This window comes from Serratia sp. FGI94 (assembly GCF_000330865.1).
Lineage (GTDB): Bacteria > Pseudomonadota > Gammaproteobacteria > Enterobacterales > Enterobacteriaceae > Serratia_B > Serratia_B rubidaea.
Genome location: NC_020064.1, coordinates 115,344 through 173,014, shown reverse-complemented (window position 1 = coordinate 173,014; position 57,671 = coordinate 115,344). Strand labels below are relative to the sequence as shown.

The 57,671-nt window shown below is 61.0% G+C and carries 45 protein-coding genes and 4 tRNA genes (2 of these 49 cut by a window edge); 11 read left to right on the top strand and 38 right to left on the bottom strand.

The window, feature by feature from the left end:
- From uvrD to D781_RS00720, 6 genes are all read right to left on the bottom strand, one after another.
- Positions 1-187: the 5' end (the start) of a DNA helicase II gene (gene uvrD, locus D781_RS00745; RefSeq protein WP_015344144.1), read on the bottom strand. 1,976 nt of this gene lie to the left of the window's left edge; only the first 187 of its 2,163 coding nucleotides appear in the window; the start codon lies at positions 185-187; the stop codon falls past the left edge of the window.
- 75 nt (positions 188-262) lie between these two features.
- Entirely contained in the window at positions 263-979 is a 717-nt protein-coding gene (yigB, locus tag D781_RS00740; RefSeq protein WP_015344143.1) for a 5-amino-6-(5-phospho-D-ribitylamino)uracil phosphatase YigB, read from the bottom strand.
- Entirely contained in the window at positions 979-1,890 is a 912-nt protein-coding gene (gene xerC / locus D781_RS00735) for a tyrosine recombinase XerC (protein ID WP_015344142.1), read from the bottom strand. Before xerC ends, yigB begins: the two co-directional genes overlap by 1 nt.
- Positions 1,887-2,591: a DUF484 domain-containing protein gene (locus D781_RS00730; RefSeq protein WP_015344141.1), complete on the bottom strand. Its 705-nt coding sequence runs from the start codon at positions 2,589-2,591 to the stop codon at positions 1,887-1,889. The genes xerC and D781_RS00730 overlap by 4 nt, the downstream gene beginning before the upstream one ends.
- Positions 2,588-3,412: a diaminopimelate epimerase gene (gene dapF / locus D781_RS00725; RefSeq protein ID WP_015344140.1), complete on the bottom strand. Its 825-nt coding sequence runs from the start codon at positions 3,410-3,412 to the stop codon at positions 2,588-2,590. Before dapF ends, D781_RS00730 begins: the two co-directional genes overlap by 4 nt.
- Positions 3,413-3,484: 72 nt before the next feature.
- Positions 3,485-3,688 carry a lipoprotein gene (locus tag D781_RS00720; protein ID WP_283093060.1) on the bottom strand — a complete coding sequence of 68 codons (204 nt, stop codon included), beginning with the start codon at positions 3,686-3,688 and terminating at the stop codon, positions 3,485-3,487.
- A 127-nt stretch (positions 3,689-3,815) separates the two neighbouring features.
- On the opposite strand from D781_RS00720, the gene cyaY reads away from it, so the two are divergent.
- On the top strand, positions 3,816-4,136 hold the full coding sequence (cyaY, locus tag D781_RS00715; protein ID WP_015344138.1) for an iron donor protein CyaY: 321 nt from the start codon (positions 3,816-3,818) through the stop codon (positions 4,134-4,136).
- A 25-nt stretch (positions 4,137-4,161) separates the two neighbouring features.
- Here the strand turns inward: cyaY and D781_RS00710 are convergent, their stop codons facing one another.
- Positions 4,162-6,717 (bottom strand): class I adenylate cyclase, encoded by a 2,556-nt coding sequence (locus tag D781_RS00710; protein WP_015344137.1) that lies wholly within the window; start codon positions 6,715-6,717, stop codon positions 4,162-4,164.
- A 314-nt stretch (positions 6,718-7,031) separates the two neighbouring features.
- Here D781_RS00710 and hemC point away from each other — a divergent pair, with 314 nt between their 5' ends.
- The 4 genes from hemC to hemY are packed head-to-tail and all read left to right on the top strand — an operon-like array spanning position 7,032 to position 11,058.
- Positions 7,032-7,973, top strand: coding sequence for a hydroxymethylbilane synthase (gene hemC / locus D781_RS00705; RefSeq protein WP_015344136.1), 942 nt, complete (start codon positions 7,032-7,034; stop codon positions 7,971-7,973).
- Positions 7,970-8,710: a uroporphyrinogen-III synthase gene (hemD, locus tag D781_RS00700; protein WP_015344135.1), complete on the top strand. Its 741-nt coding sequence runs from the start codon at positions 7,970-7,972 to the stop codon at positions 8,708-8,710. The genes hemC and hemD overlap by 4 nt, the downstream gene beginning before the upstream one ends.
- A gap of 23 nt (positions 8,711-8,733) precedes the next feature.
- On the top strand, positions 8,734-9,861 hold the full coding sequence (gene hemX, locus D781_RS00695) for a uroporphyrinogen-III C-methyltransferase (RefSeq protein WP_015344134.1): 1,128 nt from the start codon (positions 8,734-8,736) through the stop codon (positions 9,859-9,861).
- Positions 9,862-9,864: 3 nt separating this feature from the next.
- A complete protein-coding gene (gene hemY / locus D781_RS00690) occupies positions 9,865-11,058 on the top strand; it encodes a protoheme IX biogenesis protein HemY (protein ID WP_015344133.1) in 1,194 nt (397 codons plus the stop codon).
- A gap of 1,193 nt (positions 11,059-12,251) precedes the next feature.
- Here the strand turns inward: hemY and D781_RS00685 are convergent.
- The 17 genes from D781_RS00685 to trxA all read right to left on the bottom strand — a co-directional run bounded on the left by D781_RS00685 (position 12,252) and on the right by trxA (position 28,110).
- Positions 12,252-12,328, bottom strand: a tRNA-Pro gene (locus D781_RS00685).
- A gap of 75 nt (positions 12,329-12,403) precedes the next feature.
- Positions 12,404-12,490: transfer RNA gene (locus D781_RS00680), tRNA-Leu, on the bottom strand.
- 48 nt (positions 12,491-12,538) lie between these two features.
- Positions 12,539-12,614 (bottom strand) — tRNA-His (locus D781_RS00675).
- Positions 12,615-12,674: 60 nt separating this feature from the next.
- Positions 12,675-12,751, bottom strand: a tRNA-Arg gene (locus D781_RS00670).
- A gap of 129 nt (positions 12,752-12,880) precedes the next feature.
- Positions 12,881-14,290, bottom strand: coding sequence for an amino acid permease (locus tag D781_RS00665; protein WP_015344132.1), 1,410 nt, complete (start codon positions 14,288-14,290; stop codon positions 12,881-12,883).
- A 358-nt stretch (positions 14,291-14,648) separates the two neighbouring features.
- Positions 14,649-15,389 (bottom strand): lipopolysaccharide N-acetylmannosaminouronosyltransferase, encoded by a 741-nt coding sequence (wecG, locus tag D781_RS00660; RefSeq protein WP_015344131.1) that lies wholly within the window; start codon positions 15,387-15,389, stop codon positions 14,649-14,651.
- 8 nt (positions 15,390-15,397) lie between these two features.
- Positions 15,398-16,780, bottom strand: coding sequence for an ECA oligosaccharide polymerase (gene wzyE, locus D781_RS00655; protein ID WP_015344130.1), 1,383 nt, complete (start codon positions 16,778-16,780; stop codon positions 15,398-15,400).
- On the bottom strand, positions 16,777-17,862 hold the full coding sequence (locus D781_RS00650; RefSeq protein WP_015344129.1) for a TDP-N-acetylfucosamine:lipid II N-acetylfucosaminyltransferase: 1,086 nt from the start codon (positions 17,860-17,862) through the stop codon (positions 16,777-16,779). The genes wzyE and D781_RS00650 overlap by 4 nt, the downstream gene beginning before the upstream one ends.
- Positions 17,859-19,109 (bottom strand): lipid III flippase WzxE, encoded by a 1,251-nt coding sequence (gene wzxE / locus D781_RS00645; RefSeq protein ID WP_015344128.1) that lies wholly within the window; start codon positions 19,107-19,109, stop codon positions 17,859-17,861. Before wzxE ends, D781_RS00650 begins: the two co-directional genes overlap by 4 nt.
- Before the next feature lies 1 nt (position 19,110).
- Complete coding sequence (gene rffA / locus D781_RS00640) at positions 19,111-20,241, bottom strand: dTDP-4-amino-4,6-dideoxygalactose transaminase (RefSeq protein WP_015344127.1); 1,131 nt, start codon at positions 20,239-20,241, stop codon at positions 19,111-19,113.
- On the bottom strand, positions 20,228-20,950 hold the full coding sequence (gene rffC / locus D781_RS00635) for a dTDP-4-amino-4,6-dideoxy-D-galactose acyltransferase (protein WP_015344126.1): 723 nt from the start codon (positions 20,948-20,950) through the stop codon (positions 20,228-20,230). The genes rffA and rffC overlap by 14 nt, the downstream gene beginning before the upstream one ends.
- A 100-nt stretch (positions 20,951-21,050) precedes the next feature.
- A complete protein-coding gene (wecC, locus tag D781_RS00630; protein ID WP_015344125.1) occupies positions 21,051-22,313 on the bottom strand; it encodes a UDP-N-acetyl-D-mannosamine dehydrogenase in 1,263 nt (420 codons plus the stop codon).
- On the bottom strand, positions 22,310-23,440 hold the full coding sequence (wecB, locus tag D781_RS00625) for a UDP-N-acetylglucosamine 2-epimerase (non-hydrolyzing) (RefSeq protein WP_015344124.1): 1,131 nt from the start codon (positions 23,438-23,440) through the stop codon (positions 22,310-22,312). Before wecB ends, wecC begins: the two co-directional genes overlap by 4 nt.
- A gap of 84 nt (positions 23,441-23,524) precedes the next feature.
- Positions 23,525-24,577: an ECA polysaccharide chain length modulation protein gene (wzzE, locus tag D781_RS00620; RefSeq protein ID WP_041411687.1), complete on the bottom strand. Its 1,053-nt coding sequence runs from the start codon at positions 24,575-24,577 to the stop codon at positions 23,525-23,527.
- A gap of 21 nt (positions 24,578-24,598) precedes the next feature.
- Positions 24,599-25,681 carry a UDP-N-acetylglucosamine--undecaprenyl-phosphate N-acetylglucosaminephosphotransferase gene (gene wecA, locus D781_RS00615; RefSeq protein ID WP_015344122.1) on the bottom strand — a complete coding sequence of 361 codons (1,083 nt, stop codon included), beginning with the start codon at positions 25,679-25,681 and terminating at the stop codon, positions 24,599-24,601.
- 303 nt (positions 25,682-25,984) lie between these two features.
- Positions 25,985-27,244 carry a transcription termination factor Rho gene (rho, locus tag D781_RS00610; RefSeq protein ID WP_015344121.1) on the bottom strand — a complete coding sequence of 420 codons (1,260 nt, stop codon included), beginning with the start codon at positions 27,242-27,244 and terminating at the stop codon, positions 25,985-25,987.
- A 539-nt stretch (positions 27,245-27,783) separates the two neighbouring features.
- Positions 27,784-28,110, bottom strand: a complete 327-nt coding sequence (trxA, locus tag D781_RS00605; RefSeq protein WP_015344120.1) for a thioredoxin TrxA — start codon at positions 28,108-28,110, stop codon at positions 27,784-27,786.
- A 131-nt stretch (positions 28,111-28,241) separates the two neighbouring features.
- Between trxA and rhlB the strand changes: the two genes are divergently transcribed.
- The gene (gene rhlB, locus D781_RS00600; protein WP_015344119.1) at positions 28,242-29,531 is read left to right on the top strand and encodes an ATP-dependent RNA helicase RhlB; all 1,290 of its coding nucleotides are present in this window, start codon (positions 28,242-28,244) and stop codon (positions 29,529-29,531) included.
- 123 nt (positions 29,532-29,654) lie between these two features.
- On the top strand, positions 29,655-31,154 hold the full coding sequence (gene ppx, locus D781_RS00595) for an exopolyphosphatase (protein ID WP_015344118.1): 1,500 nt from the start codon (positions 29,655-29,657) through the stop codon (positions 31,152-31,154).
- Positions 31,155-31,198: 44 nt separating this feature from the next.
- Here the strand turns inward: ppx and rep are convergent, their stop codons facing one another.
- A complete protein-coding gene (gene rep, locus D781_RS00590) occupies positions 31,199-33,223 on the bottom strand; it encodes a DNA helicase Rep (protein WP_015344117.1) in 2,025 nt (674 codons plus the stop codon).
- A gap of 146 nt (positions 33,224-33,369) precedes the next feature.
- Between rep and ppiC the strand changes: the two genes are divergently transcribed.
- Complete coding sequence (ppiC, locus tag D781_RS00585; protein ID WP_015344116.1) at positions 33,370-33,651, top strand: peptidylprolyl isomerase PpiC; 282 nt, start codon at positions 33,370-33,372, stop codon at positions 33,649-33,651.
- A 36-nt stretch (positions 33,652-33,687) separates the two neighbouring features.
- Here ppiC and D781_RS00580 read toward each other — a convergent pair whose 3' ends face one another.
- The 10 genes from D781_RS00580 to bcsR form a co-directional block, all read right to left on the bottom strand.
- A complete protein-coding gene (locus tag D781_RS00580; protein ID WP_015344115.1) occupies positions 33,688-35,175 on the bottom strand; it encodes a pitrilysin family protein in 1,488 nt (495 codons plus the stop codon).
- A gap of 256 nt (positions 35,176-35,431) precedes the next feature.
- Positions 35,432-36,724 (bottom strand): dicarboxylate/amino acid:cation symporter, encoded by a 1,293-nt coding sequence (locus D781_RS00575; protein WP_015344114.1) that lies wholly within the window; start codon positions 36,722-36,724, stop codon positions 35,432-35,434.
- A 302-nt stretch (positions 36,725-37,026) separates the two neighbouring features.
- Complete coding sequence (locus D781_RS00570) at positions 37,027-38,406, bottom strand: DASS family sodium-coupled anion symporter (protein ID WP_015344113.1); 1,380 nt, start codon at positions 38,404-38,406, stop codon at positions 37,027-37,029.
- Between the two features lie 156 nt (positions 38,407-38,562).
- Positions 38,563-40,572, bottom strand: a complete 2,010-nt coding sequence (gene hmsP, locus D781_RS00565) for a biofilm formation regulator HmsP (RefSeq protein ID WP_015344112.1) — start codon at positions 40,570-40,572, stop codon at positions 38,563-38,565.
- A gap of 289 nt (positions 40,573-40,861) precedes the next feature.
- Complete coding sequence (bcsC, locus tag D781_RS00560; protein ID WP_015344111.1) at positions 40,862-44,332, bottom strand: cellulose synthase complex outer membrane protein BcsC; 3,471 nt, start codon at positions 44,330-44,332, stop codon at positions 40,862-40,864.
- Positions 44,314-45,432, bottom strand: a complete 1,119-nt coding sequence (gene bcsZ, locus D781_RS00555; RefSeq protein WP_041411686.1) for a cellulose synthase complex periplasmic endoglucanase BcsZ — start codon at positions 45,430-45,432, stop codon at positions 44,314-44,316. The genes bcsC and bcsZ overlap by 19 nt, the downstream gene beginning before the upstream one ends.
- The gene (gene bcsB, locus D781_RS00550; RefSeq protein WP_015344109.1) at positions 45,428-47,716 is read right to left on the bottom strand and encodes a cellulose biosynthesis cyclic di-GMP-binding regulatory protein BcsB; all 2,289 of its coding nucleotides are present in this window, start codon (positions 47,714-47,716) and stop codon (positions 45,428-45,430) included. The genes bcsZ and bcsB overlap by 5 nt, the downstream gene beginning before the upstream one ends.
- A gap of 57 nt (positions 47,717-47,773) precedes the next feature.
- A complete protein-coding gene (bcsA, locus tag D781_RS00545; RefSeq protein ID WP_015344108.1) occupies positions 47,774-50,377 on the bottom strand; it encodes a UDP-forming cellulose synthase catalytic subunit in 2,604 nt (867 codons plus the stop codon).
- Positions 50,374-51,093 carry a cellulose biosynthesis protein BcsQ gene (gene bcsQ / locus D781_RS00540; RefSeq protein WP_015344107.1) on the bottom strand — a complete coding sequence of 240 codons (720 nt, stop codon included), beginning with the start codon at positions 51,091-51,093 and terminating at the stop codon, positions 50,374-50,376. Before bcsQ ends, bcsA begins: the two co-directional genes overlap by 4 nt.
- Before the next feature lie 3 nt (positions 51,094-51,096).
- Positions 51,097-51,243 (bottom strand): cellulose biosynthesis protein BcsR, encoded by a 147-nt coding sequence (bcsR, locus tag D781_RS00535; RefSeq protein ID WP_232037749.1) that lies wholly within the window; start codon positions 51,241-51,243, stop codon positions 51,097-51,099.
- Positions 51,244-51,490: 247 nt separating this feature from the next.
- Between bcsR and bcsE the strand changes: the two genes are divergently transcribed.
- Genes bcsE through bcsG form a run of 3 tightly spaced genes read left to right on the top strand, consistent with a single transcriptional unit; the run spans position 51,491 to position 54,902 of the window.
- The gene (gene bcsE, locus D781_RS00530; protein ID WP_015344105.1) at positions 51,491-53,044 is read left to right on the top strand and encodes a cellulose biosynthesis protein BcsE; all 1,554 of its coding nucleotides are present in this window, start codon (positions 51,491-51,493) and stop codon (positions 53,042-53,044) included.
- Positions 53,041-53,244, top strand: coding sequence for a cellulose biosynthesis protein BcsF (gene bcsF, locus D781_RS00525; protein WP_015344104.1), 204 nt, complete (start codon positions 53,041-53,043; stop codon positions 53,242-53,244). Before bcsE ends, bcsF begins: the two co-directional genes overlap by 4 nt.
- Positions 53,241-54,902 (top strand): cellulose biosynthesis protein BcsG, encoded by a 1,662-nt coding sequence (gene bcsG, locus D781_RS00520; RefSeq protein ID WP_015344103.1) that lies wholly within the window; start codon positions 53,241-53,243, stop codon positions 54,900-54,902. Before bcsF ends, bcsG begins: the two co-directional genes overlap by 4 nt.
- A gap of 297 nt (positions 54,903-55,199) precedes the next feature.
- Here the strand turns inward: bcsG and dppF are convergent, their stop codons facing one another.
- The 3 genes in view from dppF to dppC are tightly spaced (at most 14 nt apart) and all read right to left on the bottom strand, a layout consistent with a single transcriptional unit that may run on beyond the window.
- Positions 55,200-56,186 carry a dipeptide ABC transporter ATP-binding subunit DppF gene (gene dppF / locus D781_RS00515; RefSeq protein WP_015344102.1) on the bottom strand — a complete coding sequence of 329 codons (987 nt, stop codon included), beginning with the start codon at positions 56,184-56,186 and terminating at the stop codon, positions 55,200-55,202.
- Entirely contained in the window at positions 56,183-57,163 is a 981-nt protein-coding gene (gene dppD, locus D781_RS00510) for a dipeptide ABC transporter ATP-binding protein (protein ID WP_015344101.1), read from the bottom strand. The genes dppF and dppD overlap by 4 nt, the downstream gene beginning before the upstream one ends.
- Before the next feature lie 14 nt (positions 57,164-57,177).
- A protein-coding gene (dppC, locus tag D781_RS00505; protein ID WP_015344100.1) for a dipeptide ABC transporter permease DppC crosses the window boundary here: on the bottom strand, positions 57,178-57,671 show its 3' portion. Its footprint extends 409 nt past the window's final position; only the last 494 of its 903 coding nucleotides appear in the window; the start codon falls outside the window, past its right edge; it ends in the stop codon at positions 57,178-57,180.

Genomic DNA, 57,671 nt, shown 5'->3' with positions numbered 1-57,671 from the left:
TGAAGGTGACCGCCATGATCGAGTACGGCGAGCAGTTCTCCACCGCCAACAGCCAGGCGATGCGGTGCACCAGCACCCGGGTTTTGCCGCTTCCCGCGCCTGCCAGCACCAACAGGTTGCTGCGTGGCGCCGCCACGGCTTCACGTTGTTTGTCATTCATGCTGTTGAGCAGATCGGAAACGTCCATAGGCACCATTACGTGGTAAGGGAAAACCGCGCCGGCGCGGCTTTCACTGTGAATTTATACAGAGTTATGGGGGGATTATAACAACGCTGTCAGCGATGCCAACTGCGAAACCTCAATATGCGGCAGTAAACGGCCGTCGGCGGCCTGCATCAGGCTACCCTGACGGTCATTGATCCAGCAGGCCTGAAAACCGGCGCGCAGCGCGCCCGCCACGTCGGTCGTCAGATCGTCCCCCACGTGCAGAATATGCGCGGGCGCGATCGCCAGCCGCTCGGCGGCCAGCTGATACATATCCTGATAGGGCTTGGCGCGGCCGTCCGGCCCGGAGCGCAGCACAAAGCGGAAGTATCCCTCCAGGCCGCAGCGCGCCGGTTCGACGTTGCCGTTGGTGATCGCCACCAGCGGATAGCGCGCCCCCAGCGCCTTCAGCGTGGCGTGGGTGGCCGCCGGCACCTCAATGCGGCTGCGCCAGTCGGCAAAGTGCCGCATGGCGGCGTCGGCCCCCGCCGTCGCGTCGCCGTCCGTCAGCCCCTGCCGGCTCAGCGCCAGGTGAATCGCCCGCCAGCGCCAGCGGGTGACGTCATGGTAAATCTCCGGCTCGCGCGCGCGCAGCTCCTGCCGCAGACGGTGAAAATCCGCCGACTGAAAATCCTTCAGCCCCGGATGGTAATCTTGTAAAAAGGCCACCGACTGCCGCTCGGTCTCGGCGATCACCGGGCGGTTATCGTACAGCGTATCGTCCAGATCGAACGTCAGCGCCGCCAGCGGGCGCAACGGCCGGTAAAAATGCATCAGGATTTCCCCCGTTTGGCGCGTGGATGCGCCGCATCGTACACGTTGGCCAGGTGTTGAAAGTCGAGGTGGGTATAGATTTGCGTGGTGGTCAGGTTGGCATGCCCCAGCAGCTCCTGCACCGCGCGCAGATCGCCGCTGGATTCCAGCACGTGGGTGGCGAACGAGTGGCGCAGCTTGTGCGGATGAATATGGCTGCTGACGCCCTGTTTGACGCCCCACTCGGCAAAGCGCTTTTGCACATTGCGCGTGGAGATACGCCGGCCCTGATTGGAGAGAAATACCGCGTCGTCGTCCGGCGCAAACAGATCGCGCATCGCCAGCCAGCGCTCCAGCCAGGTGACGGCGGTGCGGCCAATCGGCAACTTACGCTCTTTACTGCCTTTACCCATCACCCAAATCTCGCCGGCGGCCAGATCGAGATGCCGGCAGTCCAGCCCCACCAGCTCCGCCAGACGCAACCCGGCGCCGTACATCACTTCCAGCATCGCGCGGTCGCGCACCGCCAGCGGATCGTTAACGTCGATCTCCAGCAGTTGGCTCACTTCGTCAACGTCGATATTTTTCGGCAGATGGCGGCCGCTGCGCGGCGTGCGGATGCCCTTGGCCGGGTTGGCGGGCAGTTCTCCCCGACTCACCTGCCAGTCGAGAAAACTGCGCAGCGCGGAGAGCCGCAGCGCCAGGCTGGCGGCGTGCAGCCCCGCCCGCTTGCTGCGGGCCACCAGCTGCCGCACCAGCGCCGCATCCAGCTGCGACCAGGCGCTGACGCCCAGCGCGCCGGCCAGCGCACACAGCGCCTGCAGCTGACGGGAATAGTTAAGCTGGGTCAGCGGGCTGAGCTGGCGCTCCACCTTCAGATAACGCAGAAAAGCGTCCACCGGCGGCTGCAGGCCGGCCGCTGACGCCGTCATGCGCGTTCGACCCAGCGTTCCAGCAGTTCCGGCAGCATACGCGCCAGCTGGGCCAGCATCACGGTGCCCATGCCCGGCTGATAGTGCTGCGTATCGCGGCTGCTGAAGATCACCATGCCCAGATCGCCGTCCTCACCCAGCAGCGACAGCGCCACCGATCCGACCTGTTTGGCCTGCGGCAACAGCAGCAGCAGTTCCGGGCCGTTCAGGCTGCCGAGGAAGTGGTGATCATCCCCCAGGCGCTGAATGCGCAGCGGCTCAAACGCCGAACGCGCAATGCCAAGGTGGGTAAAGTCCGACGGCGCGCCGATCTGCCAGCGGTCGCTGAATAGGCGAATATTGGCGCCGGCCAGCCCGAAGCCGCGCGCCCAGCGCTGCAGGCGGTTCAGCATATCCTGCAGGCTGTCGGCGGTGGCCAGGTTGGCCTGCAGATGCAGCAGCCGGCCAAACAGCCCTTCATTGGCGCTGGCCTGCTCCATCAGCAGCGTGATCTCTTCTTCCAGCCGGTCGATATGGTTGCGCTGCCGCGCCAGATGCCACTCCACCAGCGATACGGTGCCGCGCACCGGATGGGGAACGCGCATCTGCTCAACCTGGCGCGCATTGCGCATAAAGAAATCCGGGTTCTGCTGCAGGTACTGCATTACGGCGTCGTCATCAAGCGCAATGGCTGCGACGGCCTGGTCCTCAACGCTTTTCATAGATGAATAAATCCGTCATAAACATGGGTTGCCGGGCCGGTCATAAACAGCGGCGTACCCGGTCCTTTCCAGCGTATATGCAGACTGCCGCCCGGCAGCTCCACATGCACCTCTTCTGACAGCAATTCCTGTTGAATCCCTACTGCCACGGCGGCGCAGGCGCCGCTGCCGCAGGCCTGCGTTTCACCGGCGCCGCGCTCGTAAACGCGCAGCTTGATATGGTCGCGGCTGACCACCTGCATAAAGCCGATGTTGGCGCGCTCCGGAAAACGTTCATGGCTTTCCAGCACCGGGCCAAGCAGTTCCACTTTGGCGGTTTTTACATCATCCACCTGCAAAACACAATGCGGGTTGCCCATCGACACCACGCCGGCCAGCACCGTGTGCTCGGCCGCGCGCATGATATAAGTCTTCTCCGCCTTGGCGGCGCGGAACGGCACCGCCTGCGGCTCAAAGTTGGGTTCGCCCATGTTGACGCACACCCGATCGTCGTCGGTGACGCTGAGCACCATGCGCCCGGTCTGGGTGCTGACGCGAATATCGCGCTTGTTGGTCAGCCCTTTCAGCCGCACAAAGCGGGCGAAACAGCGCGCGCCGTTGCCGCACTGCGCCACTTCGCTGCCGTCGGCGTTGAAGATGCGGTAATGGAAATCCAGCTCCGGATCGTAAGGCGGCTCCACCACCAGCATCTGGTCAAAACCGATGCCCAGATGCCGGTCAGACAGCCGACGAATCAGCTCCGGGGAAAAATAGACATTCTGCGTCACGGCATCGACCACCATAAAGTCGTTGCCCAGACCGTGCATTTTGGAGAACTGCATATCATACTCCGCTTTCTGGACGCGCCCGTCGTCGGTTATTCACAACGGCGAGCGCCTCCGCCGAAGAACGCGTTATTGCGCGGTCATCGACGGTTTTTGCTGAGAGCCGGCGGCTTCCTGCTGATTTTTCTGCACCTGATCGCCGGTTTGTACCGGCTGCGCCGCTTTCTCGCCCTTCGCTTCATCAGCGGGGAAGTACAGCGGGCCTTTCAGACCGCACCCAGAGAGACCGGCGACCAGCACCGCCAGCAGCGCATAGCGTAGTTGTTTTTTCATTTGCATTAATGCCTGTTATTTATGCGTCCGAACCTGCCCTGGCCAAAATAATCGGCGTTGCAGCAAGGCGGCAAGTATGAAGGGTATATAATCGCAGGTGGATCATGAAAAGCAATAGGAATCGAATATGAACGACAGTGAGTTTCACCGGTTGGCTGACCAGCTGATGCTGGATATTGAACAAACGCTGGATAATTTTGACGGCGATGCGGACATCGATTACGAAACCAACGGCGGCGTGATGACGCTGACCTTTGAGAACGGCAGCAAGATCGTGATCAACCGTCAGGAGCCGCTGCATCAGGTCTGGCTGGCCACCAAGTCCGGCGGCTACCACTTCGACTACCGCGACGGCGCCTGGGTGTGCGACCGCAGCGGCTGGTCATTCTCCCAGTTGCTGAGCGAGTCGGCAACGCAGCAGGCCGGCGAAACCATCGAGTTCGCCTGAGCGCCGTCGCGGGCGCCTGCGTGAATCAGTGCAGTTGGTATTGTTGCTTCAGCGGCTGCGCGGCAGCGCCGTCGCTGACGGTAACGCACAGATTGGACAGCGCGTTGCTGCGAAACGGGATCACCTGCGTACGGTCATCGATCTGCACGATCTGATAGAACTGCGGCAGGTTGAAGTTGATAAAGCTGGAGCCGTAGGTAAAGCGGTCGTGCGAGGAGGAGTAGAAGCGGCTGACGTCGCGCACCAGCTCTTCCTTGCTGCCTTCGCAGTGGTGATACACCTCGACGCGGTTCGACTCGTCCAGAATGTAGATATTAAAGCCCTGATCGTCCTTGGCGTCCTCAAAGAAGAACTGAATAATCCCTTCGCTGGCGAAGCCGTCCACCACCGGCGGCAGATGCACCTGATCGGTTTCCACCTTGATCGACAGGCCGTGCAGCTTGTTGTTGGAAATCGCGCCGTAAAATTCCACCGCATTTTCCAGCTTCTGCACCGAGACGCTCAGACGCTCGAAGAACAGCCCCCAGGTCTGGCCGGCCACGCGCACCGCCTTGAAGCGGCCCGGCTCCAGCCGCGTGCTGGACAGGCGCAGTTCGATGCATTCCGACACCAGCTGCTGAATGCGGGTGCGGATCAGCCCGCGCAGGTGCTGGCTGTAGCAGAATACTTCCACCGACTCCGGCGGCGACGCATCCTGATGCATTTTGCCCAGAATGGTTTTCAGCGCTTCCAGCACCGACTGTTCACCGCTGAAATGCAGCGTCCGCACCTCGTTCCACGAGTTGCGGTACAGCAGGTCGATACTGCCGACCAGGCACTGCTGCTGCTGGCCGAAGCTGAACACGTCCAGCTTGCGGAAGTCAAAGTGCACCACCTGATTGCGGAAGGCGGCGGTCGGGTCGTTTTCCAGGTTGACGATAATCGCCAGGTGGCGGATTTCACACGGGCTGTACAACGCCTTCGGGGTCGGCGCCGGCAGGCGCAGCGGGAAGCTGTGCGATACGTCGGCCACCAGCTCCTGCAGTTTTTCACTGTCGCACAGGTTGGCGCTCTTGATGTGCAGCCGCGTGCGCGACGTCAGCAGGCCGTTGAAATAGGCCCAGGCCACCAGCTTGTTCAGATAGCGGTTATATTCCAGCGGCTGGTGGCTGACGATGGAGTCCATCGCCGGCGCCTGATTGTACAGGTACCAGCCGGCGCGGTTGGCGCGGCCGATCGGCACGTGAATAAAGGTAAGGTCGCCTTCCGACAGGTCCGGTGAAATCTGCGGGTTGACCAACGTCACCTTGCCCGGCAGCGCCTCAAAGGCGGCGTACAGCTTACGCGTCAGCACGCCGATGTCCTGCGGACTGGCGCTGACGCTGAGGTTATTACGGCGCGCAAAGCGGATCAGGTTGCGGTAGCTCTGCATCATCGCATCCAGCAGTTCGTTATGCGCCTCGCGCACCCGCTCGATTTTCCAGTTGGCGCGGTTATCCAGCATCGCCAGCCGCTCTTGATCCCAGCCCCACTCGCTCACCAGCTGGCTGAGGATCTCCCGCCGCCAGCCGACGCTGGCCTGCGGGTGGGACAGTTTTTCGCACACTTTCAGGTAGAAGCAGCGGCGCACCAGATCGAGCCGGGTGGTGTCGTTAATCTGCGTCAGATAATGGGTGACGCGCTCGAGCATCATGCAGTAGGCGTCCAGACCGAAACAGACGATCTCGCCCGCATGCAGACGCTGTTTAATGCTGGTCGCCAGCAGCTGCGTGTTGGGGTATTCCCAGGAGTAAGCCTCCAGCAGCAGGGTCTTCAGCACCGCCTTGTACGGCGAGTCGATGCTCTTATACAGCTGCCACAGGCTGGCGCCGAAGTACTCTTCCGCCGACAGCGTGCCCAGCCCGCCGAGATCCAGCCACTCGTTCGGCGTCAGCACCCCCTGAGCATACAGCGACAGTACATATTCGTCGTAATGCGCTTCTTCTTCGCACGGCACCATATTCCACAGGATACGTTTGCCGGCCAGGCGCACCGCGGTGCGGTAAAACTCGTCCAGCAACAGGATATGCTGCGTGGAGCCGCAGTCTTCGCCGCCCAGGCTGCCGCTTTCGTTATGGCGGAAGCGGTTTTCGTCGATCAGGAAGAAGCTGACCTCCACGCCCATCGACGCCGCCCACTTCTCCAGCAGGCTGCATTTCTGCTGCAGGCGATTGCGCTCTTCGTTATCGAGCCAGGATTGGTGGCAAACCCAGATATCCAGATCCGAGCTGCAGCTCTGCCCGATCGACGAGGTGCTGCCCATGGAGTAAACGCCGGTGATCGGCAGTTCGCCGCTGGCCAGCGTTTCAAACGGGCTGCCCCACTTGTCTTCCAGATCGTGCAGATAAGATTGTTGGTTTTCATCAGGCGTGTAGAGGCAAATGCCATGGGGAACGTTACCATTGAGGTAACCCGGCATCAGCGGGTGGTGGTGGTGCAGTAAGGTAGGCAGCAGACTGTATACCCGTTGAAAGGCAGGTTTCATGGCCGCCAGGGCGCGATCGACACGTAGTTGATTGATCGCATCCAGTCTCTGCTTCAATGTCTCGATATAAAGGTACAAGACGTCTCGCCTGATTATCCCGGTGCTTAGAAAAAAACCCGTATTCCGTAAGCGTCGTTAAGAGGAAGAGTATTTGACGACTTATTGCTGGAAACGTGATCAATTTAACACCTTGCCGATTGACCGTAAAGGAAGTAACGCGACACACTTATTATCGCCTTACCCTAAACGACGTATCTGCAGTGTTAACTGCCCAAAACACATCACACGTCCTGTTGATTCCGTTGTCCTTTTCCTGACCACCTCCTTCTTGCACTGACAGTTTTCGTCCTCAGTGGTAGGATGGCTGGCGAAATATAAAAACGGTAACAAGCATGTTAGACAAAATTATTCGAATTGCCACCCGACAAAGCCCTCTGGCGCTCTGGCAGGCACACTATGTGCAGCAGCGTCTGATGGACAGCCACCCCGGCCTGCGGGTGGAGCTGGTGCCGATGGTGACGCGCGGCGACATCATTCTGGATACGCCGCTGGCGAAGGTCGGCGGTAAGGGCTTGTTTGTCAAAGAACTTGAGCTGGCGCTGCTGGAAGGCCGCGCCGATATCGCCGTGCACTCGATGAAAGACGTGCCGGTAGAATTTCCGCAGGGGCTGGGTTTGGTGACCATTTGCGAGCGTGACGATCCGCGCGACGCATTTGTATCAAACCGTTTCGAATCCCTCGATCAACTGCCGCAGGGCAGCGTGGTCGGCACCTCCAGCCTGCGTCGTCAGTGCCAGCTGCGCCAGCGTCGCCCCGACCTGATCGTGCGCGATCTGCGCGGCAACGTCGGCACCCGCCTGTCCAAACTGGATAACGGCGAGTATGACGCCATTATTCTGGCGGTCGCCGGCCTGAAGCGGCTGGGGCTGGAGCAGCGCATCCGCAGCGCCATGAGCCCGGAAGAGTCTCTGCCGGCCGTCGGCCAGGGCGCCGTCGGCATCGAATGCCGGCTGGACGACGAGGTGACCCGCTCGCTGCTGGCGCCGCTGAACGATGAGGCGACCGCCCTGCGCGTCAGCGCCGAACGCGCCATGAACACCCGTCTGGAAGGCGGCTGTCAGGTGCCGATCGGCAGCTATGCCGAGCTGGACGGCGATACGCTGTGGCTGCGCGCGCTGGTCGGCGCGCCGGACGGCAGCCAGATGGTGCGCGGCGAGCGCCGCGGCCCGGCCGCACAGGCGCAGCAAATGGGCGTCTCGCTGGCGGAAGAGCTGCTGGCCAACGGCGCGCGTGAAATTCTGCAGGACGTGTATCAGGGAGATCCGCCGGCATGACGATTCTGGTAACCCGCCCTTCCCCGTCCGGGGAGCAACTGGTCAGCCGGCTGCGTGCGCTCGGCCGGGTTGCCTATCATGCTCCGCTGATTGATTTCGCTCCCGGCGCCGATCTGCCGCGCCTGGCGTCGGCGCTGCAGGGCCTGCACACCGACGATCTGGTGTTCGTCCTGTCGCAGAATGCGGTGAACTACGCCGACTCGGTGATGGGGCGCGCGGGCTTCGCCTGGCCGGCCCAGGCCGCCTATTACGCCATCGGGCGCAGCACCGCGCTGGCGCTGCACCGCATCACCAGCCTGCCGGTAGACTATCCGCACGAGCGCGAAATCAGCGAAACGCTACTATTATTACCCGCGCTGCAAAAACTGGCCGGCAAGCAGGCGCTGATCCTGCGCGGCAACGGTGGACGCGAGCTGCTGGGCGAAACGCTGCGCGAGCGCGGCGCCAACGTCAGCTATTATGAATGTTACCAGCGCAGTCCCGTCCATTACGACGGCGCGGAGCAAAGCGCCCACTGGCAGCGCGTGGGCATTGATACGCTGGTGGTCACCAGCGGTGAAATGTTACAACAGTTGTATACTTTAGTTCCTGATTACTACCGTTCTTTATGGCTGCTGCGTTGCCGCCTGGTGGTGGTCAGCGAACGTCTGGCTACCCTGGCCCGGGAACTGGGCTGGAGCAGCATTCGGGTAGCTGAAAATGCCGATAATGACGCGCTGCTACGCGCGCTACAATAAACCTGACAATGGGATGCGCCACTATGACGGAACAAAATACCCCATCCGCACCGGTTGAAGAGAGCAACCAGGCGGTTGAGAGTCCCCAACAGCCAGAGACCGGCAGCCGTAAAAGCAAAAACAGCGGCCCGATGCTCGGCGCGATCGCCATCGTGCTGGTTATTGCACTGGGTGCCGGCGGTTACTACCACACACACCAACAGGCTCAGCAACTGATTGCGGCGAACCAGTCCCTGCAACAGCAGTTGGCGGAGCTCAAGCAGAGCCAGCAGCAGGAAAAAAGCGCGCTGGAAGGCCTGCTGCAGCAGCAGGGGAAAACCCTCGACGCCGCTGACCGCGAACAAACCTCGCTGGCGCGTCAGCTCAGCGAGCTGCAGGAAAAAGTCGCCACCATTTCCGGCAGCGACGCCAAAACCTGGCTACTGGCTCAGGCCGACTTCCTGGTTAAAATGGCCGGCCGCAAGCTGTGGAGCGATCAGGACGTCACCACCGCCGCCACCCTGCTGAAAAGCGCCGACGCCAGTCTGGCGGATATGAACGATCCAAGCCTGATGACCGTACGCCGCGCCATTACCGAAGATATCAGCGGGCTGTCCACCCTGTCTCAGGTCGACTTTGACGGCATCATTCTGAAAGTGAACCAGCTGTCTAACCAGGTTGATAACCTGCGCCTGGCGGATAACGACAGTGATGAAGCGCCGATGGACGAAGACAGCGGCGAGCTGTCCGCCTCGCTCGGCGAATGGCGGCAAAACCTGACCAAGTCCTGGCATAACTTTATGGCCAACTTTATCACCATCCGCCGCCGCGACACCGGCGCCGAACCGCTGCTGGCGCCGAATCAGGACATCTATCTGCGCGAAAACATCCGCTCCCGTCTGCTGGTCGCCGCCCAGGCGGTGCCGCGCCACCAGAACGAGGTGTATAAGCAGTCGCTGGAAACCATCTCCACCTGGGTGCGCGCCTATTTCGATACCAGCGACCCGGCCACCAAAGCCTTCCTGGAAGAGCTGGACGGCCTGAGCCAGCAGTCCGTGACAATGGACGTACCGGACCAGCTGAAGAGCCAGCCGCTGCTGGAAAAACTGATGCAGACCCGGGTACGCAATCTGCTGGCGCAAGGCGCTGCCGCCACTCACCAGGAGGGATAAGCCATGTTACGCGTGTTATTCCTGTTTCTGGTGCTGATCGCCAGCGTGGTGCTCGGGCCGATGCTGGCCGGCCATCAGGGCTACGTCCTGATCCAGACCGATAACTACAATATCGAAACCAGCGTCACCGGCCTGGTGATCATGGGTATTTTGCTGTTTGTGGTGCTGTTTATCATCGAATGGATCCTGCGCCGCATTTTCCGCACCGGCGCCCGCACCCGCGGCTGGTTCCTCGGCCGTAAACGCAGCCGCGCACGCGCGCAAACCAAGGCGGCGCTGATTAAGCTGGCGGAGGGCGACCATAAACAGGTCGAACAGCTGCTGACGCGCAATGCCGACCATGCCGAACAGCCGGTGGTGAACTACCTGCTGGCGGCGGAAGCGGCGCAGCAGCGCGGCGACGAGTTCCGCACCAATCAGTACCTGGAGCGCGCCGCCGAAGCGGCGGATACCGATCAGCTGCCGGTCGACATTACCCGCGTACGCATTCAGCTGGCGCAGGGAGAAGTACATGCCGCGCGCCACGGGGTCGATCGCCTGCTGAACCAGGCGCCGCGCCATCCGGAAGTGCTGCGCCTGGCGGAGCAGGCCTACCTGCGCACCGGCGCTTACGCCTCCCTGCTGGAAATCCTGCCGTCGATGAGCAAAATCAAGCTGCACGACGAGGAGAAACTGCAGGCGCTGCAACAGCAGGCCTATCTCGGCCTGATGAATCAGGCGATGGCGGAAGAAGGCAGCGACGGCCTGAAACGCTGGTGGAAGAATCAGAGCCGTAAAGTACGCCATGAAGTGCCGCTGCAGATCGCCATGGTGGAGCACCTGATCGAATGCGACGATCACCAAATGGCGCAGGAGATCGTGCTGGACGGCCTGAAACGCCAGTATGACGAACGCCTGGTGCTGCTGATACCGCGCATCAAATCCGGCAACCCGGAGCAGTTGGAAAAAGCGCTGCGTCAGCAGATCAAACAGCATGGCGCCACGCCGCTGCTTAACAGCACGCTGGGCCAGCTGCTGATGAAGCACGGTGAATGGCAACAGGCCAACGACGCCTTCAAGGAAGCCCTGAAGCAGCGTCCGGACGCCTATGACTACGCCTGGCTGGCCGACGTACTGGAAAAGCTGCACCGCTCCGAAGAGGCGGCGCAGATGCGACGTGAAGGCCTGATGCTGACCCTGCGGCAAAATGGCGAATAACGCCGGATAAACGGCTTATCAAAGCGTGGCCACGGCCACGCTTTTTTTTCGCCCTCATCCCTTTACACGGCAATATCCCCTAAATCATTCGATCTGCAGGAAGGCGGTAAGAGAAGGAATCCCGCTGAGCTGATACGGGTAAGTGATTCGGGTGACTGAGCGCAGCCAACGCATCTGCGGTTTAAGGTATGACGGGTAGATACCCTAAATAATTCGAGTTGCAGGAAGGCGGCAAGGGAAGGAATCCCGATGAGCTTACACAGGTAAGTGATTCGGGTGACTGAGCGCAGCCAACGCATCTGCAGCTCGAAGTATGACGGGTATAGGCAAAAAAAAACACTTGCCAGTCTGGCAAGTGCATAAAGAAGCAATCAGGTCTAGGACAACAGGGGTGGTGCCTCACTCAACGTTGTGCCCGCAGTGTGATGTCGGCGTCGCAAGCGAGGCTTTCATCGTTCTGGTGGGCAATAGGCACCCTAAATCGGCTCTGCGTCATTCCCAGGGTTTATGAGGCCTAAGGCGAACATAAGAAGTGGAATGAGCATCTACGCTATAGATATTGCACTTCGCGTGCCAACTCTTGCCAGCTAATGGCAATCCAGATAAAAATAAATTTAATTTACTGAATTTAAACGGTTTATTTGTATCCATATCGTTAGTCTACCGCCGGAGGCCATCCGCCCCGCCGCTGCCGACCGCCAACCAGCCTGTCGCTGAAAAACGACGACTTAAGGTAAAGTTATTTTTACCTTTATATTTCAATTGATTATATGTCTCTTACCGGCGACAGCGCGCAACCGCCTTGTCGCCAAAGACCAACAGCGGGCGGATAGCAGCTATAACCGGCAAGCTGAACAGCAGCGTATGGTATGCGGAGGGGGAAGGATGTCAGGCGTAGGATGCCTGCGGATAAACGACAGACGAAAAAAAACCTGCTTTAAAAAGCAGGTTTTTCGAATTGGTCGGCGAGAGAGGATTATGCGCATCAAAGATGCGCCCCCTACGGGCGTTGCTGCGCAACGTGGTCTCGCTACGCTCGGCTCAAACCTCCTTCGGAGGTTATTCGCGCGTCCTGCGCTCACCCTACGGGCCAACGCTGACGCGTTGTTCAAAACTGTTCCCGACAGTTTTGTCTCATCCTCTTCAAGCTACAGACGAAAAAAAACCTGCTTTAAAAAGCAGGTTTTTCGAATTGGTCGGCGAGAGAGGATTCGAACCTCCGACCCACTGGTCCCAAACCAGTTGCGCTACCAAGCTGCGCTACTCGCCGATTCTGTGGTGCTGATACTACAAGATTTTAAAGCCCATGTCTATGTAATCGCTAAGATTTACATGACGTTTTGTGTGGTGCGAAGAGAGGGACTTGAACCCTCACGTCCGTAAGAACACTAACACCTGAAGCTAGCGCGTCTACCAATTCCGCCACCTTCGCACGGTCACAAAACAGCTTTTTATCTCTTACTCTACCCCTGGGGTAAAGTGGGGTGGCTAATGGGACTCGAACCCACGACAACTGGAATCACAATCCAGGGCTCTACCAACTGAGCTATAGCCACCATTTCTTTACTTACTTCACGCGGTAATCATACCACCGCAGCTCTTGCGCACAAACTAAATGGCGCGCCCGACAGGATTCGAACCTGAGACCTCTGCCTCCGGAGGGCAGCGCTCTATCCAGCTGAGCTACGGGCGCGTAGCGCCGTTGCGGGTGGGGATACTACGGATTTAAAGCAATCCTGTCTAGTGCTTTTTCGCAGAAATGTTGCGTTTGATTACGCTTTGCTCACTCCTGCGCATAAAAGCACAATCCGCAGCCCCTTTCTCAGCTTTGCTGCTGGTTTTTTATCCCAATTTCAGCCTGATGCCGTTTTTTATGCATACCGAAGGCAAAGTAGCACAGGCTGACCGCCGCCAGGAAAATCGCCCCGACCAGCAGAGAAATACGCGTATCCGGGTTAATGCCCATGCCAACCAGCACGCAGGCCAGGAAAGCAATGGTCAGGTAGTTCACATACGGGAACATTATCGATTTAAAACCGTGGCTTTTAATCGCCGCTTTATGTTCACGGCGGAAGTAGAGCTGGCTAATCAGCACCACGAACCACGGTACCATGCCCGGCAGCACGCTGGCGCTGTAAACATACACAAATACCTGCTGCGGATTAGGAATGATGTAGTTCAGCACCGATCCCGCCAGCAGGCAGACAATGGTAACGGCGATGCAGTTTACCGGCACGCCGCTGGCGGACAGCCGGGTGAACGCGGACGGCAACTGGCGGTTCTTCGCCAGCGCATACAGCATGCGTCCGCCGCTGTACATGCCGCTGTTGCAGCCGGACAGCGCCGCGGTCAGCACCACAAAGTTAATGATGCCGGCAGCGGCCACGATGCCGATTTTGGCAAAGGTCAGCACAAACGGGCTGCCCGCGGTGCCGATGCCATCCCACGGGAAGATGGTGACAATCACGAAAATGGCGCCGACGTAGAAAATCAGGATGCGCCACAGAATATTGTTGATGGCGCGCTTCAGGGTGATTTGCGGATTTTTCGCTTCGCCGGCGGTAATGCCCACCAGCTCCACGCCCTGATAAGAGGCCACCACGATGCACAACGCAAACAGGAAGCCCTTCCAGCCGCCGGCGAAGAAGCCGCCGTGCTGGGTTAGGTTGGCGAACCCGGTCGGCGCGCCGCCGTTACCGAAGCCAAAGAAGATCACCCCCAGCCCCACCAAAATCATCACGATAATGGTGGTCACCTTAATCATCGCAAACCAGAACTCCAGCTCGCCATACAGCCGCACCGCCGCCAGGTTGGCCACCGCCACCATCGCCACCGCCAGCAGCGCCGGCAGCCACTGCGGGATCTCCGGGAACCAGAACTGCACGTACACGCCGATGGCGGTAATTTCCGAAATCCCGACCGCAATCCACATAAACCAGTAGCCCCAGGCCGTCAGGTAGCCGAAGTAAGGGCCCATATACTTGTGGGCATAGACCGCAAACGAGCCGGCCACCGGCTCCAGAAACAGCATCTCGCCCATCGAGCGCATGATAAAGAACACAAACAGCCCGGCGATAATGTATGCCAGCAGCACCGAAGGCCCCGCCCATTTCAGGGTGCTGGCCGAGCCCATAAACAGGCCGACGCCGATCGTGCCGCCAAGCGCAATCAGTTCGATGTGCCGGGCTTCCAGCCCGCGATGTAGTCCTTGCGGTTTATCTTTAGTTGGCATAATTCCTCAGTCGTTATGTCTGCGTCGTGCGTGCATTGGCCGGCAGCGGCCTTATTGTTTTAAACAGCGAGTGGTACCACTCCCGCCAGCGCGACCGATCGCCAGTAAGGATGAGGGCAAATTGACAGCGAAAAAGGATATTCAGCACTGTGATTAGCGGCATCGGCGGCCTGGAATGATTTCCGGGCGGTATCGTTCCGTATTTTGCTGCTATAAGCAAACCGCGGATTAAAACTTTATGGAATAAAAGGCGGGATAATTCTTGGATGAGGTTATAGTTGTGCGGCAATGTTCGACCATCGCCGCACAACTACGTCAGCCAACCCTGCCGGAACAACAGAAACTCCGGCCGGCGCATTTACAGTTTACCGCCGTAATAGTAGCCGACGAACCGCAGCAGTTTGATCTGCCGCCGGATACGGCTTGGCTGCGACAGCAGGCGATACAGCCACTCCAGCCCGAGGTTCTGCCACACCTTCGGCGCCCGCTTCACGTGGCCGGTAAACACGTCATAGGTGCCGCCGACGCCCATATACAGCGCCTGCGGATGCACCTGGCGGCAGTCGCGCATCAGGACTTCCTGCTTCGGCGAGCCCATCGCCACGGTGACGATCGCCGCGCCGCTGGCGTGAATCCGTTCGAACAGCGCTTCTCGCTGTTCCGGCGTGAAGTAACCGTCCTGGCTGCCGACGATGTTGACATTCCACTGGCGGCGCAGTTTCTCTTCGGTTTCCGCCAGCACCGACGGCTTACCACCGACCAAAAAGACCGGCGTGCCTTCCTGCCCGGCGCGCTGCATCAGCGCCTCCCACAGATCGGCGCCCGCCACGCGCGAAACATCAGCACCGGGATATTTGCGCCGCATCGCGCGCACCATGCTGATGCCGTCGGCGTATTTAAATTCACAGCCGTCCAGCAGCGCCCGCAGCGTGGCATCCTGCTCTGCCGCCAGCATTTTCTCGGCGTTCATCGCCACCAACGTTCCCTGTTTCATCTTGCCGCCGTCGAACAGGAAGTCCAGGCAGTGCGACATATTGCGAAATCCCCAGAGCTTGATGCCGCGCAGCGTGTATTCGGGAGCCGAAACCTTTGTATCCATTATTCTCATTACCTTTGCAGTAGGCTGTCGGACTCTGAAGCAGCGGCCGGCTGCACCACGCGCGGGCGGGAACCCATGCGCGTCTTGATCAGACCCGCCGTATCAAACAGCCAGTACAGCAACTTCGCCAGCACCAGGCAGGCGCCGAAAATCAAACAGAAAAACACCACGCGCGACACGAAAGAATCCAGCCCTTCACGCGTCAAAACAATGATGTTGAACACCGCGCCAAAACAAAAGCCCTGCAGAATGGCCGCCTTATAGCGGTTCGGCTCATGGCGTCCCAGCTCATACAGCCAGTCGAACCATTTGATGATCAGCCCGACCACCACCGCGCCAAGCGGAATAAACAGCGCGCCGCCCATCACCACCAGCGAGCCGATCAGCGTCGGCGAAATCGCCAGCCCAGAATTATTCTCCAGCACTTCCCAGGTAAAGTAGTTGGCGGTATTCAGCACCACGTCCGGCCGCCCCGGCCACAGCCAGCTGGGGATAAAGACGTAGAAGTCGCGCACGATCGGCGCCAGCCCCTGGAAGTCGATCTTGTCGTAATTCTGCAGCAGCAGCGCCAGATTCTCCCAGGGGGAGAAGGTGTCGCGGGTTAAATACAGGAAGGTGTAAAACGCCTCATCGCCGCTGACGTCCAGGCCATAGCGCTTCAGCGCCAGCCAGAACATGCCGACAATGCTCATTACGCCCGCCGCCGCCAGCATCCACAGCGTGATCCAGCCGCGCACGATGCCGATAAACAAGAACAGGGCGAACGCGATAATAATATTGGCGCGCGTGCCGCCGACGATCACATAGGTCAGCAGGCCAAACGACACCGTCGCCACCAGGAAGAAAAACCAGGCGCGCAGACTCTGCCGCAGGAAGAACACCACCAGCATCGCCGGGATAAAAAAGTAGAAGAAGCGCTTAAGCGCCACGCCGGACACGTCGCTGGAAAATATCTGGCTGTAGGAGTGCAGTTTGAACAGCAGGAAACCGTTCTGCAAAAAGAACAGCCCCACCGTGCCTACCGCCACCAGCGCCAGCAGCACCCAGGTCAGGTTAGTTTCCACCCGGTTCATGTCAAACAGCGGCTGGCGCGGCTCGGCGCTGCGCTTGCGCAGCCGGGTCTTATAGGTGACGTAATAGATGGCATAGAAACAGGTGGCGGAGAGCATGGCGTACAGCAGGAACTCCACCGGCACGATAGCCACGTCAAACCGGAACACCAGCAGACAGCTAAGCGGAAAGCCGAAGTAAAACGTCAGCAGGAACAGCAGCGAAAAGAAGACGTTAAAGTTAAACCGCACGCGCCGGAACTCCTGATAGGTCACCGTCAGAATAAACGTGACGCTAATCAGGTACACCACCAGCAAACCGCCAAATTGGGCCAGCGTCATGCCGTTTCTCCCGCCGCCAGCGCCAACGCCTGCCGCCAACCGTCAATATAGTTCGGGTTAAAGAAGGCGATATCCTGCTTGTCCACCGACGCCAGCTGGCGCTGCGCCTCGCGCACCACCGCTTCATCCAGCGTATCGCCGTAAAACAGCACCGGCAAGCGCTGCTCGGCCAGATCCTGCCAGAACGGGTTCTGTCGGCTGAGCACAAACGGCACGCCGAACTGAATCAGCAGGCAGAGCGTGCCGATGCCCTGCTGGCGGTCGAAGATAAAGTAGCCGAGATCGCACTCGCGCAGAATATTGAGGTAATCGTCAAACGCCACCTGCTGGGTGAGCAGCTGCAGATTTCTTTCACCAAACAGCTGCAGGCCGGCGCTGCGCACCTGCCCGATATAGTCGTCGTTATTGGCCGGATAGCCCATCGGCACAATCACCCGCACATTGGCGCCAAACTGCTGATGAATCGCGTGCAGCGCTTCGATATGGCGATTGGTGCGGTCGCCGGAGTTGCCGACCAGAATGGTCATCGGCCCGGCGACATTCTTCTCGACCTCAATGCCGGTCAGCGCCGGATCCATCCGCGTCGGGAAATAGAGCAGCGACGCCGGCACCCGCGCATGGCGCTGCTGATAGTGGATCAGATCGCCGCGCGTGGCAAACACGCGCCCGACCCGTCCCTGCGCCACCCGGCGCAGCAGATAGAACAGACGGAACTTCCAGTCGGTGGCATTTTCATACAGATCGGCCCCCCAGATATGCCAGCTGACCTGCTGCGGCTTGATTTTGCCGCTCAGCAGCGCCAACCACAGCGTCGGGTTAAACTGCCCGTGCCAGAAAAAACGGCGGCTGCGGTCGGCCTTGGCGCAGGCGATCACCGCCTCCGCCAGGCTTTTCTTATCCGGATAGCTGTCAATCGTCAACGCCGGGAACTCGCCCAGCGCGGCCACATCTTTGGCGGCGACCATAAACCGGCTTACCTGCGGCAAGGGCAGTTGGTTAGCCAGCACGTCGTTGAAAAAGCGCAGCACCGTCTGATTATGGTGCGGGATATCAGATCCCAATACGTGAATCAGTGTGGTCATACTCGTCTACGGTAAAGAATAAATACGCAGCTACACAGCGTGAAATAGACTATGTAGGTTGCCATGTAGGCCTGAGCCGCCCCCAGCGCGCCGTGCTGCGGGATCAGCCAGTGCGAGAACAGCGTCAGCAGCAGGAACTGGCTGACCTCAGTCATAATATAAAAGCGCAGCGACGCCTTGGCGATCACCAGATAGCCGAACACATAAGCGCCCACCTTCAGCACATCGCCCACCAGCTGCCAGGCAAACAGATCGCGCATGGCGACAAACTTGTCCGAGAACAACAGCCAGATAGCGAAATCGCGCAGCAGCCACACGGTAAAGCTGGCCGCCGCCACCGCCGGCAGCACAAACTTCAGCGCACGGACGATTTCGCGGCTAATCGCCGCCTTATCGCTCAGGCGCGACAGCGTCGGCAGCAGATACACGGTGAACGAGGCGGTAATAAACTGCAGATAGGCATCGGAAATGCTGCTGACGCCCTGCCAGATCCCCACCTCATCCCAACTATAGTGCGCCGCCAACAGGTTACGCATCATGACATACGCCACCGGCAAGGTCACGGAGGTGATCAGCGCCATAATGGTGAACTTGCCCAGATGGCTGGCCAGCGCCTTGTCCCACGCCAGCGCCAGATAGCGCAGCGGCAGCGTTTTACGCCGCCACAGCAGCACGCCGGCCGGCAGCGCCACCAGCGCCGGCACCAGAGCCAGCCCCGCCAATGCGCCCTCATAGCCGCCCAGTTTAAAGCACGCGACAAAGGCCACCAGGCCAATCAGGCTGCCGCCGATCACCGCCAGCGCATTGCCCATCGCATCGCGGTAGCCTTTCAGGATTGCCAAAAACAGGTTGGCGTAGGCGATGCCCATCTGCATAAACGCCAGCGCGCGCACCACGTTAACATAGCGCGTATGACCGAACAGCCCCTGGCTGATCGGCTCGGCGGCAAACAGAAACACCAGCGCCAGCAGGGTCGAGAAGCCCAACACAATGCTGGATCCGGTGCCTACCGCCAGACGCAGGCGCTGCGGATCCTGATGATACTCGGCGACATACTTGGTGATGCCGTTGAAGATACCGGCGCCGGACAGCACGCCCAGCACGGTGATCAGCTGGCGGAAGTTGCCCGCCTGCCCCACGCCGCTCGGCCCAAAGGCCACCGCCAGCAGTTTCACCACCAGCAGCCCCACGCCGATTTTGACCAGCGTGGAGCCGGCGGTCCAGACGGATGCTTTTGCCAGCGACATATCAGGCGAGGAAGCTCAAAATGGTGTGAATCACCGTGCGCTGGTTAACATCGGACATGTTGAAATACAGCGGCAGCCGCACCAGGCGCGCGCTCTCACTGCTGGTGAAGCGGTCCTCGCCGGCAAAGTGGCCGAACTTCTCGCCCGCCGGGCACGCATGCAGCGGAATATAGTGGAATACCGCCATAATTTCCGCTTCTTTCAGGTAGTTGATAAACGCCGTACGATCCTGCACGTCTTTCAGCTTAATGTAGAACATATGGGCGTTATGGCGGCAGTCCTTCGGCACCACCGGCAGCTCGATACGCCCGGCGTCGGCCTGCGGCTTCAGCGCGTCGTAATAGTTCTGCCACAGCTTCAGCCGCCGCTGGTTGATGCGTTCCGCCGCTTCCAGCTGCGCCCACAGGTAGGCGGCCTGCAAGTCGGCCATCAGGTAGCTGGAACCGATATCGCGCCAGGTGTATTTATCCACCTGGCCGCGGAAAAACTGGCTGCGGTTGGTGCCCTTCTCGCGAATGATTTCGGCGCGGTCAATCAGCGCCGGATCGTTGATCAGCGTCGCGCCGCCTTCGCCGCCTGCGGTGTAGTTTTTGGTTTCATGGAAGCTGAACGCGCCGATATGGCCAATGGTGCCCAGCGCCTTACCCTTGTAGGTCGACATCACGCCCTGCGCGGCGTCTTCCACCACGAACAGGTTGTACTTTTTCGCCAGCGCCATAATGGCGTCCATTTCACAGGCGACGCCGGCGTAGTGCACCGGCACGATCGCGCGGGTTTTGTCGGTAATCGCCGCCTCGATTTTGCTTTCATCGATATTCATGGTGTCCGGACGCACATCGACAAACACGATGGTGGCGCCGCGCAGCACAAAGGCGTTGGCGGTGGAGACAAAGGTAAAGCTCGGCATGATCACTTCGTCGCCCGGCTGGATGTTCAGCAAAATCGCCGCCATCTCCAGCGACGCGGTGCAGGACGGCGTCAGCAGCACCTTGTGCGCGCCGAAGTGCTGCTCCATCCACTGCTGACAGCGGCGGGTAAAGCCGCCGTCGCCGCACAGCTTCCCGCTGCTCATGGCAGCCTGCATATAGTCGATTTCCGTGCCAACAACCGGTGGTGCGTTAAATGGAATCATGTGAACCTCTGTATAACCAATACGCGGTGCTGTCGATAACGGCACCGTGCCGTTGATAGAGCCGTAGCGCGGCACTATTACTTATCTGTGTCGCCACCCGCAGGCGCTGTAATTGCTGTTGCTGACACCAGCCGACCGCCGCAGCCATCAGCCGGGCGCCGATACCCTTGCCAGCGGCGCCGGGAAACGCGGCCAGCAGACCGATGCGCGCCTCGCCGCTGCCGATATCGCGCAGGCTGACAAAGCCCTCCGGCTGCCCGTGACCATCCAGCGCCAGCAGGCAAAGATGGTCGAAGGTGCCCAGCACCGCCTTCTCAATCCAGGTGGCGTAAAACCGTCCGCTGTCCGCCGGCTGATACCAAGGTGCGCGGAAACGGCTGGCGGCGAACGCCTGTGCGGCGGCCGCCTGTAACACGGCAATATCGGCAACCGTCGCCGGACGTATATCAGACGCCGGAGTATAAGCACATTTCGTGCCAAGATTGATAACCAGATCGACTTCACCCTCCGCCAGCTGAAAACCCAACGGGGCTAGCGCATCGGTAAGGTCGAGACGGTGAGCGGGGATTTTGGCCTGAACCAGCGCAAAGCGCTCCAGCGCGGCGGCGGTCAGCGGCGGCGCCGAGTCGGCAATATTCAGCCTGGCGCTGTTAATGCGGAAATAGTCGCTTTCCCAGGTTAACGGGTCGACGGTAGCGCGGAGAATCATAGCGTTATCCATTCAGTTGATGACCGACGTCTGCGCCAGAGTATGGAGAACAAGCTCTCCGCCCCGGCGGCCAGCAGGCCGGCGGGGCGGGATCGGCGCTTTAACGCCAGACGCCTTTGGTATCGACAATCCAGTTCTGCTTGACGGCTTCCGGCGCGATGGCCTTGAACTCATTGTGATCCACCAGCATCACCAGCACATCGGCCTGCTGCAGCGCCTCGCTGATGTGTTTCAAGGTGACCTTACCGGCCAGCGTTTTCGGCAGTTGCTCTACGTTCGGCTCCACCGCCAGCGTTTCACCCTGATGCCACTCGGCAATCAGCTGCGTGACTTCAACCGCCGGGCTTTCGCGCAGATCATCAATATTGGGCTTGAAGGCCAGGCCGAAACAGGCGATCTTCAGCTCGGAGGCCCGCTTGTCGGTCGCCGCCAGGCAATCAGCCACCGCCGCTTTCACCCGGTCGACCACCCACAGCGGCTTGCCGTCGTTGACCAGCCGCGCCGTATGGATCAAACGCGCCTGCTGCGGGTTCTGCGCCACGATAAACCATGGGTCAACGGCGATACAGTGGCCGCCAACGCCCGGGCCGGGCTGCAGAATATTGACGCGCGGATGGCGGTTGGCCAGGCGGATCAGCTCCCAGACGTTGATGCCCTGATCGGCGCAGATCAGCGACAGTTCGTTTGCGAAGGCGATGTTAACGTCGCGGTAGCTGTTTTCCGTCAGCTTGCACATTTCCGCCGTGCGCGAGTTGGTGATCACGCATTCGCCTTCCAGGAAAATTTTATATAGCGCGCTGGCGCGCTCGGAGCATTTTGGCGTCATGCCGCCGATCACGCGGTCGTTCTGAATCAGCTCAACCATCACCTGCCCCGGCAGCACGCGCTCCGGACAGTAGGCGATGTTGATATCCGCCGCTTCGCCGGCGTCCTGCGGGAAGCTCAAATCGCTGCGCGCCTGCGCCAGCCACGCGGCCATCTGCTCGGTGGCGCCGACCGGCGACGTTGACTCCAGAATCACCAGATCGCCCTTTTTCAGCACCGGCGCCAGCGATTTGGCGGCGGATTCGACAAAGGCCAGATCCGGCTCGTGGTCGCCCTTGAACGGCGTCGGCACCGCAATCAGGAAGGCATCCGCCGCTACGGGTTTGCTCACCGCCTGCAGATAGCCGCCGTCGACCGCTTCTTTCACCACTTTGTCCAGATCCGGCTCAACGATGTGAATTTCACCGCGATTAATGGTTGCCACCGCATGCGCATTCACATCGACGCCAATGACTTTTTTCTTGCGTGAGGCAAACGCCGCCGCCGTCGGCAGGCCAATATAACCCAGGCCGATAACTGAAATCGTATCAAAACTCATAATGTCACCTGATAATTCTTTAACGCTTCGAGGATTCGCTGGCAGGCATGACCATCGCCGTAAGGGTTATGCGCCCGGCTCATGGCATGATATTCGTTTTCATCCGTCAGCAGGCGGCTCACCGCGGCGACAATGGTCGCCACGTCGGTACCCACCAGCCGTACGGTGCCGGCGTCAACCGCTTCCGGCCGCTCGGTGGTTTCACGCATCACCAGGACCGGTTTGCCCAGCGACGGCGCCTCCTCTTGAATACCGCCGGAGTCCGTCAGAATAATGGTCGATTTGGCCATCAGATAAACGAACGGCAGATAATCCTGCGGGTCAATCAGCATGATGTTGTCGATGCCCTTCAGAATGCGGTTAACCGGCTCGCTGACGTTCGGGTTCAGGTGCACTGGATACACCACCTGCACATCGGGGTGCTGGCGGGCGATTTCCGCCAGCGCGCTGCAGATACGCTCAAAGCCACCGCCGAAACTCTCACGGCGGTGGCCGGTAACCAGGATCAGTTTCTTGTCGTCATCCAGGAAAGGATAACGCTGCGCCAGCTCATCACGCTGCCGCGCATCGCTCATCACGCGATCGCGCACCCAGAATAGCGCGTCAATCACCGAGTTGCCGGTGACAAAAATCTGGCTGTCCGGCACCTGTTCACGCAGCAGATTCTGGCGTGAATTCTCCGTCGGCGCAAAATGGAACATCGCCAGGTGGCCGGTCAGCGTGCGGTTGGCCTCTTCCGGCCAGGGAGAATAGAGATCGCCGGTACGCAGACCCGCTTCAACATGGCCAACCGGAATGCGCTGATAAAACGCCGCCAGGCTGGTGGCCAACGTGGTGGTGGTATCACCATGCACCAGCACCACGTCCGGTTTAAACTCCTCCAGGACGCTCTTCATCCCTTCCAGAATACGGCAGGTGATTTCGGTCAGCCCCTGCCCCGGCTGCATGATATTGAGATCGTAATCGGGAACAATTTCGAATAATCGCAAGACCTGGTCCAACATCTCGCGATGCTGCGCGGTCACACAGACTCTTGCTTCAAAGGCTTCGTCCTGAGCCAAGGCATGTACCAACGGCGCCATCTTGATGGCTTCAGGTCGGGTGCCGAACACGGTCAACACTTTCACAGCGGGTCTCTTTTGGTCAGTTAGTCGCAGACAAACCTGCAAAGAGGGCGCTTACGCGCCCATCAACGAATTATTATAATATTTTCAATTGCGCGGACGACGAACCAAGGCCACCCCTGCGCCGGCCATCGCACCGATAGCGCCCCACAGGATCAGCCAAAATACTCTTCTTGGACTATCACGTTTTACCGGTTCTTCCGGCGTACGCAAATAGCGGTAAGTCTGAAACTGCTTGTCCAGCGTCGGGCCGACGTTCAGCGTCGCGAGCATGGCGCGGTTCTGATCATAGTCCAAATCATAGCTCGGCCCGGAAGCTTGTAAACCTTCCAGACGCGCCTGCAGCATCGGTTTACCCAGTAGGAACAGGTCGGAATCCGGCAGCTGTTCGGCCGGCGTATCGGTCTGCGTACGGGCGATCCCCTGTTGCTCGGCGATTTTCAGCGCCTGCTGCACCGAATTCAGCTGACGCTTATAAATCGCATCCGCCACCGCCTCCTGGCGTTTAACCTGCGCTTTCATTGAGGTGGTGCGCGCCGCCCAGGCGCCCTGAATCTCTTCGTTCAGATGCAACGCCGCGCGATGGCTGGCAAACAGCACATATTCACGGAGTAAACGATTGGCGTCCGGCGCCGTTTCAGCCGTCAGTTTAACGCCGTCGTTCGGCGCTTTTTTGTCATCGCGCGGGGTAAACTGAATATTGGCGATCAATTCATCCAGCAATGCGGCGTCAGCGCGCGCATCCCCTTCCTGCCGCTGCTTGTAGTAATCGCTCTGCAGCCAGAAGTCGCGCCGGGTATCGTAAGCCGCCAACTGCATGATGAACTCTTGATAGGCTTCGTCGGCAATACTCGGCTGGTCGGCAGGCACCGCCGGCGTGGTGCGAACGTCCAGGTTACGCAGGAACTGCTGCTGGGAATAATAGCCGCCCAGCGCATTGACCGTCGGCCGATCGGTAATCGCCGTTGCGCTCCACTCCTGCTTGACCAGGTAGGAGACCGCCAGCGCGACCGCCGCAAACAAGACGGCGATACCGATAATCCAAACCTTGCCGCGCCACAAAGTACGACACAGTCCACGAATATCGAGTTCATTATCAACCGCCGGGTGGTTCTTGTCTGACGTTGTATCTGGAATCATCACTGCCCAAAAGCCTCTGATTTAAGGTACTTGCTTATTATCCATCGAACGGCGCATGCGGCGTTTGATACGCTTGATGTAGCGCGCAACGCGCCAGGCCCGCTTGATGCAATAACCGTAGAACAGAAATGCAAGCAAGAACAATGCCAACATGAACCATTCCGGAATAAATGTTAACCATTCGCCCAGCACGCCAATCGCCGCCAGCAGCGCGGCAGCCAGGGTAATCAGCACAAACGCCTGGCGCGGCGTAAAACCGGCGCGCATAATCAGGTGGTGAATATGCTGCCGATCCGGTGAGAACGGACTCATCCCCTTGCGCAGGCGGCGATACATAATGGCGATCATATCCATCAGCGGAATCGCGATAATCCACAGCGCGGTTACTGGGCGAATCGCCGGCGCCTGACCTTGTGAACCTTGCAGCAGCAACCAGATGGCGGTAAAGCCGATCAGCGTACTGCCGGCATCGCCCATAAACACTTTATAACGGCGGCCAAGAATGCCCAGGTTCAGTAAGATGTAGGGAACGATGGCGGCAATCATGGCAAAACACCAGAACGCCAGCTCAGCATGCCCACTGAAGTACAGTAGCACGCCCAACGCGCCGAACGACACGCAGGACAAGCCGCCCAGCAGGCCGTCGATGCCGTCCACCATATTGAAGGCGTTAATCGCCGCCCATACCGCAAACAGCGTCAACAGATAACCGAACGGCCCCAGCTGCATTTCCCATCCGCCCAGGATATAGCCAAAGCTATGCAGATACAGGCCGGCAAACACCATCATCACCACGCCAACCAGCGCCTGAACAAAGGCGCGGATTTTTACGCTAATGTCAAAACGGTCATCCAGGGCGCCGACAAATACCAGCAGGCCGGCGCAGGCGAGATATAACTGACTGTGTGCAATCGTTTGGTCAGAGATCAGGAAGGCAAAACACAACCCGGCATAAACCGAAATCCCTCCGACCAACGGAATTAACCCTTGATGTCGCTTACGGTAATTAGGCTTATCAACCAAACCAACCCGCTTTGCCACCTTGCGGGCAACAAATAAAAACGCCAAGGAGAATAAAAAAACAAATAGAATTTCAGTACTCATGTGAGTAGTTCACTGTTAACAGATCTCTGAGAAGATAGGGCAGCTTAACACTGGATACACCTAGCGCCAGATGTCATCGCTTCCTTTCAGTCATTTCCTATGACAAACGCGATTGAGTTTCATTACACGATTTGCCATTCCCCACTTTGGATCTTAAGCGTCCTCATGGACAAGTGTACAAATCCGATCAAACACGCCGCAGCCGAAAAAGTAAATTAAATTTCTATTTCTGCCGCGTATCCTATCTGCCAAAAGCAAAAAACGCCACGACTTGGCGTGGCGTTAGTTAAATTTTTTGCGTAATTATGAGCGCTTCATCATATCGAAGAACTCATCATTGGTTTTTGTCATCGCCAATTTATTAATGAGGAACTCCATCGCATCGATCTCCCCCATCGGGTGGATAATCTTACGCAGGATCCACATTTTCTGCAGTTCTTCAGAGCTGGTGAGCAGCTCTTCCTTACGGGTACCGGATCGGTTGTAATCGATCGCCGGGAAGACGCGTTTTTCCGCAATTTTACGTGACAGGTGCAGCTCCATGTTACCGGTGCCCTTGAACTCTTCGTAAATCACTTCATCCATCTTCGAACCGGTGTCTACCAGCGCGGTGGCGATAATGGTCAGGCTGCCGCCCTCTTCCACGTTACGCGCCGCGCCGAAGAAGCGCTTCGGACGGTGCAGGGCGTTGGCGTCCACACCACCGGTCAGCACCTTGCCAGAGGCCGGCACCACGGTGTTGTAGGCGCGCGCCAGACGGGTAATGGAGTCAAGCAGGATAATCACGTCCTTCTTGTGCTCAACCAGACGTTTGGCCTTTTCAATCACCATTTCCGCAACCTGCACGTGGCGGGAAGCCGGTTCGTCGAAGGTAGAGGCGATCACTTCACCCTTCACCAGACGCTGCATCTCGGTCACTTCTTCCGGACGTTCGTCGATCAGCAGCACCATCAGTACGCAGTCCGGGTGGTTGTAGGCGATGCTCTGGGCAATGTTCTGCAGCAGCATGGTCTTACCGGCTTTCGGCGGTGCGACGATCAGGCCGCGCTGGCCGCGACCGATCGGCGATGCCAGATCCAGTACGCGTGCGGTCAAATCTTCGGTGGAGCCGTTGCCGCGCTCCATACGCAGACGCGAATTGGCATGCAGCGGCGTCAGGTTTTCGAACAGGATTTTGCTGCGGGCGTTTTCCGGTTTGTCGTAGTTGACTTCGTTAACCTTCAGCAGGGCAAAGTAACGTTCGCCTTCTTTTGGCGGACGAATCTTACCGGAAATGGTGTCACCTGTGCGGAGGTTAAAGCGGCGGATTTGGCTAGGGGATACGTAGATGTCGTCGGGGCCTGCGAGGTAGGAACTGTCTCCGGAGCGGAGGAAACCAAATCCATCCTGCAATATCTCCAGCACGCCGTCACCGAAAATATCTTCTCCGCTTTTCGCATGCTGCTTGAGAATGGAAAAGATAATGTCCTGCTTACGCATACGGGCCAGGTTTTCCAGCCCCATATTTTCGCCGAGTGTGATCAGGTCAGAAACCGGCGTGTTCTTTAATTCGGTAAGATTCATAGTGGTGGGTTCTTAAAATCGGGGTATGTCTCGAACTGTAACGTGAATAGTATGGCAGCGTGATGTTCCCGCATCGGGATTTTCGTGCCTGTTTACTGGACGTTCAATCACCGGGCCGCTTAGCCGTCGTGGTAAGAGATGGCTTACATTGGACGCGCGCGCTGGCGGTTTAGGATCGAAGGTGCCTTAAAACTGATTTTTGCAAAACCATTGATTGTCAACGCGTGGGCTGAGTCCAGGTATGAAGACGGCGCCGGTGCTATGACACAGAGTAACGCTTTAGATTCAAACTCTTTAGACTTAAAACTTCGGACAAGTTCTATATGCAGTGTGATTAAACTTAACACGCTTCTCGGCGGCCGTCTATAGGCGCCGCAAGCAAACTGCATCTTTAGTCGCAGACGGGCCATGTTTACCCACATTGCCGCACAGAGCCTGCCTGGCGAGCCGCAGCCATCGCCGCCGCACACCGGAAAAATTGGGCCGGCGCCGATGCGAAGAGCCGCAACCGGACGCCAGACCCGGGGCATCCCGCCCGGTTACAGATTGGCGGTCAGGAAATCTTTCAGCTGACCTTTGGACAGTGCGCCCACTTTGGTCGCCGCCACATTACCGTCCTTGAACAGCAACAGCGTTGGGATGCCGCGGATACCGTACTTAGGCGCGGTAGCCGGGTTCTCGTCGATGTTCAGTTTGCTGATAGTCAGTTTGCCGTCGAACTCTTCGGCAATTTCATTAAGAATCGGAGCAATCATCTTGCACGGACCACACCACTCAGCCCAGAAGTCGACCAGGATTGGCCCTTCGGCATTCAGCACCTCTGCAGCGAAGCTGTCGTCAGTCAGGTGAATAATTTTATCGCTCATGTTCTACTCCACAGGATTATGTCTACCTTGTTGGTGTAGCATTAACCAACTCAAGGTGATTTTATTTCACCGCGTTTATTTCAACGGATGTGCTTTCGTAAAGCAATAGTTAGCTGATATTCTACCACACTATGAGCAAAACACACTTGACTGAACAGAAGTTTTCCGACTTCGCCCTGCACCCGTTAGTCCTTGAAGCCCTTGAGAAAAAAGGGTTTCACAACTGCACGCCTATCCAGGCGCTGGCATTACCGCTCACGCTCTCCGGGCGTGACGTTGCAGGTCAGGCGCAAACCGGTACCGGAAAGACGTTGGCATTTCTGACGTCTACTTTTCACTATTTACTCTCCCATCCGGCGAAACAGGATCGCCAGACCAACCAACCGCGCGCCTTGATCATGGCGCCTACGCGCGAGCTGGCGGTGCAGATCCACGCCGATGCGGAAATGCTGTCGCAGTCCACCGGGCTGAAGCTGGGCCTGGCCTACGGCGGCGACGGTTATGACAAACAGCTGAAAGTGCTGGAAAAGGGCGTAGACATTCTGATCGGTACTACCGGCCGTCTGATCGACTACGCAAAACAAAACTATATCGACCTGAGCGCCATTCAGGTGGTGGTGCTGGATGAAGCCGATCGCATGTACGATCTGGGCTTTATCAAAGATATCCGCTGGCTGTTCCGCCGCATGCCGACGGCCGATCAACGCCTCAACATGCTGTTCTCCGCTACCCTCTCCTACCGCGTACGCGAGCTGGCGTTCGAACAGATGAACAATGCCGAGTATGTGGAAGTCGAACCGGAACAGAAAACCGGCCACCGCATCAAAGAAGAGCTGTTCTACCCGTCTAACGAAGAGAAGATGCGCCTGCTGCAGACGCTGATCGAAGAAGAGTGGCCGGACCGCGCCATCGTCTTCGCCAACACCAAGCACCGCTGCGAGGACATCTGGGGCCACCTGGCCGCCGACGGCCACCGCGTCGGCCTGCTGACCGGCGACGTCGCCCAGAAAAAGCGCCTGCGCATTCTGGAAGACTTCACCAAAGGCAACCTGGACATTCTGGTGGCCACCGACGTGGCGGCGCGCGGTCTGCACATTCCTGCGGTGACCCACGTCTTCAACTACGATCTGCCTGACGACTGCGAGGACTACGTCCACCGCATCGGCCGTACCGGCCGCGCCGGCGCCAGCGGGCACTCCATCAGCCTGGCCTGTGAAGAGTACGCGCTTAACCTGCCGGCGATCGAAGCCTATACCGGCCACAGCATCCCGGTCAGCAAGTACAACAGCGATGCGCTGCTGGACGGTTTGCCGGCGCCGAAACGCCTGTCGCGCCCGCGCGGCGGCAATAACTCGCGCCGTAATTCATCGCAACGCCGCAGCGGCGGCGCGCCGCGCAACAACCGTAAACGTTCAGGCTGAGATAATCCCATGAATTTCACATTGCATCCCGACAGCCAAGGTTACCTTCCCGACACGCCGACGCCGCACGGCGACGGCCGGTTGACCGCCATGATGCGATGTGAAATTTCAGGGAGATAAATGATGCTCAGTTCCAGCACGCTGTATGCCGCCATCGATCTGGGGTCCAACAGTTTCCATATGTTGGTGGTGCGCGAAGTTGCCGGCAGTATTCAGACGCTGGCGCGCATCAAGCGTAAAGTCCGGCTGGCGGCCGGGCTGGATCAGGACAATAACCTGTCGCACGACGCCATGCAGCGCGGCTGGCAATGCCTGCGGCTGTTTTCCGAACGCCTGCAGGATATCCCGCGCGAACAGATCCGCGTGGTGGCGACCGCCACGCTGCGCCTGGCGCAGAACGCCGATGAATTCCTGCATACCGCGCAGCAGATTTTGGGCTGCCCGGTACAGGTGATCAGCGGCGAAGAAGAGGCGCGCCTGATTTATCACGGCGTGGCGCACACCACCGGCGGCCCCGACCGGCGTCTGGTGGTCGATATCGGCGGCGGCAGCACCGAGCTGGTGACCGGCACCGGCGCCCAGGCCGCACAGTTGTACAGCCTGTCGATGGGCTGCGTCACCTGGCTGGAGCGCTTTTTCAGCGACCGCAACCTCGGCCGCGACAACTTTGACCGCGCCGAACTGGCGGCGCGCGAAATGGTGCGGCCGATTGCGCCCGCCCTGCGCGAGCACGGCTGGCAGATCTGCGTCGGCGCCTCCGGCACCGTGCAGGCGCTGCAGGAAATCATGGTGGCGCAGGGCATGGATGAACGCATTACCCTGCCGAAGCTGCGCCAGCTCAAACAGCGCGCCATCCAGTGCGGCAAGCTGGAAGAGCTGGAAATTGAAGGACTGACGCTGGAGCGCGCGCTGGTGTTCCCCAGCGGGCTGTCGATTCTGCTGGCGATCTTCCAGGAGCTGGGCATCGAGAGTATGACGCTGGCCGGCGGCGCGCTGCGCGAAGGGCTGGTGTACGGCATGCTGCACCTGCCGGTGGAGCAGGACATCCGCCACCGCACGCTGCGCAATTTGCAGCGCCGCTATCTGCTGGATACCGAACAGGCCTCCCGCGTCGCGCAGCTGGCCGCCAACTTTTCACAACAGGTAGCCAATGAGTGGCAGCTGGATAGCCGCAGCCGCGAACTGCTGCACGCCGCCTGCCTGATTCATGAAATCGGCCTGAGCGTCGACTTCAAACAGGCGCCGCAGCACGCCGCCTATCTGATTCGACATCTGGCGCTACCCGGTTTTACCCCGGCGCAGAAAAAGCTGCTGGCCGCCCTGCTGCAAAACCAGAGCAACACGCTCGATCTGACACTGCTCAGCCAGCAAAACGCCGTGCCGCCGCGCATCGCCCAGCATTTATGCCGTCTGCTGCGCCTGGCGATCATCTTCGCCAGCCGCCGCCGCGACGACACGCTGCCGGCAGTCAGGCTGCGCGCCCACCAGAACGACGATGCGCTGCGCGTGATTGTGCCGCACGGCTGGCTGGAACAGCATCCGCTGCGCGGCGAAGAGCTGGAGCAGGAGAGCCACTGGCAAAGCTACGTCCACTGGCCGCTGATGCTGGAAGAGCAGGCATAACCCAACGCGGGTTCGCCCGGCCGAACCCGTTTTTTCCCCGCGACTCAGCCGCCGCCCTTGGCCTTCGCCAGCATGGCGCGGATATTGGCGACGTTGCTCTGCCCCTTCTGCATCCGCTCCTGCGGGCTAATCACCTTCCGCTCCGTTTCCCACGCCAAATCGTCCTGCGGCAGCTCCAGCAGGAAGCGGCTCGGCTCCGGTCGCACCAACTCGCCGTACTGCCTGCGTTCGCGGCACAGGGTGAAAATCAGCTCTTTTTGGGCGCGGGTTATCCCCACATAGGCCAAACGTCGCTCTTCCTCGACATTATCTTCATCAATACTGCTCTGATGCGGCAGCAAGCCCTCCTCCATCCCCACCAGGAACACATAGGGGAACTCCAGCCCCTTGGAGGCGTGCAGCGTCATCAGCTGCACCTGGTCCAGCTCTTCCTCGCTTTCGCCGCGCTCCATCATGTCGCGCAGCGTAAAGCGGGTCACCACCTGCGTCAGCGTCATCGGCTCTTCCAGATCGCTGCCTTCCAGCATTTCCGTCATCCAGCCGAACAGCGTATTGACGTTTTTCATGCGCATTTCCGCCGCCTTCGGGCTGGCGGAGGTTTCAAACAGCCAGCTCTCGTAGTCGACGCCGCGGATCAGATCGCGTACCGCCGCCACCGGCTCGCGCTCGACCTGCTGGGCGATACCGTCCATCCAGTGGGTAAAGCGCTGCAGCGACTCCAGGCCGCGGCCGGTCAGGTGCTGGCTCAGCCCCACGTCGAAACTGGCGGCAAACAGGCTCTTATTGCGCAGGTTGGCCCACTCGCCCAGCTTCTGCAGCGTCGCCGGGCCGATTTCCCGCTTCGGCGTATTGACGATGCGCAGAAACGCGCTGTCGTCGTCCGGATTGGTCAACACCCGCAGATAGGCCAGCAGATCCTTGATTTCCGGCCGGGAGAAGAACGACGTACCGCCGGAAATCTTGTACGGGATGCGGTTCTGCATCAGCATTTTTTCGAACACCCGCGACTGGTGGTTGCCGCGGTATAAAATGGCGTAATCGCCGTAGTTGGTCTTTTTCACAAAGTGGTGGGCGATCAGCTCACCGACTACCCGTTCGGCCTCGTGGTCTTCATTATTGGCGGTCACCACTTTCAGCTCTTCACCGTAACCCAGCTCGGAAAACAGCCGTTTTTCAAACACGTGCGGGTTATTGGCGATCAAGATATTGGCCGCCTTCAGAATGCGCTCGCTGGAGCGGTAGTTCTGCTCCAGCTTGATCACCTGCAGCGCCGGGAAGTCCTCTTTCAGCAGCACCAGGTTCTGCGGCCGCGCGCCGCGCCAGGAGTAGATCGACTGGTCATCGTCGCCCACCACGGTAAAGCGGGCGCGGTTGCCCACCAGCAGCTTCACCAGCTCATACTGGCTGGTGTTGGTGTCCTGATATTCATCCACCAGCAGATAGCGCAGGCGGTTTTGCCAGCGCTCGCGCACCTCTTCGTTACGCTGCAGCAGCAGCGTCGGCAGCAGGATCAAATCGTCGAAATCCAGCACGTTGCAGGCGCGCATATGCGCATGGTACAGGCCGTAACAGTGGGCAAACAGCTTGTCGCGCTCGGAGCGCGCCAGCTCGGCCGCACGCTGCGGGTCGACCAGATCGTTCTTCCAGTTGGAAATGGTGGAGATCAGCTGCGCCACCAGCGTCTTATCATTTTCCAGCCATTTTTCCGTCAGCTCTTTCAGCAGCGCCAGCTGGTCCTGGTCGTCAAACAGCGAGAAGTTGGACTTCATCTCCAGCGCTTTATATTCGCGCTTGATGATCTCCAGCCCCAGCGTGTGGAAGGTCGAAATCATCAGGCCGCGCGCCTCTTTCCGCCCCAGCGTCTGCGAGACGCGCTCTTTCATCTCGCGCGCCGCCTTGTTGGTAAAGGTCACCGCGGCGATATGCCGCGCCTGATAGCCGCAATGGTGGATCAGGTGGGCGATTTTATTGGTGATGACGCGCGTCTTGCCCGAGCCGGCGCCGGCCAGAACCAGGCAGGGACCGGTAACGAATTCAACGGCTTGTTGTTGGCTGGGGTTTAATCGCATGGGGCTTTCTGGCTCGACAATCTTAACGTGGGACAGGCAGTGTAGCAGAAAGCGCCGGCAAGATTGATAGCCGTCGCGTCAATGCCGCCCTGTCCGGACAAAACGGGTATAATGCGCCCTCCACAGTAAGCACACAGGGTAATACCATGGCGAAGAGCGCATGCGCACTGCATATTTTGGTTGATAACGAGAAGCTGGCCAATGAGCTGCTGGCAAAACTCAAGCGCGGCGTCAGCTTCGACACGCTGGCGCGCAAATATTCGACCTGCCCGTCGAAACGCAACGGCGGCTCACTGGGCGAATTCAACAAGGGCACGATGGTGCCGGCGTTTGATAAAGCGGTGTTCAGCATTCCGCTGCTCAAGCCGTACGGGCCGGTGAAGACCCAGTTCGGCTACCACATTATTAAGGTGCTGTACCGCAACTGACCGGCGGCGCCCCGCAGCGAGGGCGCCGCCCGTGTATTACTGCGCGCTGCCGTCTGGCGTCGCCGCATCGCTTTCCGGCTTCGGCGCGTCGCTCACCACCGCCGGCGCCGGACTCATAATGCCGTCATAGACGTCCTGCAGCTGCTTCATGTTGGTTTCCGCTTCGCCTTTCGGCTGCTGCAGCACCAGCGTGGCGTCCTGCGACAGCTGCAGTTTCAGCGCCTGATGCAACGACTCCGGCGTCAGCGACGCCAGGAACGCCTGACGCAGCTTCTGGTACATCTCCGGCGAGATATCCACCACGCCGCTCTGCTGCGAACGCAGACGTTGGCTCATCAGCACGTCGGTGTCGGTACGGGCGTAGGTGGCGAACAGCTTGCTCAGCTGATCGTGCTTCTGCGCCAGTAAATCATCAAACTCCTGCTGGCTCAGCCCGTTATCGCGCACCGCGGCCATCTCCGTCGCCACAAACTCCAGCGCGGACTTCAGGTTGGCGTTGCCGGTGTTGAGATGAATGGCGCACTGCGAACGCTGATACTGCACCCGGCAGTCAAAGCCCAGCTGCGCATCCTTCTGCGGGCTCTTTTCCAGCGCGCGCTGCAGATGCCAGAACAGCGCTTCACGCGCCAGATCGCTGCGCCAGTAGCGGCTCAGCTGCTGCGAGTCGCGAATCGGCTGCCACGGCGTGTCCCACATAATGGACAGCATATCCTGCTGAATCGCCTCATTCATCAGGCTGACCGGCTGCGGCGCCAGCGGCGCCAGGGTCGGCATGGTGGCCGGCGTTTCCCGCTTGCCGCTCAGCGGCGAGAAGGTTTTGTTAATTTGCTCGCTCAGGTTGCGGCTGTCTACCCGACCGACCACGTACAGGGTCATCATGTCCGGGGTGTACCACTGCCGGTAGAAATCCTTCAGCTGTTCCAGGTTGACCGGACGCTTCACCGCCTGGCCGGGGTCGTGTGCCAGCAGGGTGGAGCCTTTCAGCCGGTAACGCCACCAGGCGTCCTGCGTATTGGCCGGGAACAGGCCGATCGGATCGGCGTTGGCATTGACCACCTGGTGCACCGTCTGCTCGTCGATCGGCAGCTTGCCGCCGGTTTCCGCCAGCCAGCTCAGCGCCTCTTTCAGCAGATCCGGGCGGTTATTCGGTAAGCTCAGGTTATAGAGGGTGAAATCATACGAACTGATCGCCGGCGGCAACGGCCGCTCGTCATCCACGCTCTGCTGCCACAGCGAACGCAGTTGCGGCGAACTTTCGGTCCGCGCCATCGCCAGGCGCGGCAGCAGGTGGGCAAAGCCGATCTGCTGGGCAGATTCGACCAGCGAGCCGGTATTCACCAGCAGCCGCAGTTCGATGCGGTCGCTCGGCCGCTGCGGCGTATCCAGCACCTGCCAGGAAAACCCGTTGTCCAGTTTTCCCTGCTGCCAGGCGGGATCGGGTTGCAGCGCCTCAGCCTGCACGCCGCCGCTGGCGGCCGCCAACAACAACCCCCCCACAAGAAGATGAATTCTGGTGCCCTGCATGTGAACCCCTACTTAATGGCTATCCAATTTATCTTTGATACACGTATTCCATTCACTGGAATCATAAAAGCACGCCCTGAGTTTCACAGTGGGGCGGAAAGTAGAAGAAAGTGTACCATTGTGTTCGACCGCGCGCCTTGCTCGATGTTACCCAATGCGGCGAAAAATAGTCGTTGGCGAGGTGTTACCGGCAGGGAAAGGTGGAAAAACGCCATCGGCTGCTGCCGCAGCCGATGGTTTTACGGCAAAGCGCCCGTTACGCCGAGCGCTGGCTCTCGTCCGCCGCGCCGGCGGGCCGTTTGTTATTCAGCGTATCTTTCAGTTGCTGGCTGTCCAACTGGTTGCACCATTTGGCCACCACCACCGTCGCCACGCCGTTGCCCACCAGATTGGTCAGCGCACGCGCTTCCGACATAAAGCGGTCGATGCCCAGAATCAGCGCCAGTCCGGCCACCGGCAGGTGCCCCACGGCGGACAAAGTGGCCGCCAGTACAATAAAGCCGCTGCCGGTCACCCCGGCCGCCCCTTTCGAGGAGAGCAGCAGCACCACCAGCAGCGTAATCTGGTGCATGATATCCATATGGGCGTTAGTGGCCTGGGCGATAAACACCGCCGCCATGGTCAGATAAATCGAGGTGCCATCCAGGTTGAAGGAGTAGCCGGTCGGGATCACCAGCCCCACCACCGATTTCTTGCAGCCCAGGCGCTCCATCTTGTCCAGCATGCGCGGCAGCGCAGATTCGGACGACGAAGTGCCCAGCACAATCAGCAGTTCCTCTTTGATGTAGTTAACAAACTTAAAGATGCTGAAGCCGTTGGCGCGGGCAATCGTCCCCAGCACCACCACCACGAACAGAATACAGGTGAGGTAGAAGCACAAAATCAGCTGCCCCAGCTGCACCAGCGTGCCCACGCCGTATTTGCCGATGGTGAAGGCCATCGCGCCGAACGCGCCCAGCGGCGCCAAACGCATAATCATATTGATGATGCCGAAAATCACGTTGGAGAAGCTTTCGATCACATTAAAGATCAGCTGCCCCTTTTCGCCCAGGCGGTGCAGCGCAAAGCCGAACAGCACCGCAAACAGCAGCACCTGCAGGATATTGCCGCTGGCGAAGGCGCCGATCACGCTGCCGGGAATAATATCCAGCAGGAACGGAATAATCCCCTGCTGCGAAGCCTGTTCGGCATAGACCGCCACGGCTTTGGCATCCAGCGAGGCCGGGTCGACGTTCATGCCTGCCCCCGGCTGCACCACGTTCACCACCACCAGGCCGATAATCAGCGCGATGGTGCTGACGATCTCAAAGTACAGCAGCGCAATGGCGCCGGTGCGGCCGACGGCCTTCATGCTCTCCATGCCCGCGATGCCGGTCACTACGGTACAGAAGATCACCGGCGCGATAATCATTTTGATTAACTTAACAAATCCATCGCCCAGAGGTTTCATCTGGGCGCCGAGGTCAGGGTAGAAATGGCCGAGCAGCACGCCCAGCGTAATTGCCATCAGCACCTGGAAATAAAGGCTCTTAAAGATATTTTTTTTCATATGAACATCCTTTGAAGGGGACGCGGACAGGCGGTTATCGGTACTTTTCATGCCTGCACAACGCCTGCGCGAAAATAACACCCGACTAACAGAATGGAAACAATTTGCTCAGATCTCGCCTATTGTTGATATGAATTTAAGAGCTGAAACGGTACAGCAAAAATGCAACGAAAAAACAGCGTAAAACCTGCTTTACGCGTGCTTTTTACAGAAGATTATATTGGGGATGGGCGTCCGGCCACGCGGGCCGGCACGCAGAGATAGGCGGCCTGCCGGCGGCAACAACGCCGCCGGCAGCAGGATCAGCGCCAGATAAACCAGGCGAACAGCGACACCACCAACACGCAGAGAATGTTCAGCCAAAAACCGACCTTCACCATCTCGCTCTGACGAATCTCGCCGGTGCCGTAAACAATGGCGTTCGGCGGCGTCGCCACCGGCAGCATAAAGGCGCAGGAGGCGCCGATGCCGATCACAATGGTCAGCAGCGCCGGCGGCATGCCCAGGGCCTCCGCCACCGTGGCGAACACCGGCACCAGCAGCGCGGCGCTGGCGGTATTGCTGGTAAACTCGGTGAGGAAAATAATAAACGCCGCCACCGCCAGAATAATCACAAACCAGTGGCTGGCGCCGAACAGCGACGCCATGCCCTCGGCCATCACCGCGCTGGCGCCGGAGTCTTTCAGGATCACGCTCAGCGTCAGGCCACCGCCGAACAGCATCAGCACGCCCCATTCAGTGTTCTGCTGAATCTGCGCCCAGCTGGCCACGCCGCTGATGCCGATCAGCACCGCCGCGCCTACCGCCACCAGCGTATCGAACTGCTTCACGCCGCCGAGCAGCGCGCTGATCTGGCTGCTGAGGATCCAGCAGAACACCGTCAGCAGGAAAATGCCCAGCGTGATCCAGCGCGGCCGCGTCCACGGGAAGTTTTCCAGCTCAATGTTGAAACGGTGCTTCAGGTTCGGCCGCATCATCAGGTACAGCGTGCCGACCATCAGCGGCATCAGCACGATCATCACCGGCACGCCGAACTTCATCCAGCCGATGAAGTCCAGCCCCAGCTGCGCTGCGGCAATGGCGTTCGGCGGGCTACCGACCATGGTGCCCAGGCCACCGATGCTGGCGCTGTAGGCGATGCCCAGCAGCAGGAAGACGTAGGTATTGTGGTCGCGTTCGCGATCGAGGTTGCTCAAAATCCCCATCGCCAGCGGCAGCATCATCGCCGCCGTTGCGGTATTGCTGATCCACATCGACAGCACCGCCGTCGCGCCGAACAGCATCAGCGCCGCCAGCAGCATTTTGCCGCCGGCCAACAGCAGCAGTCGGTTGGCGATCAGCCGGTCCAGCTTCTGGATATGCAGCGCCGTCGCCAGCGCAAAACCGCCGAAGAACAGGAAGATAGTCGGGTTGGCGAACGACGCCAGCGCTTTATCGACGTTCATCATGCCGAGCGCCACCGCCATCACTGGCACCAGCAGCGCCGTCACGGTGACGTGAATCGCCTCGGTCAGCCAGAGAATGCCGATAAACGCCAGCAGCGCCAGGCCGGTATTTTCCTTCGGGGAGAAAGGTAGCGTGTAGAGCAAAACCGCAAACAGCACGCAGTCGGCGGCGAGAATCAGCAGCCCGCGGCGCGTCGCCGGCGAAGAGGTAGACGGAGTCAGAGGAGTATCAGCCATGAATTTCGCATCCCTTGGTCATCAAATGTGGCAGGTTGTAACAAGATGTGCCAACCAAGGCGCCAGCATAAGGGTAGTTTATGGCCTTGTTGAGAAAAAGTTTCTATTTATGCGAGCAGTAACACACCGATAACCGCTAACGGGCGCAATAGCGGCCTATTTGCCGTCATCTGCGATAAAGCGGCGCTCAAATTCGTCGCGCGGCAGCGGTGCTGAGAACAGGAAGCCCTGGCCGTGCTCAATGCCGTGCTGCAGCAGCCAGTCGCGCTGCGCCGCGGTCTCCACCCCTTCCGCCAGCACCGGCAGCTGCAGCACCTGCGAAATCTGGCCGATGATGCGCGCCATCGCGTCATCCGCCGGCAGGCTGCTGATAAAGCTTTTGTCGATCTTGATCTGATCGACCGGCAGACTCTTCAAGCGGTTGAGGTAGTGCAGGTTGGAATACCCCATGCCGAAATCATCCAGCGCGATGGACAGCCCCAGCTCATGCAGCTCGCGCAGCTTCGCCAGCAGGTGGTCAAAGTCGTCAATACGCACCGTCTCGGTGATTTCCAGCTGCAGCTGACGCGGGTCGATCTGATGCTGCGCCAGCAGCTGTTTCAGGTGGGGAATAAACCCGGCGTCGCGCATCTGCAGCGGCGAGATATTCACCGCCAGCGGCAGGCTGATGCCCCGCGCCCGCCAGTCGGCCACGATGCGGCAGGCCTCTTCCAGCACCCAGTTGCCCAGCGGCACCATCACCCCCAACTCCTCCGCCAGCGGAATGACATCCGCCGGCAGGCTGAAGCTGCCGTCATACTGCTGCCAGCGCAGCAGGGCCTCCGCGCCGATCGGCGCGTTGCTGCGCATCGCCATCTGCGGCTGCAGGAACAGGGCAAACTGGTTATGTTCGATGCCGTGCAGAATTTCGCTTTCCTGCGTCAGGCGTTTTTGCGTGCGCTCCGTCAGCCGCGGCTCAAAGAACAGGATGCGGTTCTTGCCGTCGCGGTGGGCCGACATCATCGCCGACATGGCGCTGCGCAGCAGCTGCTCGGCGTTTTCACCCGGCTGGAGATAATGGGCGATGCCGATGCTGGCGCTCGGCCGCAGCGGCAGCGACTCAACCTCCAGCGGCGCGTTGATCTGCCGCATGATGCGCTGCGCCAGTTGCATGGCGTGAAACGGCCGTTCAACACCCTTCGCCAGAATGGCGAACTCGGCATTGCTCAGCTGCGCCAGCAGCGAATCCTTATCCAGGCACTGACGCAGCTTTTCCGTCAGCGCCAGCAGCAGGCTTTCCCGCTGCCGCAGCGACAGGATGCCGGTCGCCTCATGCAGCGTTTCAATACCGATCACCAGCAGGTTAAAGCGCTGGGGACGCAGGCCCGAGGCGATATGCTGCTCCAGCAGGGCGGTCAGCAGCACCTGATTCGGCAGCCCGGTGACCGAGTTGCGCGTGCTGAGGCGGCTCATATCCGCATACGCCCGCGCCAGCCGCTGCTGATTGCGGTTGTAGTTGCGCACCAGCAGGCCCAGTTCGTCATCCTGATGCAGCGTCGGCAGCATCAGCTGGTGATACGGCGCATCTTCTTCGGAGATATTTTCCAGCTCTTTCGCCATTGCGCGCAGCGGGTAGACCATCAGCCGGTTCATGCACCAGGTGATGGCAATCGATAGAATCAGCGCCAGCAACAGATAGGTCGACAGCATGGTCGACAGCGCGCTGAGGATAAATTTGTACATGCGGTAGGAGTCGGCCTGCAGCACCAGATAGGCCAGCGGCTGCGGGTTGGCCGGCACCCGCTCCAGCGAATAGAGCGGCACCGAGATGCGCACCGGCAGGTCGAACAGCCGCGCGATCGCCGCCGGCACCGGACGTTCCGGCGGGAAGTTGGCGTGCAGCGCCTGCAGCTCATTCGGCAGGACGATATCCGCCTGCGTCAGGATGCCGACCGGCAGCAACGAGTTCAGCACGCGCTTGCTTTCCTGCATATCCATGCGCAGCACCGCGTCCGCCAAAGGCTGACGCACCGAATGGGCGATATTCTCCAGTTGCTGGGCGTAGTCATCCCTGCGCTGATGCACAAAATGGAATAACTGAATCACGATAAAAATACAGATCGTCACCAGCGCCACGCCGGACACCGTTGCCATCTGCTTAATCGTTAATGAACGCCTGACGCGCAAATCTGCTCTCCGTTAATCGGACTGAAAGAATAATCAGGGGCGAGGGTCACGCCACGCCCTTTTGAACCGGTTCGAGTATACGCGATCGCTGCGTGTTTTTATCTTGCCATTGTTATGGAAGAACTTAGAAATACGCGGGTTTCAGTCTTTTCCTAACCTGCACACAGGGTAGCAAAACTCCCCTGTGGGCGACACTCTGAATCTTTCTGATTCTTTCCGGCTCCGGACGGAGGTAGAGAAAGGGCCGGCGCGGCGTTTAGCCAGCGATAACGCCGCGCGACCGGCCGCGCTACTTGAAGTCGGCGTACGGCGTTAACGGCTGCGGCGGCAGATCCAGATCGCCCTGCCAGCCACCCAGCGAATAGCGCAGATAAAGCAGCGCATGGCTTGGCGTATAGTCCTTCGCCTGCTGAATATCCACGCCGGCGCCGAGCGTCCAGTGCGACGTCAGGCGGCGCTCGACGATGGCGCGCAGCGTATAGCCTACGCCGGTGGAGGAGCTGCCGCTTTCGATGGCCTGCTTGTCCGGCAGCGAATCCGGGATCAGCCCCTGCAGCGGGTAGCGCCGCTGGCTGTCGGTTTTCGAGTGGGACAGCGATACCGAGCCGCCCACCTCAAACGACCAGTTTTCGGTGCGCTGACGGTAGTTGACCGGCAGCGCCAGCGACATGTAGCGCTGCGGGCTGTAATAACCGCCCTGCCCCAGCGAATAACCGCTCAGATCCTTCTGGTAGTGCCACAGCATGGTATTGAGGCCGATCGTCGCCCGCCGGTTATCCTCGTTGATCAGCTTGTAGTAATAGCCGGCCATCAGGCGTTCGCGCTGGTTATCCGCCACGTTTTTGCCGGTCAGCTGATGGGCGCTGAGATCGGCCCAGACGCCGTGCGCCTCGCCCCGGTCGTAGCTGGCGCTCAGGCTGACGCCGGTGGCGCGTACGCCGCCCCAGGTTTTGCCGGTATGCGGATCGCGGGTGCCGCCGAAGGCCAGCAGCGAGCTGGAGATCGGCCGCCGCGAGGCGCCGAGCGTCCAGCCGATATGCCGCCAGTCGCCGCTGTAGGCCAGGCCGCCGACCCAGTCGACCACCTCAAAGCCCATCGGCGTGGTGCCGATATCCGCCTGCCAGCGGTCGTTCTGCCAGCCCGCCGCCACGCTGGTGCCGCGGGTTTTCTGCCGCTCATCGCCGCTGCAGCCCACGTCGTGGCAGGTGCCGAAGGTTTCGTAGGATTTGCCGTCGCGGGTGGAGAAGCGCCCGGCGCTCAGCTGGACGGTATCGGTGCGCAGGAAGGCGCGCCCGTCATACAGCGGCAGGTCCGCCTGCAGCATGGTGTCATGCGCCTGATAGTCGGACACGCCACCGGTGCCGCTGGAGCCCCAGTAGTCGTGGTCCAGCGTCAGGTTCACGTCCTGCTGACGGTACAGATCCGCCGCGTCGGCGCGGATGCCGCGCCTGAGCCAGTCATCGCCCGGCGTATTGCGCGTCAGCAGGGTGTAATCGTCATTACTCTGCGGCACCGCAGGCGCGATGCCGCTGGCGACCATCGCCTGCTGATAATCCTGCCGCGCCAGCCCCGGCTGCCGCTGTTCACGCTCCAGCCGGGCCGCGTCGCGGTAGATCAGCGCCTTGCTCTGGCCGTTTTCTTCCTGCGCCGCCGCCGTCTTCAGCCGGCTGAAAATCTCGCCCGCCTTCTGCCGTTCGCCCACCGCGCGCCAGGCGTTGGCCTCGCGCCGCCGGCTGTTGAGCGAAGCATCCTGCTCCGGCGCGGCGTCTTGCAGCCGCTGACGCGCCGCCGGCAAATCGCCCTGCGCCACATAGGCTTCAATCTCGCCCAGCCGCGCGTCCGGGTTATGGGGTTCGCGCGCCCGCACGCGCCGGTAGTCCGCCAGCGCGCTCTGGTAGTCGCCGTTCGCCAGCGCCCAGTCCGCCAGCGTCAGATCGATCCGCGTCGCCGCCGGCTGCCGCTTCAGGTAGGCGACCGCCGCCACCTCATCGCCGCCGCTGCGCAGCTGTTCGGCATGGTCCAGCGTCGCCTGCAGCCGCAGCCGCTGCGCCAGCTGGCGGATATCGTCGTTCCAGCGCGCCCTGGGCAGCGTATCCAGCTGCGCCAGCGCCTGCCGGTCGCGATCGCTGGCGGAGAGGTACAGGCCGTAGGCGTACGCCTGCTGCGGGTTATCGGGCTGACGCTGCGCCAGCGTGCGGAACAGGGCGTCGGCCTGCTGCGGCTGCCCGGCCTGACGCAGCGCCTGCGCATAGCGGTAGGTCAGCCAGACGTCGTCCGGATCCTGCTGCTGCGCCTGACGGTATTTCTCCGCCGCCTGATGCCACTGCTGCCGCTGCGCCAGCGCCTCGGCCTCCTGTTTCAGCATATCGAGCCGCAGGCGATCGAGCATGCCGCGCATTTGCTGCTGCTGCGCGCGCGGCAGGCCGTTGAGATAGGCCAGCGCCTTCTGCGGCGACTGGCGCTGGTAGATATTCGCCAGCCCGCGCACCGCGCTGCCGCTGCGGCGGTCGAGGCGCAGCGCCTGCTGGTAATAGCGCTCCGCCGCCGCATCGTCGTTGCGCGCCACCGCCACGTCGGCGAGGCCGATCAGCGCATCGCTGTCGTCGGCGTCGATCTGCCGCGCCCGCTGATACTGCTGCTGCGCCCGCGTCAGATTGCCCGCCTTCAGCGCCCGGTCGCCTTCGGCAATCGCCAGCCAGTAGCTGTTGGTTTTAATCAGACTCTGCCATTTGCCGCCGTCATAGCCGCTCTTGTCGGCCTGCTGCGCCTGACGAAACAGCGCGATGGCCTGTGCGCGGTTGCCGGCGCGCGCATAGGCCAGCCCCAGCGCTCCCAGCACTTCCGGGTCGTCCGGCGCGGCGGCCAGCGCCTTTTTCAGTTCCGGGATCGCGGCGCGGCCGCCGCCCTTACCCACCTGCGCCAGTCCGCGCGCCCGCGCCTGATAGGCCGGATCCGCCAGCAGCGTCTGCTGCCGCGCCAGCTCCTGACGAGCGCTGTCGGCCTGCTCGCCGCTGGTGAACACGCCGAGAAAACGGTTCAGCGCCGCCACGCTGTCACTGCTGACCGGCATCGCCTTCACCTTATCCAGCCACAGGTCGGCGGCTTCGCCACGGCCGGCGCTGTCCGCCGCCACCCGCTGCAGCTGCGCATAGGCCTGCGCGTCCTTGTCCTGGCTGAACAGCATGCGCGCCAGCGCCATACGCAGCGGCACGCTGCCGGGATACTGCTTATCCAGCGCCTGCAGCTTGCTCGTCGCCGCCGGCTCCTGTCCCGGCAGCCGGGCCACCAGCCGCCAGTATTCGATCGCCAGATCGAGCGTCGGCGGCTCGCCCTTGAACAGCGCGTCGTAGGCCGCCTTCGCCTCCGGCAGCCGTCCCGCGGTCGCCATCAGCCGCGCCTGCTGCAGCTGCTGCCGCGTTTCCGGCTGGGTCAGCAGCATATTCATCTGCGCCTGTCGGTAGGCGCTCGACTGCGGCGCGACGCCCTTTAATTTTTCCAGCTGCTGCTGCGCCAGCACCTGATTGCCCTGACGCAGCGCCAGACGCATGCGCGCGGCAATCACCTCGGGGTTATTCGGGTCCATCAGCTCCAGCCGGTGCAGCGACTGGCGCACCAGCTCATCTTTATGGCTGGCTTCACCAACCCGCACCTGCTCCAGCAGCCACTGTTCGGGCGGTACGGCGTCCGCCCCCAGCGCCGGCGGCAGCAGGGCCAGACTCAGGGGAAACAGCCCCAGCCAATTTATTCTGAAGTTGCGCATTGGCGATCCCAGGAAGGTTGCAGTTCACCCTGACGGTTAAAACGGTAACGTTGTTCATCCCAGCCCTGGCCGAACAGCGTCAGCGACGCGCTGAAGTAGGCGTCGTTGCCCGGCGGGTGGTCGATAATTTTCTGTCGCTGCGCCGCCAGCGCCTCAGGCTGGTGCGCCAGCAGCGGCAGCAGGGCGGCGGAAAAACCCACCGGGCCGTTGCCGCTGGTTTTACCGCTGGCGGTATCGGTTTTTTCCGGCGGCACGCCCTGCTGCGCGGTCAGCTGCGCCATCGGCTGGAAACGCCGCACCAGCGCGGCTTTGAGCGTATCGTCATCCGCCAGCATGCCCGCCCACAGATAGACGCGGATGGCGTCATAGCTGCCGACGTTCGGCTTGGCCGCGTCGGCCCGCCAGCCCTGCGTCTTGCGCCATACCACCCAGTCCGGCGAGAAGCCGTGCGGCGCGGTCTCCAGCCACAGCCGCTGATTCGACTGCTGCATCGCCTGCCACGGCCCGCGCAGCGCGGCAAAGCGCGCCAGCAGCTGCGGCGGCAGGTAGCTCGGGTTGAGCCGCCAGCCGTCGTCCTTCACAAAGCCGACCTTGCCGGGCAGCAGCATCGGCCCCAGCCCGGGGATATCCGCCACTTCTTCGCGCGCAATGCGCGCAAGCAGCAGGGTGCCCAGCGTCTGGTAGCGGCGGCTGTCCCACAGGCGGCCGGCTTCCAGCAGGCTGTAGGCGATCCACAGATCGGAATCGGACGCCGAATTGTCATCCAGCACCGTCCACTGCTTGTTCTCATTCTCCCCCCACAGCCAGGCCGGCAGCCGGGCGCTGAGATCGCCCTGCGCCAGATTGTCTTCGGTCCAGCTCAGCAGGCGGTCAAAGGCCGGACGATCGCCGGCCACCAGCGCGAAGAACAGGCCGTAGCTCTGCCCTTCCGAGGTGGTGATGCGGTTGGGCGTGCTCGGGTCGATCACCCGGCCGCCCGCGCTGATATAGTCCTGCTTATAGCGCTGCCAGGCCGGCCAGTCGCAGCCGGCCGCCGCGCCGAACGCGCACAGCAGCAGCAGGCTCAGGGAGTATTTCAACAGTACGCCCACGGCGTTAATCCCGATCTTCCGGCGACAGTCGGCGGCGGCTGTAGGCCTTCAGGGCGCGCCACAGCATCAGCGCCAGGATCACCACCACCACGACCGCCAGCACCGCCAGCAGCACCGGATGGGTCGACAGCGCATGCCAGACGCGCTCCCACCACGGCAGATGGCCGACGTAATAGATATCGCCCACCCGCAGGCTGTTGACGCCGGATTCGCGGATCACCGCCACCGAGCCGAACACCGCGGCGCGCTTGCCGCTGTCCAGCAGCGCATTGTTCAGCAGCTCATAGCCGCGCGGGCTGTCGGCCAGCAGCGCCACCATGCTGCGCTGTTTGTCGAACGGCGACTGCACGCCGATAATCGCCGACATCGCCCCTTCCGAACGTATGCTGGTTTTGCTGTCGGCCTGCGTATCCTCCGCCTGCACCTCCGTCACCGGCAGCGCCGGCTGGCGACGCGGCTGTTTCACCCAGCTCTGCGTCGCATCCACCAGCAGGCTGACTTTCTTATCGTCGCGCAGCTCCGGCGGGATGGCGCCGATCAGCAGCAGATCGCTATCCGCCTGTTTGGCCTGCGACCAGTCGTCGCTCAGTTTAACCGCCAGCGCCGGATAGCCGGTCTGCGCGCCGATATTGCCCAGCGCGTTCAGCAGCGCGCTGACCTGCGCCGGCTGCTGCTGTTTGTTAACCAGCACCAGCGTCTGCGACAGGTCCGCCAGGCGGCTGAACGGGAATGCGGCGTTGGCGAAGGCGCGCAGGTCCGGCATCGCCATAAAGTGGCGGTAGCCGGAGAAGTCGATGGTCGAACTGCCGTCGATCACCGCGTGGTTTTGCGTAAAGGAGTACGTCTCGCAGCGCCCTTCCGCGCCGCTGGCCAGCAGCGTGGTGTAATCGAAATCGAAACGCAGCTGGTTGATCGCTCCCAGCCGCAGCGCCGGGATATTGATGTTCTTATCCGAATCGATCAGCCCCTGCGTCAGCGGCAGGCGCAGCAGCTGCGCGCCCTGCTCGCGCTCCGGCAGCAGCGAGTACGCCTGCATAAACTGGTTGTTCAGGCTGACGTTCAGCCGCGAGCCGTCCTGAATGCGCGGCGGGGTGTAGCGATATTTCAGGTGCATATCGATGCCGGTGCTGCGGATCAGATACAGGTCCGGCGGCAGGTTCATGGTCAGCGAAATCGGGCCGGGCTGAATGCCGCTGGTCTGCAGCTGTTCGGCATACTGCTGCAGCTCGGTAAAGGTCATCGGCCGGTCGGTGCGCACCCAGTTCGGCGCGTCGTACGGCTGGCGCGGCTGCAGCTGCTCCACCTTCTCCACCAGCACGTTCTGGCCGCGGAACAGGATATTGCCCTGGGCGATGCCCTTCACCGCCGTCACCAGATCGTTGTCGTCGCGCCCCTGGATCAGCAGCAGCTTGACGTAGGGGTTATCCGGGTGGCTGATCATCTCCACCGTCGGGCCTTTCACGTCCGGGTAGTCGCGCAGGAAGTCCGGCCGCTGGCTATTGGTGGCGAACACCACCGCATGGCGTTCAGGCAGCTGATTAAACAGCGTCGGGAAGGACTGTCCGCGCCACTGCGCCTTGCTGCCGAACCAGGAGGCGAGGATGCCGGCGGCGCGCTGCTGGGTGATATCCGGCTGGCCGGCGAACACCATCGGCAGCGTCAGCGGACGGTTGTCGCGGCTGTCGAAGAACGGTTCCGGGAAGTGCGACAGATCGTTTTTCAGCGGCAGCGTCTGGTAGCGCAGCTTCAGCGAACTGCCCTTGCCGACGTCAAGCCACAGCGCGGTGCTGGCCGGGTTTTCACAGATGTTCTGATAGTGGCCGACAAATACCAGCTTCACGCGGTTAAAATCGCTGATATAGCGCGGATCGATGGCCATCTGGACGCGATTGGGCTTGCCCATCTGCTCTTTGCCCAGAGTGGTGACGCCCATCAGTTCGTCGTTAAGATACACTTTGACGTGCGACTCCACCGGGATCAGCGCCGGCGACGGCGTAAATTCCAGATCCAGCAGCGCCTGCGACACCACCTCGTCGCTGCGCACGCCGAACTCAATCTGCCCGTCCGGGTGGGTGCCGCGCAGGGTAAAGGCGCCCGGCGGCGGCGCAATCTGCGCGAACGGCAGCTGCACGTCGCGCACCGGCGCGTTCGGGTCCTGTGGCACGGCCGGGCTGAGCGGCGCATCGGCATTCGCCGCCGGCGGCGTCACGTCCGGGGCGGTGGCGGGTGCGGCCTGCGACAACGTACTGATGCCTAAGGCCAGCGCGGTTAACCAGGTAATTTTTCTCGTCATCGTATCATCATCAAAGTTAGCGCCGGCACGGAAGCCCGCCGGCTGTTGTTACACGGCCTACACCACGGTTTCTTTCTGGCTGAACGTCGCGCTGCGCCCGACGCCGTGCGGGATAAACGACAGCAGCCAGCTCAGCAGCGACATCGCGCCGACCAGCACGCCGCGCACCCGCGGCGGCGCATAGTCCGCCATCCGCAGATAGCCGCGGAAGCCCAGCGCCAGCACGTCGCGCAGGCTGTCGATCGGTTTGTCTTCAGGGAACCCGTCCTGCCACAGCGCCCAGGTATCGGCGCGGGCAAACGTGCACTGAATAAAATCAATATGCTGACGGGTGGTCAGCGCCACCATCCGCAGCCCGACCTTGGCGCCGAAGGCGCGCGTCACCACGCAGGGGAAGCTGTACTCCTGCCGGCCGCGCCGCAGCAGCAGCCCGACCTTGTCGCCCTCTTTCAGCCGATCCGGCAGGCGCATCTCCACGCCGACGCCGCCGTCGGAGTAATCGCGCAGCGTGCAGGGATACAGGTGGCCGTCCTCACACGACAGCGCGGCCGGCATGGCGATTTCCACCCGGTGCGACTGACGCACCTGCTTGGCTTCCACTGCCACCGCCACTGCCCCGCCGAGAATGGTCATGTTGTACAGCACCCACACCAGGCTGACGATTACCGTCATCACCTCGTCCGCCGGGCCGTACATCATGCGCCAGATGCCGAAGCACAGGCCGGCCAGGTTCAACAGCACCAGCGCCATATACGGCCGGGTGATCACCCAGTCGACGTGCTCCTCGGCCACCAGTCCGCCCTTGGCGGTGACGTTGAACTTGCCCTTGTGCGGGTTGAACAGCGCCACGGTGGTCGGCCGGGCGATATACCACGCCAGCACCGTTTCGTAGATTTCGCTCCAGAACGAGTGGCGGTATTTGCCCTGAATGCGCGAGTTGGTCAGGCTGGAGTGGATCATATGCGGCAGCACGTACAGCGCGATGGCCAGCGCCGGGGCGAAAATGATATAGGCGTGCAGCAGCAGAAACGCCAGCGGCGCGGTCAGGAAGATCAGCCGCGGAATGCCCGACAGGAAGTGCAGCATGGCGTTGGCGTAACACAGCCGCTGCGCCAGCTTCAGCCCCTTGCCGAACAGCGGGTTGTCCAGCCGGAAGATTTGCACCATGCCGCGCGCCCAGCGGATGCGCTGGCCGATATGCGCCGACAGGCTTTCGGTCGCCAGCCCGGCCGCCTGCGGAATGCGGATATAGGCCGAGGTGTAGCCCAGACGGTGCAGACGCAGCGAGGTGTGGGCGTCCTCCGTGACGGTTTCCACCGCGATGCCGCCGATCTCATCCAGCGCCGTACGCCGCAAAATGGCGCAGGAGCCGCAGAAGAAGGTGGCGTCCCACATATCGTTGCCGTCCTGCACCAGCCCGTAAAACAGCGTGCCTTCGTTCGGCGTCTGGCGGAACCGTCCCAGGTTGCGCTCAAACGGATCCGGCGAGAAGAAGTGGTGCGGCGTCTGCAGCATCGCCAGCTTGCTGTCTTTAAAGAACCAGCCCATGGTCAGCTGCAGGAAAGAGCGCGTCGGCACGTGGTCGCAGTCGAAAATCGCCACGAATTCGCCGCCGGCGTGCTGCAACGCGTGGTTGATATTACCGGCCTTGGCGTGCTCGTGCGTCGCGCGCGCAATGTACTTCACCCCCACCTCCTCGGCGAAGGCGCGGAACTCCGGACGGTTGCCGTCGTCCAGAATAAAGATATTCAGCTTGTCGCGCGGCCAGTCGATGCCCAGCGCGGCGTAGATGGTCGGCTTCACCACGCTGAGATCTTCGTTGTAGGTCGGCACCATCAGGTCGACCGTCGGCCACCGGCTACTGTCCGGCGGCATCTCGACCGGCTGACGGTCCAGTGGCCACACGGTCTGGAAATAGCCCAGCACCAGCACCACCCAGGCGTAAGTTTCCGCCACCAGCAGCAACAGGCCGCAGGTCAGGCTGAGCGGGTCATCCCAGTTCAGCGTGGCGGTATAGCGCCACCACAGATAGCGGCAGGAGACGGTCAGCGACAGCACAATCAGCATCAGAGCCGGCAGACGCCCCGGCACCCGCCGCACCACCAGCGCAATCCCCCACAGCAGCAGCACAAACACAAACTGCGCCGACAGGTCGAACGGCTGGGAGATGCACAGCAGCGCCAGCAGCGCCGCCAGCACGCCGGCCAAGATAAACAGGATGCGGCGCACATGGCGGTTCATCCGCCCCAGGCGCGCCGTGGTCCGCTGCTCGACGCCGGCCTCCGCCAGCCGGTGCGGCAGGCGCTGCATCGCGTTGAGGTAGCGCAGGCGCAGGCTGCGCCAGCCGCTGAAGGTAAACCGCGTGCGCGGCCCGCGTCCGCTGCGGAACAGCAGCAGCCACAGCGCCTGCAGCAGATAGCGCAGCGCGTCGGCCGGACGCGGCCGGCTGGGGGACAGGTGCGGGAACCAGTAAGCCCGGCCGGCGCGGATGCGCTGCCAGGCCGGCGACTCAAAGCGCAGCAGCGTCCAGCCGCAGACCACCAGCAGCGTGGTCAGCAGGGCGGTCAGCGCCGATGAACCGCTGCGCCGGTAGCCGCGATAGCGCGCCTGCACCGCCTGATAGACCGGCGGCATCAACAGCAGGTTCATCACCCGGCTCATGCGGCGCCGTCCTGCAGGTGCAGCAGGCACCAGTTGGCCAGCGTCAGAATTTCATCCGCCGCCAGGCTTTCCGGGCGGTACTCTCCCAGCGGCTGTTTCATCGCCAGCGCCTCCGCCAGCGCCTCGTCGCGGTGCACCATCACCGGCAGCAGGTTAGGCAGGCTCTGCAGCCACAGCTGATGCAGATCCTGCTGCAGCCGGCTGTGCGGGTTGTAATGATTAATCAGAAAATGGCCGTGCGCCGGCAGCGGCTGCTGATGCAGGCGCGTGTGGCAGTTGGCGTCCGGCGTCAGCAGCACCAGCGCCCGGTCGGCGGCGTCAAGCGCCTGTCGCGCCGGCGCATCGTCGCCCGCCGGCACGTCCAGCAGGATCCAGCGATAGCACCCGGCCGCCTGCAGCTGACGGATCTTTTCCCGCCACGAGGCCGGCAGCAGGTTACGCCGCTCGGCGGCGTCCAGCCGGCCGAACGGCAGAAAGTCGAGGTTTTCGCTATAGCGCATCGCCCCCTGTCGCCAGTCGTCACCGTCCAGCTCCGCACGCGCCCAGCCGCGCGCCAGCGCGAACGGCGTGTTGAAATGCAGGCGCAGTAAATTATCCGCCGAGCAGTCAATCGCCAGCACCGATTCGCCCAATTGCTGAAATGCCCAGGCCAGCGCCGCCGTTACCGACGTCGTTCCTATTCCGCCCCGCATCCCCTGCAGCGCAATTACCGGCATAAATTAGTGACTCCCTGATTCTTTGGACAATTCATCCAGCAGCGGCCAACGCGCCATCGTTTGCATTAAACGTTCCTGCTGCAAAATATCGATATAACGTAATGGGGGTAAGGAGAAAGCGTGACGCAGCGCCTGCAGGTCATCCGGCATTTCCGGCGATAAATCCGCATCGGTGCGTATTAATTGATTATCCATCCTGCGCTCTCTGAAAATAGGCTAAGATTACATAACTATAGCAATGATATGGAAAGAAATGCCCAATAAGATGAATCCTAACGGACATTATTGATCGGGTGGTGAATTTGTTATTATTGATGGCAATGTTACAATCGTTTATTAGTTTAATCCAGTTGCCAGTTATTGACCCGCGACGCTTTCAACGAAAGTAGAAAAACCTATGGCGCACTCTTTCTCATTAGGAATACGACAGATTTGGGAAGAACTTTCTGTCATGCAGTCCCCTGGATTTTATTGGATTAATAGCGACCGCCAACTCGACGCCAACCTGCTTTGCCGTCAGATCATCGCCGCGCAATCCGCCGACAGCCGCGCCGCCTTAATCTGCAGCGGCGAGCGGCCCGACGCGCTGCTGAATGACCTGGCGTCGCCGGCGCTGCACAAGCTGCCGCTGTACACCCTGCCGGAAAAAAAGGCCGCGCTGCTGAGCCTCAGCGACGATCTGACGCGCGCGCTGAAACCGCGTAACCGCCTGCTGATCCTGCTGGCCCACGCCAGCCTGTGGCAGACCTTCACCCGCGACGAAATCCACGCCTGGCTGCGCGAACTGGGCCACTGGCTGCGCCGCCGCCAGTGCACCCTGGTAGTGCTCAGCCACGGCAACGGCGTAAATAAACTGCGTGGCCAGCTGGCGGCGCAGCACCGCGTGCTGGACGGGCTGGCCAACCTGCAGTGGCAGCAGGACAGCGCGCAGTACCTGGTGAACTGGTGGGGCACGGCAAGCGGCGTCAACGCCAACCAGCTACTGACGCTGTACGCCGCGCAGCAGGGCTGGCAGGGGGAAGACGACCAAAAACCCGTTCCCAGCGCCGCGCGCAACGACGACCACCTCTATCTGGCGGAGCAGCGCGTGCTGGAAGGCGCGCCGCCGCTGTCCGCCAACTGGCAGCTGCTGGCAAACAACGCCCAGCTGGCGCAGCAGGGCATGCTGATGCTGTCCGCCACGCTGGTGTTCGCCCTGTACCACAGCGAAGAGATTGAGACGCTGGCGCAGCAGATCCACAGCCTGCGCCGGCAGCGTGGCAACGGGTTGAAAATCGTGGTGCGCGAAATGCGCGCCAGCCTGCGCTACAGCGACGAACGCCTGCTGCTGGCCTGCGGCGCCAACCTGATCGTACCGCACGTCGCGCCGCTGTCGCGTTTTCTCACCATGCTGGAAGGCATCCAGGGGCAGCGCTTCTCGCGCCACGTACCGGCGAATATCGACGTGCTGCTGTCCGGCCTGCGTCCGCTGCAGCTGAAGGGCTACCTGCGTCCCGATGACTTCACCGCGGCGGTGCATTCGCTGATGGACAATACCCTGCTGCCGGAAGACGGCAAAGGCGTGATGGTGGCGCTGCGTCCGGCGCCGGGGCTGCGCGCCGAGCAGGCGATGACGCTGTGTCAACTGCGCCGTTTCGGCGACGTGATGACCGTAGCGCAGGGACGGCTGCTGCTGTTCCTGTCCACCTGCCGCATCAACGATCTGGACACCGCGCTGCGGCATATCCTGCGCCTGCCGGTGGAGGAAGCCTTCAGCAACCGCGTGGTGTGGTATCAGGACGTCGATATCAACTCGGAAATCAAACGCATGGCGCAGGGCATCGCCGCCCCCGCCCGGCAGGAAATGCCGATCGTCGCCGGCGCAGCGGCGAAAAGCGCGGACGCCGCGCCGCCCGAGCGCCGCCGGCCGGTCGCCATCACCCTGTCCGCCGCTCAGGAGAAACCGGCATGATCAATCTGGACGACATTGTGCAGCTGGTTCTGCTGTGCGCCATTATCTTTCTTCCCCTGGGCTATGCGCTGCGCCGTCGCTTTCCCCACGGCTGGCGGAATATGAAAAACCGTGTTCTTTCACCGCGTTACCTGCAGTCGGCCGGACTGTGGTCGCGCGACGGTTCCATCTCTCAGATTAAGCGTAAGAAACCGCAATGAACGATAAAAACACGACGCACACCACGCACGCGCTGTGGCGCTACTGGCGCGGTCTCGGCGGCTGGAACTACTATTTTCTGATTAAATTCGGCCTGCTGTGGTTCGGCTATCTGAACTTCCACCCGCTGGCCAACCTGGTGTTTATGGCCTTCCTGCTGATGCCGATCCCCTCACTGCGGCTGCACCGCTGGCGTCACTGGCTGGCGGTGCCGATCGGCATCGCGCTGTTTTATCACGACACCTGGCTGCCGGGCCTCAGCAGCATTCTCAGCCAGGGCTCGCAGCTCGCCGGCTTCAGCGCCGACTACCTGCTGGAACTGGTGACGCGTTTTATCAACTGGCAGATGGTCGGCGCGGCCTTTGTGGCGCTGATCGGCTACCTGTTCCTGTCGCAGTGGGTCCGCGTGACGGTGTTTACCGTCGCGGCGCTGGTGTGGCTCAATCTGCTGGCGGTCGGCGGCCCGGCGTTTTCGCTGCTGCCGTCCGCTCCCAGCACCGCCGCCACGCCGCCGCCTGCCACCACGCCGACGTCCGGCGCCGGCGAGGCCGACGGTCAGCAGCCCGTCGTCAATGGGCCGCCGACCAGCGCCAATCTGACGGCCTACCTCGACCAGTTCTACCAGCTGGAGAAAAAGCGCGCCACCGCCTTCCCGACGTCGCTGCCGGCCGATGCCCAGCCGTTCGACCTGCTGGTGATCAATATCTGCTCGCTGGCCTGGTCAGACATTGAGGCCTCCGGGCTGCAGAACCACCCGCTGTGGTCCAAAATGGACATCATGTTCGACAACTTCAACTCGGCGACCGCCTACAGCGGCCCGGCGTCGATTCGTCTGCTGCGCGCCAGCTGCGGCCAGACATCGCACCGCGACCTGTACCAGCCGGTGAATCAGCAGTGCTATCTGTTTGATAATCTTGGAAAACTTGGCTTCAAAGAGCAGCTGATGATGGACCACTCCGGCGTGTTCGGCGACTACCTGAAAGAGCTGCGCGCGCAGGGCGATATGCAGGCGCCGCTGATGTCGCAGGCTGGCATCGGCAATGAGCTGGCCTCGTTTGACGGCGAACCCATTTACAACGACCTGCAGCTGCTGAACCGCTGGCTGGAACAGCAGAAAAACGGTGGCGAGGCGCGCACCGCGACCTTCTTCAACCTGATTCCGCTGCACGACGGCAACCGCGCCGTCGGCTCGAAAAAGACCGCCGAATACGCGCCGCGCGCGCAGCAGCTGTTCGATCAGCTGAACACCTTCCTCGACCAGTTGGAGAAATCCGGCCGTAAAGTGATGGTGGTTATCGTGCCGGAGCACGGCGCGGCGCTGGTCGGCGACAAAATGCAAATGTCCGGCCTGCGCGATATCCCCAGCCCGAGCATCACCCATATTCCGGTCGGCATTAAGCTGGTCGGCATGAGCGCGGCGCACCCCGGCAGCCCGCTGCAGGTGAAAACGCCGAGCAGCTATCTGGCGATTTCCGAACTGGTGGCGCGCCTGGTCGACGGCAAAGCCTTCAGCGCCGATCGGGTAGACTGGCAGACGCTGACCCAGGGCCTGCCGCAGACCGCGCCCATTTCAGAAAATGATAATGCGGTGGTGATGGAGTATCAGGGGAAAATTTATATTCGCCTTAACGGCGGCGACTGGGTGCCTTACCCGCAATAATGAGAAAGTTAAATAACAAACGGGCGCATACAATATGCGCCCGTTTTATTTTAACGAGGGTAAAAATACGGTTGGGAACATTCTGAATATAAATACTATTTCGCTCTTATTCCGCGTAAAAAAATAATTACCCTGCTAGCTATCCTGCATAGTTTCGCTATTTATTCACATAAACAGGCGAGGTTATTTCACTTTCCCGCGATCCGTTAACGTGGCCGCCTCCTTTCTCCGTCCACCGCCGGCGGCCTTATTTAACCAGCAGAAGCCGCCGATGCGGCCCCTGCCTTTTTACGCGGATTAGCCGCGCTCCTCATCCTGATCGACGGCAAAACACGCCACCATCTGCTCGCCATACTGCCGCAGCTGCGGCTGACGCTGCGTGCAGGCGCCGAACGCCCGGCGGCAGCGGGCGTTGAACGCGCAGCCCGGCGGCGGGTTCATCGGGCTGGGCAGCTCGCCGCTCAGCTTGATGCGCTCCCGACGCATATCCGGGTTCAGGCGCGGCGTCGCCGACAGCAGCGCCTGCGTATACGGATGGCGCGGATTGTTGAAAATGGCGTCCTTACTGCCCTTCTCCACGCAGCGCCCCAGGTACATCACCATCACCTCGTCGGCGATATGCTCCACCACCGACAGGTCGTGCGAAATAAACACGTAGGACAGCCCCAGCTCCTGCTGCAGGTCCATCATCAGGTTCAGCACCTGCGCCCGCACCGACACGTCCAGCGCGGAGACCGGCTCATCGGCGATCACCACGTCCGGGTTCAGCATCAGCCCGCGGGCGATGGCGATACGCTGCCGCTGACCGCCGGAGAACATGTGCGGGTAGCGGTCGTAATGCTCGGTCTTCAGCCCGACCTTGGCCATCATCGCCAACGCTTTCTCCCGCCGTTCGGCGGCGCTGAGCGGCGTGTTGATCAGCAGCGGCTCCTCCAGGATCTGCCCGACCTTTTTACGCGGGTTGAGCGATCCGTAAGGATTCTGGAACACAATCTGGATCTTCTGCCGGCGCAGCTTTTCCGCCGTGGCGTCCGGCTGCAGCAGATCCTGCCCCTGATAAAACAGCTCGCCGTCGGTCGGCGTTTCGATCATCGTCAGCAGGCGGCCCAGCGTGGATTTGCCACAGCCGGACTCCCCCACCACCGCCAGCGTCTTGCCGCGTTCCAGCGTAAAGGAGACGCCGTCCAACGCTTTCACCAGCTGTTCCGGCGCAAACAGGCCCTTTTTCACCGGGTAGTACTTCTTCAGATCGGTGGCCTGCAGTAAAGGTTGATTCTGGCTCATACGGTCGGCCTCCCCGCATCATCCAGCGGCGTGTGACATTTAACCTGGCGGCCGGGAATGCTGCGCAGTTCCGGCTCCTCATTGCGGCAGCGCTCGTTGGCATACGGGCAGCGCGGGTTGAGCAGACAGCCGCTCGGCCGGTCATACTTGCCCGGCACCACGCCCGGCAGCGAGGCCAGCCGCGCCTTGTCGGCGGCGAACTCCGGCAGCGCGCGCAGCAGCGCCTGAGTATACGGATGACGCGGCGCGCGGAAGATTTCCGACGCCTTGCCGGACTCCACCACCTGACCGGCGTACATCACGATAATGTGCTGCGCCGCTTCCGCCACCAGCGCCAGATCGTGGGTAATCAGCACCAGCGCCATATTTTCACGCTGCTGCAGCTCCAGCAGCAGCTCGATGATCTGCGCCTGGATGGTGACGTCCAGCGCGGTGGTCGGCTCATCGGCAATCAGCAGCTTGGGCCGGCAGGCGATCGCCATCGCGATCATCACGCGCTGGCTCATCCCGCCGGACAGCTGATGCGGGTAAACGTCCAGCCGCGACGCCGGGTCGGGGATGCCCACCTGCGTCAGCAAATCGACCGCGCGCTGACGGCGGGTGCGGCGGCTGCCGCCCTGATGCACCTTCAGCGCTTCCATAATCTGAAAGCCGACGGTGTAGCACGGGTTCAGACTGGTCATCGGGTCCTGGAAAATCATCGCCACTTCGGCGCCCACCAGCTGGCGGCGCTCTTTCTCGGACAGCTTCTGCAAATCCTGGCCGTTGAACGCCAGGTTATCCGCCATAACGCGGCCGGGGTAGTCAATCAGCCCCATGATCGCCAGCGAGCTGACGGACTTGCCGGAGCCGGACTCGCCGACAATGCCGACGACCTGCCCCTGCTCCACGCTGTAGCTGATGCGATCAACCGCGCGGAACGGCGTGCCTTCGTCACCAAAGTGCACCGAAAGCTTATCTACATTTAATAACGCCATGATCGATTCCTCAGTTACTGCTTGAGTTTGGGGTCGAGAGCATCGCGCAAACCGTCCCCCATCAGGTTAAACGCCAGCACCGTCAGCAGAATCGCCAGCCCAGGGAAGGTCACGACCCACCAGGCGCTTTGCGCAAACTGCAGCACGTCGGAGAGCATCGTGCCCCATTCCGGCGTCGGCGGCTGTGCGCCCATACCGAGGAAACCCAGCGCGGCCATATCGAGAATGGCATTGGAAAAACCGAGCGACGCCTGCACAATCAGCGGCGCCAGACAGTTAGGCAGAATATTGACGAACATCTGGCGCAGCGCGCCGGCGCCCGCCACCCGCGACGCGGTGACGTAGTCGCGGTTGACCTCCACCAGCACCGCCGCGCGGGTCAGACGCACGTAGTGCGGCAGGGCGACAAAGGTCAGCGCCAGCGAGGCGTTGACGATCGACGGCCCGAACACCGCCACCAGCACCAGCGCCAGCAGCAGGCTCGGCAGCGCCAGCATGATATCGACGA

Excerpts from the sequence above, each read along its gene's own strand:
- bcsG (WP_015344103.1), top strand. The coding sequence starts at position 53,241 with ATGAACGATAAAAACACGACGCACACCACGCACGCGCTGTGGCGCTAC.
- D781_RS00650 (WP_015344129.1), bottom strand. The coding sequence starts at position 17,862 with ATGACCACACTGATTCACGTATTGGGATCTGATATCCCGCACCATAAT.
- bcsQ (WP_015344107.1), bottom strand. The coding sequence starts at position 51,093 with ATGCCGGTAATTGCGCTGCAGGGGATGCGGGGCGGAATAGGAACGACG.
- rffA (WP_015344127.1), bottom strand. The coding sequence starts at position 20,241 with ATGATTCCATTTAACGCACCACCGGTTGTTGGCACGGAAATCGACTAT.
- D781_RS00580 (WP_015344115.1), bottom strand. The coding sequence starts at position 35,175 with ATGCAGGGCACCAGAATTCATCTTCTTGTGGGGGGGTTGTTGTTGGCG.
- hemY (WP_015344133.1), top strand. The coding sequence starts at position 9,865 with ATGTTACGCGTGTTATTCCTGTTTCTGGTGCTGATCGCCAGCGTGGTG.
- xerC (WP_015344142.1), bottom strand. The coding sequence starts at position 1,890 with ATGACGGCGTCAGCGGCCGGCCTGCAGCCGCCGGTGGACGCTTTTCTG.
- wzxE (WP_015344128.1), bottom strand. The coding sequence starts at position 19,109 with ATGTCGCTGGCAAAAGCATCCGTCTGGACCGCCGGCTCCACGCTGGTC.
- wecA (WP_015344122.1), bottom strand. The coding sequence starts at position 25,681 with ATGAGTACTGAAATTCTATTTGTTTTTTTATTCTCCTTGGCGTTTTTA.
- rep (WP_015344117.1), bottom strand. The coding sequence starts at position 33,223 with ATGCGATTAAACCCCAGCCAACAACAAGCCGTTGAATTCGTTACCGGT.
- dppD (WP_015344101.1), bottom strand. The coding sequence starts at position 57,163 with ATGGCGTTATTAAATGTAGATAAGCTTTCGGTGCACTTTGGTGACGAA.
- hemD (WP_015344135.1), top strand. The coding sequence starts at position 7,970 with ATGACGATTCTGGTAACCCGCCCTTCCCCGTCCGGGGAGCAACTGGTC.
- rho (WP_015344121.1), bottom strand. The coding sequence starts at position 27,244 with ATGAATCTTACCGAATTAAAGAACACGCCGGTTTCTGACCTGATCACA.
- D781_RS00730 (WP_015344141.1), bottom strand. The coding sequence starts at position 2,591 with ATGAAAAGCGTTGAGGACCAGGCCGTCGCAGCCATTGCGCTTGATGAC.
- D781_RS00720 (WP_283093060.1), bottom strand. The coding sequence starts at position 3,688 with ATGAAAAAACAACTACGCTATGCGCTGCTGGCGGTGCTGGTCGCCGGT.
- bcsB (WP_015344109.1), bottom strand. The coding sequence starts at position 47,716 with ATGACGAGAAAAATTACCTGGTTAACCGCGCTGGCCTTAGGCATCAGT.
- dapF (WP_015344140.1), bottom strand. The coding sequence starts at position 3,412 with ATGCAGTTCTCCAAAATGCACGGTCTGGGCAACGACTTTATGGTGGTC.
- wecG (WP_015344131.1), bottom strand. The coding sequence starts at position 15,389 with ATGGATACAAAGGTTTCGGCTCCCGAATACACGCTGCGCGGCATCAAG.
- rffC (WP_015344126.1), bottom strand. The coding sequence starts at position 20,950 with ATGATTCTCCGCGCTACCGTCGACCCGTTAACCTGGGAAAGCGACTAT.
- bcsF (WP_015344104.1), top strand. The coding sequence starts at position 53,041 with ATGATCAATCTGGACGACATTGTGCAGCTGGTTCTGCTGTGCGCCATT.
- wzyE (WP_015344130.1), bottom strand. The coding sequence starts at position 16,780 with ATGACGCTGGCCCAATTTGGCGGTTTGCTGGTGGTGTACCTGATTAGC.
- wecC (WP_015344125.1), bottom strand. The coding sequence starts at position 22,313 with ATGAGTTTTGATACGATTTCAGTTATCGGCCTGGGTTATATTGGCCTG.
- D781_RS00575 (WP_015344114.1), bottom strand. The coding sequence starts at position 36,724 with ATGAAAAAAAATATCTTTAAGAGCCTTTATTTCCAGGTGCTGATGGCA.
- dppF (WP_015344102.1), bottom strand. The coding sequence starts at position 56,186 with ATGAGCCAGAATCAACCTTTACTGCAGGCCACCGATCTGAAGAAGTAC.
- hemC (WP_015344136.1), top strand. The coding sequence starts at position 7,032 with ATGTTAGACAAAATTATTCGAATTGCCACCCGACAAAGCCCTCTGGCG.
- bcsR (WP_232037749.1), bottom strand. The coding sequence starts at position 51,243 with ATGCCGGATGACCTGCAGGCGCTGCGTCACGCTTTCTCCTTACCCCCA.
- D781_RS00570 (WP_015344113.1), bottom strand. The coding sequence starts at position 38,406 with ATGGCTGATACTCCTCTGACTCCGTCTACCTCTTCGCCGGCGACGCGC.
- ppiC (WP_015344116.1), top strand. The coding sequence starts at position 33,370 with ATGGCGAAGAGCGCATGCGCACTGCATATTTTGGTTGATAACGAGAAG.
- wzzE (WP_041411687.1), bottom strand. The coding sequence starts at position 24,577 with ATGATTCCAGATACAACGTCAGACAAGAACCACCCGGCGGTTGATAAT.
- ppx (WP_015344118.1), top strand. The coding sequence starts at position 29,655 with ATGCTCAGTTCCAGCACGCTGTATGCCGCCATCGATCTGGGGTCCAAC.
- hemX (WP_015344134.1), top strand. The coding sequence starts at position 8,734 with ATGACGGAACAAAATACCCCATCCGCACCGGTTGAAGAGAGCAACCAG.
- yigB (WP_015344143.1), bottom strand. The coding sequence starts at position 979 with ATGCATTTTTACCGGCCGTTGCGCCCGCTGGCGGCGCTGACGTTCGAT.
- rhlB (WP_015344119.1), top strand. The coding sequence starts at position 28,242 with ATGAGCAAAACACACTTGACTGAACAGAAGTTTTCCGACTTCGCCCTG.
- trxA (WP_015344120.1), bottom strand. The coding sequence starts at position 28,110 with ATGAGCGATAAAATTATTCACCTGACTGACGACAGCTTCGCTGCAGAG.
- bcsE (WP_015344105.1), top strand. The coding sequence starts at position 51,491 with ATGGCGCACTCTTTCTCATTAGGAATACGACAGATTTGGGAAGAACTT.
- bcsC (WP_015344111.1), bottom strand. The coding sequence starts at position 44,332 with ATGCGCAACTTCAGAATAAATTGGCTGGGGCTGTTTCCCCTGAGTCTG.
- cyaY (WP_015344138.1), top strand. The coding sequence starts at position 3,816 with ATGAACGACAGTGAGTTTCACCGGTTGGCTGACCAGCTGATGCTGGAT.
- D781_RS00665 (WP_015344132.1), bottom strand. The coding sequence starts at position 14,290 with ATGCCAACTAAAGATAAACCGCAAGGACTACATCGCGGGCTGGAAGCC.
- bcsA (WP_015344108.1), bottom strand. The coding sequence starts at position 50,377 with ATGAGCCGGGTGATGAACCTGCTGTTGATGCCGCCGGTCTATCAGGCG.